The organism is Bacteroidota bacterium, assembly GCA_035506275.1.
Taxonomy (GTDB): Bacteria; Bacteroidota; Ignavibacteria; order UBA10030; family UBA8401; genus JAGVPT01.
In genome coordinates, this window is the sequence record DATJPT010000010.1 from 1 (window position 1) to 57,671 (window position 57,671).

35 protein-coding genes and 4 tRNA genes (1 of these 39 running past the window's edge) are annotated in these 57,671 nt (G+C 52.6%); 31 read left to right on the top strand and 8 right to left on the bottom strand.

Annotation, left to right across the window (positions count from 1 at the left end; genetic code table 11):
* From VMF88_09040 to VMF88_09060, 5 genes are all read left to right on the top strand, one after another.
* Positions 1 to 125: sugar kinase (locus VMF88_09040; GenBank protein ID HTY11206.1), on the top strand; the 125-nt coding region annotated here is incomplete at its 5' end.
* A gap of 31 nt (positions 126 to 156) precedes the next feature.
* Positions 157 to 1,611, top strand: coding sequence for a decarboxylating NADP(+)-dependent phosphogluconate dehydrogenase (gene gnd, locus VMF88_09045; GenBank protein ID HTY11207.1), 1,455 nt, complete (start codon positions 157 to 159; stop codon positions 1,609 to 1,611).
* A gap of 30 nt (positions 1,612 to 1,641) precedes the next feature.
* On the top strand, positions 1,642 to 2,847 hold the full coding sequence (locus tag VMF88_09050) for an acetylxylan esterase (protein HTY11208.1): 1,206 nt from the start codon (positions 1,642 to 1,644) through the stop codon (positions 2,845 to 2,847).
* A gap of 96 nt (positions 2,848 to 2,943) precedes the next feature.
* On the top strand, positions 2,944 to 4,716 hold the full coding sequence (locus tag VMF88_09055) for a class I mannose-6-phosphate isomerase (GenBank protein ID HTY11209.1): 1,773 nt from the start codon (positions 2,944 to 2,946) through the stop codon (positions 4,714 to 4,716).
* A 24-nt stretch (positions 4,717 to 4,740) separates the two neighbouring features.
* Positions 4,741 to 6,186: a cellulase family glycosylhydrolase gene (locus tag VMF88_09060; GenBank protein ID HTY11210.1), complete on the top strand. Its 1,446-nt coding sequence runs from the start codon at positions 4,741 to 4,743 to the stop codon at positions 6,184 to 6,186.
* A 13-nt stretch (positions 6,187 to 6,199) separates the two neighbouring features.
* On the opposite strand, the gene VMF88_09065 is transcribed toward VMF88_09060, so the two are convergent.
* Complete coding sequence (locus tag VMF88_09065; protein ID HTY11211.1) at positions 6,200 to 7,441, bottom strand: hypothetical protein; 1,242 nt, start codon at positions 7,439 to 7,441, stop codon at positions 6,200 to 6,202.
* 368 nt (positions 7,442 to 7,809) lie between these two features.
* Between VMF88_09065 and VMF88_09070 the strand changes: the two genes are divergently transcribed.
* On the top strand, positions 7,810 to 9,018 hold the full coding sequence (locus VMF88_09070) for a VCBS repeat-containing protein (GenBank protein HTY11212.1): 1,209 nt from the start codon (positions 7,810 to 7,812) through the stop codon (positions 9,016 to 9,018).
* A gap of 27 nt (positions 9,019 to 9,045) precedes the next feature.
* Here the strand turns inward: VMF88_09070 and VMF88_09075 are convergent, their stop codons facing one another.
* The 3 genes from VMF88_09075 to VMF88_09085 are packed head-to-tail and all read right to left on the bottom strand — an operon-like array spanning position 9,046 to position 14,328.
* The gene (locus VMF88_09075; GenBank protein HTY11213.1) at positions 9,046 to 11,271 is read right to left on the bottom strand and encodes a TonB-dependent receptor; all 2,226 of its coding nucleotides are present in this window, start codon (positions 11,269 to 11,271) and stop codon (positions 9,046 to 9,048) included.
* Entirely contained in the window at positions 11,268 to 12,170 is a 903-nt protein-coding gene (locus tag VMF88_09080) for a DUF4249 family protein (GenBank protein HTY11214.1), read from the bottom strand. The genes VMF88_09075 and VMF88_09080 overlap by 4 nt, the downstream gene beginning before the upstream one ends.
* Before the next feature lie 22 nt (positions 12,171 to 12,192).
* Positions 12,193 to 14,328, bottom strand: coding sequence for a T9SS type A sorting domain-containing protein (locus tag VMF88_09085; GenBank protein ID HTY11215.1), 2,136 nt, complete (start codon positions 14,326 to 14,328; stop codon positions 12,193 to 12,195).
* Positions 14,329 to 14,843: 515 nt separating this feature from the next.
* Between VMF88_09085 and VMF88_09090 the strand changes: the two genes are divergently transcribed.
* Positions 14,844 to 18,464 (top strand): GLUG motif-containing protein, encoded by a 3,621-nt coding sequence (locus VMF88_09090; GenBank protein HTY11216.1) that lies wholly within the window; start codon positions 14,844 to 14,846, stop codon positions 18,462 to 18,464.
* 113 nt (positions 18,465 to 18,577) lie between these two features.
* Here VMF88_09090 and VMF88_09095 read toward each other — a convergent pair.
* The 3 genes from VMF88_09095 to VMF88_09105 all read right to left on the bottom strand — a co-directional run bounded on the left by VMF88_09095 (position 18,578) and on the right by VMF88_09105 (position 22,638).
* Positions 18,578 to 18,650, bottom strand: a tRNA-Phe gene (locus VMF88_09095).
* A 238-nt stretch (positions 18,651 to 18,888) separates the two neighbouring features.
* On the bottom strand, positions 18,889 to 21,057 hold the full coding sequence (locus tag VMF88_09100) for a sodium-translocating pyrophosphatase (protein ID HTY11217.1): 2,169 nt from the start codon (positions 21,055 to 21,057) through the stop codon (positions 18,889 to 18,891).
* Positions 21,058 to 21,123: 66 nt separating this feature from the next.
* Positions 21,124 to 22,638 (bottom strand): amino acid permease, encoded by a 1,515-nt coding sequence (locus tag VMF88_09105; GenBank protein HTY11218.1) that lies wholly within the window; start codon positions 22,636 to 22,638, stop codon positions 21,124 to 21,126.
* Between the two features lie 289 nt (positions 22,639 to 22,927).
* Here VMF88_09105 and amrS point away from each other — a divergent pair, with 289 nt between their 5' ends.
* From amrS to VMF88_09215, 22 genes are all read left to right on the top strand, one after another.
* Positions 22,928 to 23,983, top strand: coding sequence for an AmmeMemoRadiSam system radical SAM enzyme (gene amrS / locus VMF88_09110; protein ID HTY11219.1), 1,056 nt, complete (start codon positions 22,928 to 22,930; stop codon positions 23,981 to 23,983).
* 98 nt (positions 23,984 to 24,081) lie between these two features.
* Positions 24,082 to 24,522 (top strand): SRPBCC domain-containing protein, encoded by a 441-nt coding sequence (locus VMF88_09115; protein ID HTY11220.1) that lies wholly within the window; start codon positions 24,082 to 24,084, stop codon positions 24,520 to 24,522.
* Between the two features lie 323 nt (positions 24,523 to 24,845).
* Positions 24,846 to 25,490 carry a pyridoxamine 5'-phosphate oxidase gene (pdxH, locus tag VMF88_09120; protein HTY11221.1) on the top strand — a complete coding sequence of 215 codons (645 nt, stop codon included), beginning with the start codon at positions 24,846 to 24,848 and terminating at the stop codon, positions 25,488 to 25,490.
* A gap of 62 nt (positions 25,491 to 25,552) precedes the next feature.
* Entirely contained in the window at positions 25,553 to 26,674 is a 1,122-nt protein-coding gene (locus tag VMF88_09125) for an NAD(P)/FAD-dependent oxidoreductase (GenBank protein ID HTY11222.1), read from the top strand.
* A 61-nt stretch (positions 26,675 to 26,735) separates the two neighbouring features.
* On the top strand, positions 26,736 to 27,866 hold the full coding sequence (gene tgt, locus VMF88_09130) for a tRNA guanosine(34) transglycosylase Tgt (GenBank protein HTY11223.1): 1,131 nt from the start codon (positions 26,736 to 26,738) through the stop codon (positions 27,864 to 27,866).
* Positions 27,867 to 27,908: 42 nt separating this feature from the next.
* A complete protein-coding gene (yajC, locus tag VMF88_09135; protein ID HTY11224.1) occupies positions 27,909 to 28,238 on the top strand; it encodes a preprotein translocase subunit YajC in 330 nt (109 codons plus the stop codon).
* 13 nt (positions 28,239 to 28,251) lie between these two features.
* Entirely contained in the window at positions 28,252 to 29,472 is a 1,221-nt protein-coding gene (locus tag VMF88_09140) for a bifunctional 3,4-dihydroxy-2-butanone-4-phosphate synthase/GTP cyclohydrolase II (GenBank protein ID HTY11225.1), read from the top strand.
* Positions 29,473 to 29,614: 142 nt separating this feature from the next.
* Positions 29,615 to 30,103 carry a transcription elongation factor GreA gene (gene greA, locus VMF88_09145; GenBank protein ID HTY11226.1) on the top strand — a complete coding sequence of 163 codons (489 nt, stop codon included), beginning with the start codon at positions 29,615 to 29,617 and terminating at the stop codon, positions 30,101 to 30,103.
* Between the two features lie 66 nt (positions 30,104 to 30,169).
* Positions 30,170 to 30,694, top strand: a complete 525-nt coding sequence (locus VMF88_09150) for a class IV adenylate cyclase (GenBank protein ID HTY11227.1) — start codon at positions 30,170 to 30,172, stop codon at positions 30,692 to 30,694.
* 90 nt (positions 30,695 to 30,784) lie between these two features.
* Positions 30,785 to 30,857: transfer RNA gene (locus VMF88_09155), tRNA-Gly, on the top strand.
* A 97-nt stretch (positions 30,858 to 30,954) separates the two neighbouring features.
* A tRNA-Cys gene (locus tag VMF88_09160) sits at positions 30,955 to 31,026 on the top strand.
* Between the two features lie 40 nt (positions 31,027 to 31,066).
* Positions 31,067 to 31,152 (top strand) — tRNA-Leu (locus tag VMF88_09165).
* A gap of 338 nt (positions 31,153 to 31,490) precedes the next feature.
* Entirely contained in the window at positions 31,491 to 32,414 is a 924-nt protein-coding gene (locus VMF88_09170; GenBank protein ID HTY11228.1) for a helix-turn-helix domain-containing protein, read from the top strand.
* A 225-nt stretch (positions 32,415 to 32,639) separates the two neighbouring features.
* On the top strand, positions 32,640 to 34,496 hold the full coding sequence (locus VMF88_09175) for a hypothetical protein (protein HTY11229.1): 1,857 nt from the start codon (positions 32,640 to 32,642) through the stop codon (positions 34,494 to 34,496).
* 50 nt (positions 34,497 to 34,546) lie between these two features.
* Complete coding sequence (locus tag VMF88_09180) at positions 34,547 to 37,699, top strand: hypothetical protein (GenBank protein HTY11230.1); 3,153 nt, start codon at positions 34,547 to 34,549, stop codon at positions 37,697 to 37,699.
* Positions 37,700 to 37,868: 169 nt separating this feature from the next.
* Complete coding sequence (locus tag VMF88_09185) at positions 37,869 to 46,058, top strand: fibronectin type III domain-containing protein (GenBank protein HTY11231.1); 8,190 nt, start codon at positions 37,869 to 37,871, stop codon at positions 46,056 to 46,058.
* Positions 46,059 to 46,089: 31 nt separating this feature from the next.
* The gene (locus tag VMF88_09190; GenBank protein ID HTY11232.1) at positions 46,090 to 47,202 is read left to right on the top strand and encodes a DUF11 domain-containing protein; all 1,113 of its coding nucleotides are present in this window, start codon (positions 46,090 to 46,092) and stop codon (positions 47,200 to 47,202) included.
* A gap of 37 nt (positions 47,203 to 47,239) precedes the next feature.
* Positions 47,240 to 48,901: a DUF11 domain-containing protein gene (locus VMF88_09195; protein ID HTY11233.1), complete on the top strand. Its 1,662-nt coding sequence runs from the start codon at positions 47,240 to 47,242 to the stop codon at positions 48,899 to 48,901.
* Positions 48,902 to 48,969: 68 nt separating this feature from the next.
* A complete protein-coding gene (locus VMF88_09200; GenBank protein ID HTY11234.1) occupies positions 48,970 to 53,685 on the top strand; it encodes a hypothetical protein in 4,716 nt (1,571 codons plus the stop codon).
* A gap of 205 nt (positions 53,686 to 53,890) precedes the next feature.
* Positions 53,891 to 54,457 (top strand): RNA polymerase sigma factor, encoded by a 567-nt coding sequence (locus VMF88_09205; GenBank protein ID HTY11235.1) that lies wholly within the window; start codon positions 53,891 to 53,893, stop codon positions 54,455 to 54,457.
* A complete protein-coding gene (locus VMF88_09210; GenBank protein ID HTY11236.1) occupies positions 54,457 to 54,858 on the top strand; it encodes a hypothetical protein in 402 nt (133 codons plus the stop codon). The genes VMF88_09205 and VMF88_09210 overlap by 1 nt, the downstream gene beginning before the upstream one ends.
* Entirely contained in the window at positions 54,855 to 55,535 is a 681-nt protein-coding gene (locus VMF88_09215) for a hypothetical protein (protein ID HTY11237.1), read from the top strand. The genes VMF88_09210 and VMF88_09215 overlap by 4 nt, the downstream gene beginning before the upstream one ends.
* 40 nt (positions 55,536 to 55,575) lie before the next feature.
* On the opposite strand, the gene VMF88_09220 is transcribed toward VMF88_09215, so the two are convergent.
* Entirely contained in the window at positions 55,576 to 56,526 is a 951-nt protein-coding gene (locus VMF88_09220; GenBank protein ID HTY11238.1) for an HDOD domain-containing protein, read from the bottom strand.
* 132 nt (positions 56,527 to 56,658) lie between these two features.
* On the opposite strand from VMF88_09220, the gene deoC reads away from it, so the two are divergent.
* Together deoC and VMF88_09230 are read left to right on the top strand one after the other, a co-directional pair.
* Positions 56,659 to 57,378: a deoxyribose-phosphate aldolase gene (deoC, locus tag VMF88_09225; protein ID HTY11239.1), complete on the top strand. Its 720-nt coding sequence runs from the start codon at positions 56,659 to 56,661 to the stop codon at positions 57,376 to 57,378.
* Positions 57,379 to 57,394: 16 nt separating this feature from the next.
* Positions 57,395 to 57,671: the 5' end (the start) of a glycoside hydrolase family 140 protein gene (locus VMF88_09230; GenBank protein ID HTY11240.1), read on the top strand. Its footprint extends 1,181 nt past the window's final position; the window shows 277 of its 1,458 coding nt (coding positions 1–277); its start codon is at positions 57,395 to 57,397; the stop codon falls past the right edge of the window.

A 57,671-nucleotide genomic window follows, 5' to 3' on the forward strand; every position in this document is an offset into this window, starting at 1 on the left:
AAGCGGTGAAGCTTGGGTGGGCTCACGGGGCATTGCTGACGAGCTTTCCGGGGGATACAACGATGGCAACAGTCGAACAGGTCCGCGCGTTTGCCAAAGGCGGATCGGCTCGCATTCAACGATAACAACAGCAAGCAGAAAGAGAACAGAATAACAATGAATGAAAAATCAGATTTCGGATTGGTCGGCCTCGCGGTGATGGGAGAAAATCTTGTTCTGAACGTCGAAAGCCGCGGGTTTACGGTTTCAGTTTACAACAGGACGTTGCAAAAGGTGGACAATTTTATTCATGGACGGGCAAAAGGGAAGAACATTGCCGGCACGCATTCCATCGAAGAGCTCGTCGGTTCGCTTAAAACTCCCCGCAAAGTGATGTTGATGGTGAAGGCAGGAAAGCCGGTCGATGAATTCATCGAACAGCTCATTCCACATCTTCAGCGCGGAGACATCATTATCGACGGCGGCAATTCCCATTTCCCCGACACAATCCGGCGAACAAAATATCTCGAATCGAAGGGGCTGCTTTTTATTGGAACCGGAGTCTCGGGGGGCGAAGAAGGAGCGCTCCGCGGACCGTCGATCATGCCGGGGGGCTCGCCGGCAGCATGGCCTGCCGTCAAGCCGATTTTCCAATCGATAGCAGCGAAGGTGGGCGATGGAACGCCGTGCTGCGATTGGGTTGGTGAGAACGGCGCCGGACATTTTGTGAAAATGGTCCATAACGGAATCGAGTACGGAGATATGCAGTTGATCTGCGAAGTCTATCAGATCATGAAGGACCTTCTGCATATGTCCGCCGAGCAGATGCATGATGTCTTTGCAGAATGGAATCAAGGAGAGCTTGACAGCTATCTTATCGAAATTACGCGCGATATTCTTGCCTTCAAAGACACGGATGGCACGCCACTGGTTAACAAAATCCTTGACACCGCCGGGCAAAAAGGGACGGGGAAGTGGACGAGCGTTGCGTCGCTTGACCTTGGTATTCCATTGACGATGATCAGCGAAGCCGTTTACGGCCGCTGTCTCTCGGCGGCGAAAGAAGAGCGCGTGGAAGCCTCGAAGATTCTTCAGGGACCAACGCCTGAATTTAAGGGAGATAAGAAAGCCTTTCTGAGCGATTTGGAGAAAGCGTTGTATGCATCCAAGATCGTATCGTACACTCAAGGATACGTTCTTCTCAGAGCCGCTGCAGAAGAATATATGTGGAACTTAAATTACGGGGGTATTGCGCTTCTCTGGCGCGGCGGCTGCATCATTCGCTCGAAGTTTCTGGGAAGGATCAAAGATGCGTTCGATAAGAACCCGAAGCTGACCAACCTCTTGTTAGATCCATTCTTTAGGGAGACAGTCGAGCACTCGCAGGGAGCGTGGCGCCGCGTCCTTTCGACGGCAGTGCTTAACGGCATCTGGTCCCCCGCCATGGCGACCGCGCTTAATTACTTTGACGGATTCAGGAATTCCCGGCTTCCGGCGAATTTGCTCCAGGCACAACGGGATTATTTTGGTGCACATATGTATGAGAGAATTGACAAGCCGCGCGGCGAATTTTTTCACACCAACTGGACCGGCCGGGGGGGAGAAACAGCTTCCTCGACATATGTGGTGTGATGGCGCAAGGAATTTCCCGAAGCTTTTCAAATGAAGAAATTTCTTCTCGTACTTACTTTTGTCATTGGAATGCTTCCTCTAACTCCTCTCTATGCTCAGGATAAACAAATCTCTTCCGGCCTCCCGCCGGGACAATACGATGAATCAAAAGTCCCGGCGTACACCTTGCCCGACCCACTCATTCTGATGAACGGTGAAAAAGTTATCGACACCGCTGTTTGGAATGCGAAACGCAGGCCTGAAATTTTACGGCTGTTCGAGGAGAATGTTTATGGAAAAGCCCCCGCAGGCAGGCCGGAAGGCATGCATTGGAAGGTGATCAGCGAGGATTCGCAGGCGCTCGGTGGTTTAGCTGTCAAAAGAAAGGTTACGATCTGTCTTTCTTCGACAGAGAACTGGCCAAAGCTTGATGTTGATATTACGTTACCAAAAAACGACAAGCCTGTTCCGGTCTTTTTAGTCTCCACATGGACTCCCGATGCACAGCTGGTGATTGGCAAGGGATTCGGGTTGGTGACATTCGATGCACGAGAGATCGAACCGGACGACAAAGACAGCGCCTATGCAGAGGGAATCCGAAAATATTTCGACCCGGGCGGAAGAGAAAAACCCGAGCCGGATGAATGGGGGACAATTGCTGCGTGGTCGTGGTCGATGAGAAGAGTGATGGATTATGTTGAGACGGACCCTTCTATCGACGCAAAAAAAGTGTGCCTGCTCGGCTTTTCCCGTTTCGGCAAAGCGGCGTTGTGGGCTGGAGCACAGGATCAGCGTTTCGCGATCGTCTTTTCCTGCGAATCGGGTTGCGGCGGCGCCGCAATCGCGCGCAGGGAGTTTGGCGAGACGGTGAAATTGATCAACAATCAATTTCCTCATTGGTTTGCGGGCAGTTTCAAAAAATTCAACGATCGGGTCGATGATCTTTCCCTTGATTGGCACATGCTTGTCGCGCTGATTGCTCCTCGACCAGTTTATGTCTCAACGGCTCAGGAGGATTTGTGGGGAGATCCGCGGGGATCATTCCTGGCCGCAAAAGCCGCGGAGCCGGTCTATCAATTGTTCGGCGAAGAGGGGTTGGAGACATCAGAGATGCCGGGTGTCGATACGCCAGTGGGGAATTTTATCGGTTATCATATGCGGCAGGGGAAACATGGATTGAACGATTACGATACCGAACGCTTTATACAATTTGCCAAGAGACACTTTACCCCACGCGAATCTAAGGCAGATCGATAAGCTGCCTGGGTCCCTTTCTTCTTATCCAGGAATTTCGCTTATCCGATTTGCCTTTCACTTTAATCCTAACGATGCAAAGCTAATTCACTCGGCCTGATGAGCAGTTTTACGAAATTTCCATTTATCAAAGTCGAAGGAGCCTATCAGGTCTGGGAAGGCTGGAAGGATATTTGTGATAAGATCGTTCAGTCAGCTTCTTCCATCCAGCAAGACAAACAAATTGTCGTCATAGAGTATTATCATGGAGTGCTTGAGGAAGAGACAACATCGAGCATTATATCATGGATCCATCCGGTTGAGGTCATCCGCGCTAAAAAGTGCATGCGGGATGAGCAAAAGATCGAAGAGATGGTTTTCCCTTATGTGACCGATGACAGACTATTCGGCCGCATGTCCGATCTTGTTATCGACGATTATTTTGATCCTGCCAAAATAGATCAGGCCCGGAAACGAATAGCTGACGCCGACGCGGGGATCGTTCTCGTCATCGGAACTGGCGCTTCACGTATCGCTGATCGACGCGACCTGCTTGTCTACGCCGATATGGCTCGATGGGAAATTCAGAAAAGGATGCGCAAGCACCTGGTCGATAATGTCGGCGTATCCAACCGGTCCTTTGCAGACTGGGATCGTCTCTACAGGCAGGGCTACTTTCTTGACTGGCGGGTCTGCGACAGGTTGAAAAGGGATCTGATGGGGAAATGGGATTATCTCCTCGATACGAACGACCGCCGTAATCCCAAAATGGTCGAGGCTCGGGCGATTTCCGCAGGCTTGGCGGAAGCTGTGACGCGTCCCTTCAGCGTTGTGCCGTTCTTTGATCCAGGGCCATGGGGAGGGCAATGGATGAAACATCGTTTCGATCTTGATCCATCGGCTCCGAACTATGCATGGTGTTTTAATTGCGTTCCGGAAGAAAACAGTTTATTGCTCAAGTTCGGAGAAGCCGTTCTTGAGCTCCCTTCTATCGACCTGGTATTTGCGCATCCGTACGAGCTTCTCGGAGACGATATCGTCAATCGATTCGGTGCAGAGTTTCCAGTTCGATTCGACTATTTGGATACGTTCGAGGGGGGCAACCTGAGCCTCCAGGTCCATCCGACCACCCGGTATATTCGCGACAATTTCGGCGTCAACTATACTCAGGATGAAAGTTATTATATCATGGAGGGAAAACAAGGGGCGGTTGTTTATCTTGGCCTTCGAGAGAATGTCGATCCATCCCGGATGATTGCCGAGCTTGAGGCGGCGGAGAAGAATGGAAGCCATTTCGACGCCGACCACTATCTTCAGACCTGGCCGGTCAGGAAACATGATCATTTTCTAATTCCGGCCGGGACGGTTCATTGCTCCGGCAAGGACAGTCTTGTCCTTGAGATCAGCGCGACCCCGTATATCTTCACCTTCAAGCTCTGGGATTGGGGGCGCCTCGGAATGGACGGCGAGCCTCGTCCGATCAACATTGAACACGGGAAAAAAGTGATCGACTGGAAAAGAACTACCACGTGGACGAAGACACAACTGGTCAACCGGACGGAGATCATTGCCGAAGGAGACGGATGGAAGGAAGAGCGGACCGGATTGCACGAAACCGAGTTCATCGAGACAAGGCGGCATTGGTTCTCGAAGAGTGTTAGGCATGACACCGAAGGAACGGTCAACGTGTTGAATCTTGTCGAAGGGGATGAAGCGATCGTCGAAAGTCCCGGCGGCACGTTCGCCCCGTTCGTCGTTCACTATGCCGAAACATTCATCGTGCCCGCCGCGATCGGAGAGTACACGATCCGGCCTTGCGGAACGAGTCTCGGTAAGGAGTGCGCGACGATCAAAGCATTCGTTCGAAAGATGAGTTCCTCATCGTACGTGTGACGTTCCACTGTCGAGGTCTATATCATGCAAGAATCGCAATCAACAAAGCTTATCATCGCCCGAGTAAACACAGATATCGTACGCCACACAATGCGCGGCGGCATTGGCGCATCATGGCATGCGATGTCGAAGGACATACCGCTCGAGAACGAAAAGTACGATTACCCGGTGAGGCATGTCAATCCTCGAGGAAGCGGCTATGGAGGGAATCCTCCGGTATCAGCAAAGGAGACATGGGATCAGATTTACCGGCACGCGTCATGGCTCGGCTTGAATTTCATACGCGTCGAACTCAGCCAGCGGATGTACGAACCGGCGCGCGGTGCCTTCGATTGGGAGAACGAGGAGATGCTGGCGCTGTATAACATTCTCGACTGGTGCGAATCCAACCAAGCCGACGTCTTTCTTCAGCAAATGTGGGGACATGTCGAGTGGAATGCGTTTCCCGGCGTCCATCCTCTTCTGAGCGCTCCCCGGTCAGTCGATGATTTTGCAGAAGGAATTAAAAAGCTTCTGGATCAACTTATCAAGAAGAGGAAATATTCCTGCATCAAGTATTTTTGTATAACGAATGAACCGCCTGGGGGGACATGGGGATATTGGTGGTCGCATGGTTCGGGCTCAGGAACGATAACTCCAGCGCTTAGAAAAACGCGGCAGCGGCTGGATGATGCCGGAATAGATATTCCGCTGTCCGGGCCCGACTGGACGAGCCTCCCTCCATTGGACCCTTCGAAAATAGACTTTGACGATTTTGTCGGCGCATACGACATCCACTCCTACGACGGTATCGACAAGAGCCGCGCAACGATCATCGGAGATTGGGTCGGATGGGCCCACGGAAAGAACAAGCCGTTCTTTCTGACCGAATTGGGGAATATGAAATTAGGATGGGGAGGGGACAACCCGGGGCCGAAAAGTTTCGGCGCTGCATTGTCGAATGCCTCCGACATCGTGACTTGCCTGAACCTGGGAGTGGATGGAATCAACCGCTGGAGTTTTGTCAATCGGGGAGACATGGACGGCCAATGGCAGTTGATTCAAACGTGGGACCGGGGACGGAAAATGTTTTTGAAGCAGGTTCAACCGGAGAGTTTTGCCTACTATGGCTTTGGCGTGTTGAGCAGGTTTATCGGCAAGTACGCCGCTGCTCTTGAATCGACCGTCAATTCAGAAGACATTAAGCTGGCAGCAGTTAAAAACAAGACGGGCGAGATCTCCATTTTTCTGCTGAATTCCAGCGACGCTGATCAATCGGTTGCTTTGACAATAACGGGAAACGCCTCCCGGATAGGGATGTTTCTCTATCAAGTCTCGGAGAAGCTGATCGCCTCAGGAAATTTCAGACTGGAAGGAAAGATAGAGAAGGAAACTGCATCAGGGGAAAGAACGATCGTCCTTCCTGCGAAAAGCATTTCGGCATTAACAAGCTTGCACTTGAAGCCCGATTCTCCCGGCATCATCATCTAAACTCTGCGGGAAGTCAAAAAAGGTGAGAAGCGGCGAAGCTTTGCGGAGCCGTCATATCCTTTTTGAATTTGTGCTTCAGCGACCTCAGGTATGCCGGACGAAGGGGCATCCAGACTTCCATCCAGCTTAGAAAATAGGGGGAATAATATTCCGGATGACTTGCTGCGGTCTCAAAGATCAGAAATGAACAGCTTTGCTCAACCATTTCTTTGATTCGTCTGCCATGCAAACGATTCAGGGCTGATAGTTTTTCTGCAGAATGTTTCGTCATAGCAACGAGGCGCTCCGCAACGCAATCGAGATTCCCGGCTGAGGCGGCGCGGGTAAAGGGCGTAGAATGGAGGTTGATGGTATCCTCCTCGACATCCCGGATGTCGTCGAGAAGCTGGAGAACGACTCCGTATTCGAAAAATGCGTCCATCTGCTCCGGTGTCAAGGCGCCGGCCGCCAGGTATCCATCCACTAGAACTGAAGTTCCCCCTTTTTCAACAGTAATCTCCGACAATAGTTCTTCGCTGTACTCCGAGTGAACATTGTGGAGCAGGAGACTCCTGGTTTGCGCTGAGTGGATCGCGTAGAGACTCATGTACACTTCCGAAAAAATTGCCGACGGATATTCTTTTTCGATCATCAGCAGAAGCTCCGCAATTTTTGCGGTCCAATCGTCCATCGGCCCGTATTTATTCCCATGAAACCATTGGTCGAGCCATTGAATGTATGTCCGTTTTTCTTCGGAAGTTCTCTCCTTGCTGTCCAGGCCGTTATCTGTGTAAGGATAAAGGAGGGAATACGCGAACGATGAGGGGGTTAAAGATATTTGTTGCCCTGCGATCATCTGAATGTTGTTGAAGACCCAGAGGTTCCTCAGCGCTTGATGGATGTCGCTTTGCGAAAGCGAGGGATCGAATGTTTTGGCCTCCTCGACAAACTGCCGCGTTGTGGCTTCGCTCTTTTTGAAATAGTCCGCGTCGGCATCCTCGCTCTGCAGCGACGAAGAGCCGGTCAGCAGCTTCAGAGTATCGAATGCGATCGGAACGGATCGGGCATTTGGCTGGCCGTGAACTTCACCTAATGTCTTCGAGTGCAGTTTGAGCTGCCTGTCAAGTTGCTTCTCGTTCTCCCGCTGCTGCCGGGGAGAAAATCGTCGTGAAAGCTCGATCTCGCCCGCGGGGAGATTAAGCCAGAAGTATGTATAGTTTTCTGTAAGATTCCTGATGGAGTCTTTGAACGATTCTGTGTAGGAGACCGTGTTCACAACCCAGCCGCGAATTAATTGGACGAAACTCGTATATTCTTACGGGAAAAAGCAAATAAAGATTCGGCGTCGGACAAAATTCCCGCCATACCTCGATCTTGCGGTGAGATGTTCTTTCATGCCTCGCCCGTCGCAAAGGGTATTCAGATGTCATGCAAAGATCACTTTGCGCTTTTGCGCGGATGGTCGTATTTTCTTTCTCATGGCGGCTCATCCCTATCGTGTGATATGCCGCTGATCGAGCATACTTCAACTTTCACCAATGGGAACGGCGTCATCCTTTTTTTGATCGAAGTACGGGCTTCACCTCTTTGTTGCTGCGACCACGATGCGAAATGGTTTCATTGAAATGACGGATATCGATTAATATGCTCCATTACTTTCGCTGCATTTTCCTTCTCCTGACCGTCACGACGGCGTCAGTCTTCCCACAGCTTCAATTCGCGGCTAAAAAAGATCTTCCGACAGGGGAAGGGCCGATCTCGATTGCTCTCGGCGATTTCAACGGCGATGGAAAGCTTGATATTGTTTGTGCGAACTATAAATCCAATACCATCTCGTTGCTGCTTAATGCCACTCCCCCGGATGGATCGGCGCCTTCCTTCCTGCCCAAAATAGACCTGCACACAGAAGAAAAGCCGATGGCAGTTGCCGTCGGTGATTTTAACGGTGACGGCAAACCAGACTTTGTGGTCGCGAACTATCTTTCCAATAACATTTCGATCTTTCTCAATACATCACGGCAAGACTCAGCCAGCCCCTCATTTGCAGTAAAAGAAGATGTTCCGACTGAAGAAAGGCCTATTTCCCTCTTTGTTGCGGATTTCAACGGCGATGGAAGGCCTGATCTAGCGGTTGCGAACTACAAGTCAAACTCGATCTCCGTATTTCTCAACACGACTTCGCGCGGCAGTTCATCCGTTTCTTTCGCACAGCGAATTGACCTTCCGGCTGGAACGCGTCCGGTTTTCGTAACCGCCGGAGATCTGAACGGTGACGGCCGTCCCGACATTGTGGCTGCAAATTATCGCTCCAATTCCATTTCAATATTTTTCAATGAAACCCCGGCGAACGGAACGGCTCCTGTTTTTTCAAGGGGGACGGAAGTGCAGGCGGGGGAACGTCCGATGACTGTTGCTATTGGAGATGTAAATGGAGACGAGAAAAACGATATTCTTGTCGCCGATCAGGGATCGAATTCAATCTCCGTGTTGATGAACGCCGCTGAAAGGGGAGCTGCAACGCCGTTGTTTTTGGTGAAAACAGAATTGATCACGGGGGCCAATCCGCAGGCAGTCTGTTTTATCGATGCAGTTGGAAAAGGGAAGAGTGATGTTGCGGCAGGAAACTATAATTCGGGGACGATCTCAATTTTCATCAATACAACGGTTCATGGATCGACCGTCCCCGCGTTTTCATTGAAAAAGGACATTCCCTCCGGGGTCGGTCCTTCATTTCTGGCCGTGGGAAATTTATCTGGTTCAGGCTTGAACGATCTTGCAGTTGCTAATTACGGTTCAAATTCGATCTCGGTCTTCTTCATCTCAAATGCTTCGGGCCGTCAGCCGCCTAAATAGCGCTCGAAATTCCCGCCGCAACTCCCCCTAAAAATTCCACCCAAGCGAAAGATTGAAGATCGTTGGAAGCTGATAGACCACGTTCCCGGTGATGTTGTTGATGTAAAAAACATTCTTCGTATCCAGGAGATTGATCAGTGTTCCCTGGAGATTAAAACTGGTCCAGCCGAGGTTCAAGTCGTACGATGCGCTCAGGTCCAGGCTTTTATACCCGGGGAGCCGTGCGGAGTTTATTTTGCCGAAAAGCGCCTGCGCGTAAAGCGCCTGATTCGTGTACGACGGCAGATCCGAGGGATCAAATTGGATCGTTCCGAAATACCCGCTGACCGGCGTGTACGGCAGACCACTTGTTAATTTCAGCCTCGCGCGAAACCAAAGATCTTTGAGGGGTTCAACGCCGCCGGAAAGGTTGAGCTGGTCACGAACATCATACCGGGGAAAATATGTCTCTCCTGAAAAGGACCTCGTTGTATAGCTGTACGAATACCCTCCCTGAATGTAAAAACTCTCTCCCGCATCATATTTTACGCTGACATCGGCTCCGTAGGCGCTCCCCGTCCCAAAAATGAAATCGCTCTCATAGTCATAGACTTTGTCCAGATTCACCTCCGCAAGGTTTGAGAGAGTTTTGTAATAGAGTTCGATTTTCACCGACGTCAAGATGGTCGGCTCCATCTTGCAGCCCAGAACGTATTGATTTGACGCTTCGTCTCCGTTGTTCTCGGGAAGGGGAGCAAGGACGTCGAACGGCGTGAAGACAAGGTTCTCATCGTTCAGGTCCATGATGCGCTGATGATAAATCCCGAAATTTGCGTAGAGAGCGATCTGGTCCTCTGGTTTAACGGTGACCGTAATGCGGGGTTCCGGCAGGTATCCTCCCGGCGCGCCGGCAAGCCGCTGAAATGTCCGCTGCATGTCGGAGCGGAGTCCAACCTCAAAGGAGAACCTCCCCTGGGGGTTGAAAATATATTTCGTCCATATCTGGGGCTCGATCTCCGGGACATTCTCCTGTATCGAACCTCCGTATTTGTTCGTGAAGGTATAATTGTACGTCGGGAATGTAAAGAGGAGTCCGAGGTCGAACTGATCGCGCGAGTCGCTGAAGGACGTGACGTCGCCGTAGAACGACGGCGTCGTAATTTCGTCGAGCTGGTACCCGACGTCCTGCGATTGCTTGGGGAGCTGTTCAGCGCGGTAGCTTGTGTATGAGATCGAAAATTTCAGATCGAACTGGTCGCCGACGATGAAACTTCCGGAGACGGCTCCGGAATTGTTTCCCCATGTGAAGTCGGGTTCATCGACGCTCTGCTGCCTGACCCTGTCGCCGCTTGTCATGTATTCGGCGTTGACGTGTCCCTGTCCAGGAAAATCCACGGTCGCCTTTGCAAAGCCGTCGTCGTAATCGAACGGAAGGCCGAGCGAATAGAATTTCTGAAGCGTGTTTTGAAAAAGGGGGCGGCGATAAAAGGCGACGAAACTGCTGTTGCCGTCCCCGAAAAGAGGACCGGTCAGGAGTGCATCGGTGGAGAGCAAATCGAACGTTCCCTTCGCTTTGAATTCGTTCTTATCTCCGTCGATGGTTTGAATGTCGAATACCGACGAAAGCCGTCCGCCGTATTCCGACTGAAAACCGCCTACGCTGAAATTGGCGACCTTCACGATCATGGGGTCGACAAAACTCAATAAGCCGAAGGCGTGCGAGAGGTTATAGACCTGCATGCCGTCCAGCAGAACAAGGTTTTCATCCGGACCTCCGCCGCGCACATAGTATTGGCTCGAGATGCCGCTCACCGTCACCACGCCGGGCAGCTGGGTGACGTATTGCACCACGTCATTCTTGAATATTCCCGTGGTATTCTGCAGCTGCGTCGGCGTGATGATCGTGGTCCCGGCTGTCCCCGTAACGCTTTTTCCGACCACTTCGACTGTCGGCATCGTCATGGGAGACTCGGGAATCTTAAGGTTCATGATGACGGGCTCGTCGCCGTGACGTTCAACACGGAAATCCTTGGACTGATATCCGACAGCCGATGCACGGACGCTGGCGTTCTCAGGGTGAACATTTCGCAGAATGAAATACCCGTTCACATCGGCCATGGTTCCGGCCAACGTGCCGACGATCGAAACGGAGGCGTACGGTATACGCTCACCGCTCGCGCTGTCGACGACCGCGCCGGTGATGGTGATAGCCGGCTCCTGCGCAACGAGCGGAGAGGCCCATAACAGAATGGATATGAAGCAGAAAACTTTCAATACAGGAAGATCCTTGTCGTGTCGACGCAGGCGCCGGCGACAATGCCGGTCCCTGCGCTATTGAAGATGTTGGAGAATACGATCTTATCTGTCCTCATGAGCAGCGGAGTGTCCGTGTGGGTTGAGGTAATGAAATACCGGTAAAGGTTATCATCGACCTGCGTTGCAATGATATCGACGTAGAGATGATACGGCCTCAAATTCTGAGAAAACCGGTCTGCAAGATCGAACGCAGTTTTATAGTCGGAGGTATCGACGGTTATTGGATATTTCGTCGAGGACAATTCAATGAACGGGTTCAATGAGTCGACTGGGATGACGTTGAAATATGCGGTGGTGAATCTCCCGGTTTGGTCTATGCCCCTGCATTCGACGAGCATTTGAACGAACGCCGCGCTTGCCAGTTCCGATAAATTGACCGTGAGCTGGATCTGTTGATGCAGATGCTTCGGGTTCTGAAGTCCATCATAGGTCGCCTGGTCAGGAATCGCGGCGTAGCTGTACGGCACATCGACGTTCGCCACTGCGGTAGGGTATCCGGCTTGGCTGACAGAAACGGAATACGATCCGCCCGGGAGGACTTTCACAGGAGCATAGTAGAAAGAGGTTGTATCGCCGCCGATCACCGCCGTTGTATCCCTTAGGATCTCAACTCCTGTCAGCCCGGAGCCTTCAAGGGTCACCGACGCACCGTGAACTTGGGCAGATACACCCGAGGGGGATTCCGATACAGGCATAACCCTTACGTAAACGACTGGGGCGTTTGCAAGGAGAACAGAATAAACGTTAAGCTTCGGAGAGTATTGAACTTCAGGCTGGAACGGATTGTTGCAGCTGCACAAAGCCAGAACTCCGGGGAGCACTACGAACAACGATACTTTTTTGAAAATGATGTTCACACTCATCGTTGGGAATATTGGTCTACTTGATAAGCATCATTTTCTCAACCTTCGTGTATTCTCCTGCGGTCAGCCGATAAAGGTACACGCCGCTCGTAAGATTGCGGGCGTTGAAAATCACAGAATGGCTTCCAGCGCCTTCGTGTTCATGCACTAATTCCGCCACTTCCCTCCCGAGAATATCGAAGATTTTGAGCGAGACAGCGCTGTTTTCCGGTAATTGATAACTGATCACCGTACTCGGGTTGAAGGGATTAGGATAGTTTTGGAATAGTTTGTACGAATGCGGGGCGGTCGATTTTTCATGGACTGCAAGCGATATGCTCCCCCCCTTGAATAAGCCGTTGGTCGTTCCTGCGTACAGATTCCCATTTATGTCTGCTTCCAGTGCGGTGATATTTGAATCGCTTAACCCCATGTCCTCCGGCTGCCAGGTCAATCCGCGGTCTGTCGAAATAAACAGTCCGCTGTCAGCCGTGCCCGCAAGATAAAGGGAAATATTGTCTGTCAGGAAACAGGTCGCGTTTCTTCCTCTGATCGATGGAATACCGAGCCAATTGACTCCTGCATCATCGGAGTAATATGCGCCGCCGGTATCAGTCCCGGCAAATATTCTCCCTTCAGGATCCATCATGACCGTGTTGACAGTGCAAAAGATGAGAGATGTGTTGATCCCTACCTGGCTCCAAAAAAAGCCGCCGTCAGTACTCCGGAAAATTCCATCGTACAAAGTGCCGACCACCAAATCGTTCGAGGAATCGATCACGATAGAATGAACATCGGTACTCGGGAGGCCGACTGTTTGCATGAAGTTCCAGATATCCTCTTGTCCGATGGCGTTGAGGATTCCGCCGGCTGTGCCCGAATATTTGCCGACGGATGACTCGGCAAAGCTGAACGCGGGGAGTTTAGTGAGGGGAATCCAATAGTTGCTGTTGTCCGGCAAATATGACAGCCCATTGCCTGTAGCGCCGTACAATCTCTTTTCAGGAGCCGAATATTGAAGCTGGTAGACATTGGACGTGGCAAGCCCGTTGCTGATTCTTCTCCATTGTTTGTCGGAAGAATCCTGTTCAAAAACGCCGTCGGTCGTCCCGGCGTAAAGATTGTTAAAGGAATCGAAACTCAACGACGAAATTGATGCCGGCTGAATGCCGCATTGGATCCATTCCTGGGAAGATTTTTTCCAGAAAAAAACGCCGTCACCCTGAGTTCCAGCATAGATCGTCCCGTTCGAGGTGTAGGCGGCGGAGGTGATCGATGCCGAGGAGACTGCTTCTGTTGCGCTTTTCCAACTCTTTGACGAACTGCTGTATACAAATATTCCCATGTCTGCCGCCAAGGCAGTTTCCCCCTCGCTGCCCGATACAAGGGCGTTCACCATTGTCACCCAATACGGGATCCCCGAAGAGTCTCCCTTCCATTCGTTTTCACCAGGTGTTAGGGAAAAAATCAATCCGTGGAGGTAGGTGCTCGGCTGGGCAATTGCATAAACTTTTCCCAGGTCGTCAACAAGAACGGAGGTTATCGGATAAAACGGCCCTCCTTCAAATATCCAGGAATTGCCGCTGTCGGATGAAACATAGACGCCGCCTCCGTAAGGGGAAGCCGGTGGACGCGGCTCGTAGCGTTTCAGTCCTGCATAAAGTTTCCCCGACCGGTCTTCAGCGATCGAAAGTACGGGGGCGTTATCGTTTGTCACATGAAGGGGAGACCACGATTGTCCCCCGTCGCTTGAGAGAGAGACTTGTTGGACCTGACCGACGCAGATTCTGTTTCCGGAGAGGGCGGTTGCACAATAAACACTGCCGTTCAAATTCACCTTCCCCCACGTCGATCCATGATCGGTCGATTCGAATAAGCCTTGGAAGCTGTTCCCTGCGTAAATATTTCCCGATGAATCCACGGTCAGATAGGAAGGCCCGAATTCTAGATAGAGCCCCAAGGCCGACCAGTTCGATCCCTCATCGGTCGAGCGGCAAATTCCCGTGGCAGTTGCGGCGAAAATGTTTCCCGATCGGTCAATCGCAAGCAGCGGCACTGCGCCCGAGAAAGGCCCGACGTTCGGCGACCATGATATTGCCTGCGCGTTGATCTGAAATAGGGGGATTCCAACTGTCAGGATAAGTGAAGAGCGTAAAAGCCTTGAACTTCTCAATAGTACATCCTTGTCATGACTTCACGGCGCGTTTAAGAAGCGACTTCATCATCAATATTGGAAAACATGAATTGACTTGCAAGAATCTTTATTAGGAGCTAACTCAGCGATATGACACTCATAATTCGCAACCAGCTCCCTTTGAGAAGAACATCCCCCAATTAAGGGCATGTCCGGTGCAGTCATCCCTTCGGGAGAAGGAACAATCCGCCTCCCCTAATTTAGCCCTTGCTTATTATTCTCCCGAATAATAAGTTACTTCTATTGCTGAGGGGAGACTCTCTCCCCGAATGAACCCTCGTGACCATTAGTTTGATCAAGAATTTCAATTCTAGCGGATTGAGTAACGCCGCTGATCCTCTGTATTGTTTTGTACACTCGTATCGGGATGGAGTAAGCCAATCAAGGAAAAAATACAGCTCGGAGGGATGATGAAAATCTATGGCTACAAGTGTGTTGCAATATTGGTTTTGGCTCTGTTCGTGGCGGCAGACTCTTTTTCGCAGACAGCGACCATGCCAACAGGCAGCGGAACTTCTGACGATCCGTACATCATCGCGACGCTGAATAATCTTTACTGGATAACCCAGAATTCCGGCGCTTGGGGAGCATATTTCACGCAAACAGCGAACATTGATGCATCCTCCGATTCGGCCTGGAGTTCCGGCAGCGGCTTCTCTCCCATAGGAAACGGTTCCTATTTTACCGGGACTTATGACGGACTAGGGCATACGATTACAGGATTGTTTATTTCCAGGGGAAGTTCTGACTACATCGGAATGTTTGGTCAAATGCAAGGCGCAACGATAAAGAACCTTGGATTGCTGAATGCTCGAATAACAGGAAGGCAGTACACCGGAGGAATCGTGGGTTACAATTTCAAGGCTAGCGTTGTGAATTGTTCAATAACGGGGAGCGTGACCGGCAACAGCGACTACGTTGGAGGTCTGGTCGGATATAGCGATGGGGGCGCCGTCAGCAACAGTTACAGCAGCGCAGCCGTCACCGGCGCGGCCGGATGGGTCGGCGGACTTGTCGGCAGCAATACGAACAACACTAGTGTCATCTCCACCATCAGCAGCAGCTATGCGACAGGGAACGTCACCGGCGTCAGCACCTATGCCGGCGGACTTGTAGGGGAAAGCCTGTATGGTTCGAAAATAGAAAAAAGTTACAGCACAGGACGAGTGAGCGGGGGGAATTATGTCGGCGGGTTCATCGGCCAGAATTACTATACCACCACCTCTATCGACAGCAGCTATGCGACGGGAAGTGTCAGCGGCAGCGTCGGCGTTGGGGGCTTCGCGGGGGGAAACGACCACAGCGCGACTATAAGCAACAGTTCCAGCACGGGAAATGTTGTCTGTTCGGGGGACAACTCCGGTGGTTTCGTGGGATATAATTCCAATTTCGGCTCGGTTTCCGGTTGCTATGCCACGGGCAGCGACAGCGGCGGGGATTATTCGGGCGGTTTTGTCGGATCAAACCAATTATATTCTACCGTCAGCGGATGTTACAGCACTGGGAATGTGGTAGGGGGGACAAATGTCGGCGGATTTGCCGGGAATAGCGGGAGTACGTACGGCGGGGAGCAAATATCGAACTGTTACGCGACTGGTAATGTCGTTGCCAGTGGGAACTTTGTCGGGGGACTTGTCGGCAATAATTATTTAGGCGCTATCAGCACATGCTACAGCAAAGGGGCGGTGAGCGGCACATCTCCCGTAGGAGGGCTCGTCGGCTATAATAACATAACTTCATCAAATTCATTCTGGGATACGCAAACTTCGGGGCAATCGAGCAGCGGCTCCGGAGACAATGGCGAGAACACTTCGCAGATGAAGACGCAATCCACATTCACCAATGCCGGATGGGACTTTGCGAATACATGGGCGATCGATCCGACCGTGAATAATGGTTACCCCGGATTGAGCTGGCAAACTCAGTACGTGGCCAGCGGACCGTCGGCAGTAACGAATGCAGGCACCAATATTGCTTCGTCTACAGCCACGCTGAATGGAAACGTGAGCCCGCATAAGAGTTCCACCATCGTCAAATTCGTTTACGGGACAACGTCGGGAATTTACCCGGACACCGTTACTGCCGCTCAGAGCCCGATCTACGGCTGGGGCGCAACTTCTGTGTCCGCGAATGTGACCGGCCTCGCCTTCAGCACGACCTACTACTATAGGGTCATTTCGACTAATGCGTACGGTTCTTCACAAGGGAGCGAGCAGAATTTCGCCACGTTTCCGGCCCCATCAATACCGACGACAACGACCAGCGCCGCGACGAGCGTTACCAGCACGGGGGCAACGTTCAACGGATCTGTCGATCCGAACGGAGATACAACCGCCGTTCGGTTCCTTTTTGGCACTGCCTCAGGTACTTACACGGATAGCATCGTTGCATCGCAAAGCCCTTTGACGGGAGAAACTTCCCAAGCGGTCTCGGCTTCCGTCTCGGGTTTAAATTCTGGCGCGACATATTACGTTCGCGCCGCTGCCGTCAACGCGCAAGGATATGCACGCGGATCAGAGGTCAGTTTTCTCACCCCGATCGCGAAGGCACGCCCGTCGGCGGGGGACGGGTCGGTAGGAAACCCTTTCCAGATCTCCTCGCTGGCAAATCTCATCTGGATCGCAGACACCGTAGACAATTCCTCGGCGTCGTTGCAGGGAGTTTATCTTATTCAAACTCAAAACATCAGCGCGGCTGCAACAAAGCAGGCAGATTACAACAGCGGAGAGGGATTTATCCCCATAGGATCAAACGCCGTAACGCGCTTTCTGGGCTCGTATGACGGTCAAGGGTACAATATCGACAGCCTGTTCGTTTCCCGAACAGGTAACGGCAATAACTGCATAGGCCTGTTCGGAGTCATCGGGTTCTCTGCCGTTGTTAAGAACCTGGGCATAACGAATGCCAGTGTTTCCGGGTATGATTTTGTCGGAGCGTTGGTCGGAATGGATTCCGCAGGTGCTTCCATCGAGAACTGTTTCAGTACCGGGAACGTGTATGCGGCGTACGGAGATTGCGGAGGGCTTATCGGGCAGCACATCGGGTCGGTTGCGACAAGCTACAGCAGCTGTGGGGTGACGGGAGGCTCGAATTACAGCATGGGCGGATTCATCGGATATTCCTCCGCCGGCACAATCGCGAACTGCTATAGCACCGGCGGGGTGCATGTCTCTTGCCCCGGCGCCGGAGGCCTGGTGGGGAACCACTCGGGCGCCGACATCAGCGATTGCTACAGCGTCAGCAAGGTGAGCGCATCGTCGACCTATGGCGGGTTGATCGGAGGCAACTATGGCGGCACGGTCACCAATTCATTTTATGATACTGACAGCACCGGCAGCAGCGCAGCCGGTACCGCGGAGAATTCTGCCGCCATGCGGACCCTCTCCACATTCATTACTGCCGGCTGGGATTTTGAGCTCGAAACCGCTAACGGCACGAATGATTATTGGGACATGGATACCACGCATCACACAATCAATAGTGGTTATCCATTTCTCTCCTGGCAGAATGGGTCTGCGATCGCACTCCCCGTGGAGCTGACGAATTTTTCAGCGGCAGCCAATGACGGGAATATTGAATTGAACTGGAAAACGGCGACGGAACAGAATTGTGAAGGGTTTGAGGTGGACAGAAAGAACTCTTCAAGTGCACTGTCGGGGGGAAGCGCGGTGCAATGGCTGAAGCTCGGCTTTATTTCGGGGAGCGGCACCAGTAACAGTCCGCATAAGTATTCATACACTGATAATTCGGGAGTATCCGGTACGCTGGCCTATCGGCTCAAAGAAATTGACCGCAACGGCGTATTCAGGTATTCGCAGGAAATAGAGGTTACTGCGGATGCGGTGCCGAGAGTATTAACGCTCTTCCAAAATTATCCAAACCCATTCAATCCGGCGACAACAATAGAATTCACCGTTCCAAAAGACGGCCGGGCAATCCTGAAAATTTACAATACGCTTGGACAGGAGGTGGCAACGCTCTTCGACGGAGTGGCTTCATCAGGAGAGTACCACCGGGCAACATTTGATGCGACGAGGCTGGCGAGCGGCCTTTATTTCTCACGGCTGGAGTTTGGAGACAAGATGCAATTGAAGAAAATGTTGCTGTTGAAATAGCTTCAGCTTTAACGTGAGATGAGGCTTGCCATTGTAGACCTCCGTACACCAAAAAGTGTTAGCAGGACTGTTAGCACCTACTAACACTTGAGGTCAAAAGTGGCGAAGTTGAGTGGACAGGGCCAGAATCGAACTGGCGACACACGGCTTTTCAGGCCGTTGCTCTACCGACTGAGCTACCTGTCCATGAATATCAGCGCAGTTAATATATTAAAAATTTTTTTCGTTTCAAAAGATTTCTTGCGGATTTAAAAAAGAATTCAGAAGACAGAAATCAGAATACATTGAAATTCTGTCTCCTGTCTCCTGAATTCTGTATTCATGTCTTCTAGAGAGACACCGAGCCAGCTCCAGCCTTCAGAAGACAGAAGTCGGAATATGTTGAAATTCTCTCTGCTGTCTTCCGAATTCCGTATTCCTATCATCAAATAAACAATGGAGCCAGAACCAACGTCAAGGTCGACAACAGTTTGATCAAGACGTGAAGCGAGGGGCCCGCAGTGTCCTTGAACGGATCGCCGACCGTATCGCCGACGACCGAGGCCTTATGCGGTTCTGATTTCTTCCCGCCCAGTGCGCCGGTCTCGATATATTTCTTAGCGTTGTCCCATGCGCCGCCGCCGTTGTTCAGGAAGAGCGCCATGAGAATGCCGGTGATGGTCCCGACCATCAGGAATCCTCCGATGACCTCGGCGCCGCTCGCGGCCGTAATCAACTGTCCGCCGGCATAGTAGAGCCATTTGAAGACCAAACCGACACCGACCGTCATGCCGACGATCAACAAGCCGGGAAGCACCATTTTCTGCAAGGCGGCTTTCGTTGCGATGTCGACGCACTGTCCGTAATCAGGCTTCGACGTTCCGAGCATGATGCCCGGGTCTTTTTTGAACTGCTCACGAACGTTGTTGATGATCGCGTACGCCGCTTTTCCCACGGCCTTGATCGCGAGCGAGGAGAAAAGGAATACGAGCACTGCTCCGAGCATCGCGCCGACAAACACTTCCGGTTTGTCAAGATTGATCACCCCCTGGAACGAGGGCATGTAGTTCCGAACCTCGTCGATGTACGCTCCGAAAAGAAGGAACGCTGCAAGGGCCGCTGAACCCACCGCATACCCTTTTGTCAAGGCCTTTGTAGTATTGCCCACTGAGTCGAGGCGGTCTGTCTTATCGCGAACTTCCTTCGGCTGCTGACTCATCTCGACGATCCCTCCAGCATTATCCGTGATGGGGCCGAAGGTGTCCATTGCGAGAATATAAGCGGCCGTTCCGAGCATGCCCATTGTTGCCACCGCAGTCCCGAAAAGTCCTGCATGCGCCAGTCCCGAATACTCGCCGAGAAGATACGCGCTGATGATAGCGATCGCGATGACGAAGATCGGATAGCCGGTCGATTCCATGCCGACTGCAATTCCGGCGATGATGTTCGTCGCGGGACCCGTCTGTGACGCTTCGGCGATCGAAAGTACCGGTCGATACCGGGAGTCGGTATAGTATTGGGTGATAAAAACGAAGGCGACTGATGTCAAGACGCCAACGACGCCGCATAGAAAGAAATTAAAATAATAGTCCGCTCCAAGAAGCCATCGCGATGCGATGTAAAACCCCACCATCACAAGGCCAGCCGCAAGGTAATAGCCGCGGTTGAGCGCGTTCATCGGGTCTTCTTTTTCATTTGTCCTGACCGTCAAGATGCCGATTGCCGATGCGATAATTCCAAACGCGCGCGCGACAAGGGGGAAGAGAAGTACGCCGAGCAGGGATAATCCCTGGCTTTGGAAGACGGCTGTGTTTGCATTGTACAAGCCGGCTGCAAGGATCATGGCGCCGATGTTTTCCGCGGCTGTGGATTCGAAGAGATCGGCCCCGCGGCCGGCGCAATCGCCGACGTTGTCGCCGACGAGGTCGGCGATCACTGCCGGGTTGCGCGGATCGTCTTCCGGAATACCGGCTTCAACTTTTCCAACAAGGTCTGCGCCGACGTCCGCAGCCTTGGTGTAAATTCCGCCGCCAAGCTGTGCGAACAGCGCGACGAAGCTGGCGCCGAACCCATAGCCGACGATCAAGAGTGGAATGTGTGAAACATCATTCGTGATATCGAGGGCTTTGACAAGGCTGAAGAGCCCCGCGACACCCAGCAAGCTCATGCAGACAACGAAGAAGCCCGAGACTGCGCCGCCGCGAAGCGCGGTTTGTAACGCGCTGTTCATGTCTTTCAACGCTCCCGCCGCGGTACGGATGTTCGAACGGATCGCTACCCACATCCCCATATACCCGGCCGCCACGGAGCACGCTGCGCCGAGGATGAATGAAAGGGTCGTCCAGAGGGCAAGATTTGCGGCGCTTGCCGGATCATGGTCGTTATGCGCTCTGACAAACGCATAGAGGATATAGATAAGGGCGGCCAGCGCAACCGCGAGGTATGCGATGGTTCTGTTTTGCCGCCGTAAGAAAGCTTCAGCGCCGGTCTTGATGGCGTTGGAAATTTCTTTCATTTTGTCGTTGCCGGTATCCCGGTTCAACACGTTGCGAACGAGATACAACGCAAACAAAAGTCCCAGAATACTTATTCCAAATATTAGGGTGAGTTCCATACTTCTGAAAAGATCCTTTCTCTAATTGCGAAGTTAAAGATTTGAGTTCTCGTTGATAGTGTGTTTTTATGGTGATGAAGCTACACTCTGTTTAGACGAATGCCACAAAAAATATACCGGGATACCAAGCATCACAATGATCAACCCCGGCCAGGTAAAATTCGGCCTGACGAAGAGCAAATCGACGCAAATCAGGCTTGCTACGACCACATAGACCAGAGGTACCCCCGGATAACCGACCGCCTTATACGGCCGTTCGGCATCGGGCATCCTTTTCCTAAGAATGAATATTCCCGAAATTGTGAGGACATAAAATATCAGAACTGCGAAAACGACATAATCGAGCATGTCGCTGTAGGTCCCCGACAGGCAGAGAATGCTTGCCCAAACTCCCTGAGTCACGAGTCCCTTGGACGGAACGCCGTGCACATTCAACTCTCCGGCGTCCTTAAATAAGAGCCTGTCCTTTGCCATAGCGTAATAAACGCGCGCACCGGCAAGAATCAAACCATTGTTGCATCCGAACGTCGACACCATAATGAACGCCGCCATGACGAATGCGCCGCTCGTCCCGAAGACGACCTGAGCTGCGGCTGTCCCGACTCTGTCCGACGCCGCGAACTGAATTCCCCGCTCGAGAACCGTTGCGCCGTCCGGCGAACCGGTCAACGGGAGCACCGACAGGTAAACGACGTTCGCCAGAATGTAAAGGAGGCAGACAATTCCCGTTCCAATTGCAAGACTGAGAGGAACATTCCTTTTCGGGTTGATCACTTCTCCGGCGGTGAAGGTGATGTTGTTCCATGCATCGGCGGAAAAGAGGGAACCGACCATCGCCGCCCCCAGCGTGCTGCAGAGCGCGATACCGAAAAGCGGCCGGACGGAAACCTGCCCGTTCTGAACGGCCGTGATCGATGCAGTCCAAAAATTCGAGAGGTTTGCGCTGATCGCTGCCGAGTTTCTTCCGACAACAAACCCCACGACGATCAATCCGAGGAGAGCGGCCGACTTGGTAAAGGTGAAAATATTCTGGACAATTTTCCCCCCCTGAATTCCTCTCGTGTTCACCCAGGTCAGCAAACAGATGGAAACGATCGCAAGCAGATTTTGCGTGTGCAAGCCGACGTTATACGGTCCCATCATACCGAACGGCATTTCGTACGGGCCGAACGTACCGACCTTCACGATCCAGCTTGAAGCGGAAATCTGCGGGAAGAAGACGCCGGTGAATTTTGCGAACGCGATCGAAACTGCCGCGATGGTGCCGCTTTGTATGACAAGGAACAATGTCCAACCGTACAGGAATCCGGTAAGGGGACCGTATGATTCCCGGAGGTAGACATACTGGCCGCCGGCGCTCGGCATCATCGCCGCAAGTTCGCCGTAACTCAACGCGGCGATCAGGGTGATGAGACCGGTAAGAACCCATGCAGCAAGAAGCAGCCCCGGGGAACCGATCGTCCGTGCGATGTCGGCGGAGACGATGAAAATTCCGGAACCGATCATCGACCCGACGACGATCGCCGTTGAATCGAGAAGGTTCAACGCCCGTGTGAACTCATGCTGTCCGGTTGCCTTCATCTCCACGCTGTTCTACACTGACGATGCGTTCAAGAAAAAGCTTTCCATCATTGGGAGTTGACTGTCAAATGCCGCTTCGGAATTATGCAACGAAAAACGCTCAATTGCGGAAAGTATGATCAGCGAGAAGCCCGTCCGACCTTCCCTTTCAGATCAAGAAACCAGCTTCCGGACGCAAAATAAAGTGAACAAACATAAGCTATTTTTCCCTTTTTTGCAATCAGATTTTTGGCAGCAAAGGCGCTTGAATACCGCGCAGGACCCTCGTATATTTGCACCAAGGCAGCGTATGGAAGAGGTAAAAGTCCTCAAAGATATTCTTGGCGAGCACACGAAGGAGGGGGAGCTCTACACCCCCATGCCCGGCGATTGGGTGCGCTGTTTTGCCTGCGGCCATCGATGCAAGATCCCGCCGAACAAAGACGGCATCTGCCGTGTCCGGTTTAATCGCGGCGGCAAGCTTTTCGTACCGACGGGATACGTCGGGGGACTTCAACTTGACCCCATCGAAAAGAAACCATTTTTCCACGCATTCCCCGGTGCAAAGGCGCTCAGCTTCGGCATGCTCGGATGTGACTATCATTGTGCATATTGTCAGAACTGGATCACGTCGCAGGCGCTGCGTGACCCTCTCGCCGAATCATATCCCGAAGAGATCACTCCTCAGGAATTCGTGAACATTGCGTTGACGCGAGGAGCCAAGGTCGTCACCAGCACGTACAACGAACCGCTCATAACAAGCGAGTGGGCGAAAGAGATTTTTTCGCTTGCGAAGAATTCCGGTTTGATCACGTCGTATGTATCAAACGGGAACGGTACACGCGAAGTGATCGACTACATCCACCCGCACACCGACCTTTATAAAATTGACTTGAAGGGCTTCCGCCAAAAATCCTATGGTCAGCTGGGCGGAATCCTTCAGAACGTGCTCGACACCATTAAAATGATCCATGAACGAAAGATCTGGCTTGAAGTTGTGACGCTGATCGTCCCCGGCTTTAACAGCTCGGATGAAGAATTGAAGGATATCGCAGACTTTCTCTTTTCTGTATCGCCCGACATTCCATGGCATGTCACCGCTTTTCACCAGGACTATAGAATGACCGACCATGCCAACACGGATGCGGAACTGCTTCTTCGGGCCAGACAGATCGGTTACAATGCCGGGCTTCATTACGTCTATGCGGGAAATAGACCGGGGGAAGTGGGGGATTCGGAAAACACATTTTGCCCTTCTTGCCATGCGACGTTGGTGGAACGCCGGGGCTTTCACGTCAGATCGAATAAGATCATAGGCGGGAAATGCTTTCGATGCGGGACAAGGATCGCCGGGCGCTGGGAGTAACTATCAACGAGTGACAATTCCGAACTCGAGCGCTGTTACACTTTCACCTCGCTGTGCTGCGGAAGAGCCATGGAATTACTGCCGAAGGAGAATTCTCGATGAAAAGCACCAAAGCAAAAAAAACTCCGTCAAAGACCAAGGTGATACGCCAGAAGGCAGCCATTCCTGCTTCACCCGAGGAGGTGTTTGACGCATACATGGATTCGCGGGTGCATGCCGAGTTCACCGGAGGAGGAAAAGCAACCGTCAGCCGGAAAGTCGGAGGAACAATGACCGCATGGGATGGATACATCAGCGGAAAAAATCTCGAGCTCGTCCGCGGAAAGCGGATACTGCAGGAATGGATCACGACCGATTGGCTTAAGGATGATCCGGTATCGATCCTTGACCTGCGGCTTTCCAAAAAAGGGAATGGCACCGAATTGACAATGATCCATTCCGAAGTCCCTGCACGATTGGCATCTTCCCTTGCCAAGGGATGGAAGGATTACTACTGGAAGCTTCTGAAGAGATATTTTCAGGAGAGGAATAAGAAATAACATTGTGGCATCAATGCTTTTTGAAGGCAATCTAATGTATGGATTGCCTTTTTTATTTCCGGGGAATCAAGCTTGCATACTTCACACTTAGAAGTGATCTCAAATATTTGTCACTTCATCTTCTCCAGCAGGTCTGCGACCCGCAGGGTCGTTGACGATGAGCTCACTCTTTTCGCTTACTCCCCGAAGAGGTCTTTTGGGAGCAAGCGAGAGGAGCGGACGCGTCAAACGGACAACCTCAACGCACTTGTGCGATCGCTTTTACGTGATTGACTTTCTATGAATGAGTTGCTAGTTTATGAACGATGAAAAAGAATATTCATATCATTTCCCCGATCTCCCATCTTCGAAAAGAGTATACTCTTGCCGGGTTGAACGAAGGGGATGTTGATCCTGATCCCTTTAAGCAATTCAAAAAATGGTTTGATGAAGCGCTCAACGCACAGCTCCCGGAGCCGACTGCGATGACCCTGGCGACTGCTACAAAAGAGGGAAGACCATCGGCAAGAATTGTACTCTTGAAGAAATTTGATAAGAATGGATTTGTTTTTTTTTCCAACTATGAAAGCAGAAAAGGGAAAGAGTTGTCAATGAATCCCTTTGCAGCGCTGGTCTTTCACTGGGTTGGACTTGAACGTCAAGTGCGCATCACCGGCGCGGTGGCGAAAGTAACAAAGAGGGAATCGGAAGCGTATTTTAATACGCGTCCAGAAGGGAGCCAAATCGCGGCGCTGGCTTCTGCGCAGAGCAGGGTGATTCAAGACCGGAAGATCCTGGAGAAGCGAGTCGAGGAACTGACTCGACAATATCGGGCAAAGCTAACCCCGCTTCCGCCTTATTGGGGAGGCTACCGGGTCGCTCCGACTGAAATCGAATTTTGGCAAGGCAGGCCAAGCCGATTGCACGATCGGCTGAGATACCTAAAGAAGAAGAATGGGGAGTGGAAGATTGAAAGGCTCCAACCGTAAAGGACGGAATCCAGGAGTCAGAAGACAAATGAAATCAGCCTCATGCAATCCAAAGGCGAAGCTTGGCATCCACAGATTTTGAAATAGCTGTTATCGGAGCTGGTGTTGTTGGATTAGCGATCGCGTCCCGGCTTTCGAAGCTGCATCCGAATATCGTCCTGCTTGAAAGGAACGAGAAGTACGGAATGGAAACTTCTTCCCGGAACAGCGAGGTGATCCATGCCGGCATCTATTATGTGCCAGGGAGCCTGAAAGCGACCCTTTGCGTCGAAGGCCGGGAGGAGCTGTATGCTATTTGCAAGAAGAATGGGATTCCATACGCTCGAATCACTAAGATCATAAGCGCCGGAGCCCCCGAAGAGTTGTCTAAGCTGGAGGGAATCAGGAGCAACGCGGCGAAGAACGGGGTGGAGCTTCAGGAACTTGATGCCCGGCAAACGAAACATTTAGAGCCGAACATAACAACGTTCGGCTCTCTCTTTTCGCCTCATACAGGGATCATCAGCGCTCACGGCTTAATGGATTACTACTATCGTGACGCCCGGCAGAATGGCGCAACTGTCCAGCATCGCTGTGAAGTCATCGGGATCGAGCGGACATCGTCCGGCTATTCCATTACGATAAACGAATCGGGCGCGGCAAATAAATTCACCGCAGAAAAAGTTGTCAACGCTGCGGGATTGTTCTCCGACCGTGTGGCGGCGTCAGCCGGGATCGACATCGATGCAGAGGGATACCGTCTTCGCTTCTGCAAAGGTTCGTACTTCAGCATAGCTCCGTCAAAATCAAAATTAATTTCGAGGCTCGTTTATCCAGTCCCAACGAAGGACAGCCTTGGCGTTCACGCGCTGCTCGACCTTGGCGGCAGACTTCGCTTCGGTCCGGACGTCGAATACCTTGATCGCAACGAGCTTGAATATTCGGTCTCCGATACGAAGAAAAATATATTCCTGCAAGCTATCCGGAAGATTCTCCCCGCAGTGACGATCGACGATATCGCCCCCGACATGTGCGGCATTCGGCCAAAACTACGGTCCGCCGAAGGGCTTGCCCAAGATTATATTATCGCCCATGAAAAAGAGAGAGGGCTCGAGGGCTTTGTCAATCTAATCGGGATAGAATCTCCGGGATTGACAGCTTCCCCTGCGATCGCCCGCTTTGTTGAAAAACTCCTTTATTCATGATAGAAAGCTTGAGGTTTCTCCGCGTTGACTTGCCTTCGTAAATTCCGTATCTTTAAGGCACGTGAGATTCAAGGTAGAGAAAACAGAGTCGTCGGCCCGGGCGGGGACGATCGAAACCGATCATGGCGTTATTGAGACGCCAATTTTTATGCCCGTCGGCACGCAGGGAAGCGTCAAGGCGGTCGAACAGCGCGAACTCGAAGAGCTTGGGGCTCAGATCATCCTCGGAAACACGTATCACCTGTATCTCAGGCCGGGGGAGGACGTTCTCATAGAGATGGGCGGACTTCACCGTTTCATGAACTGGAAGAAACCGATTCTCACCGACAGCGGCGGTTACCAGGTTTTCAGCCTTTCGGATTTGCGGAAAATTTCCGAGGAGGGCGTGCTCTTCAAGTCGCACCTTGATGGTTCGATCCATTTTTTCACCCCCGAAAAAGTGGTCGGGATCCAACGGGCGATCGGTTCGAACATCATGATGGTATTGGATGAGTGCACTCCGTATCCCTGTGAGCGGGAGTATGCGCGCCGTTCCAATCAACTGACCATCCGATGGGCACGTGAATGCCTGGAGGCATTTAAGAATCGCCCCCCGCTTTACGGGCATCAACAGGCGATGTTTGGAATCGTGCAGGGGAGCACTTACAAGGACCTGCGTGCCGAGAGTGCGAAAGCGCTTACCGACATGGATTTTGACGGCTATGCGGTTGGAGGATTGGCGGTGGGAGAACCGGTCGAGACGTTGTACGAATTGACGGAGTTTTCCGCTTCGCAGCTCCCTGCCTCAAAGCCTCGGTACTTGATGGGAGTCGGCACGCCGGAAAATATACTTGAATGCGTTGAGCGCGGCATTGATATGTTCGATTGCGTCATTCCCACCCGCAACGGGAGAAACGCAACGCTCTTCACTCGTCGCGGGAAACTCAATATGACGAACGCGCAGTTCAAAAGAGACGATGGACCTGCCGACCCGGAATGTTCATGTTACGCCTGCCGGAATTTTTCGCGGGCATACATCCGGCATTTATTCCATGCCAAAGAAATTCTTGCGTTACAGCTGGCGTCGATCCACAACCTTACGTTCTACCTGTGGCTTGTCAAAGAATCTCGCCGGCAGATCATGGCAGATACTTTTTCGAGTTGGAAGAGGGAGTTGGTCCTGGCAATGCAGAGAGAGCTCGTTCAAACATAATTCCACTACATATCTTTTATTTATCGCACGGAGAATTTTCGTATGAAGTCATTATTGATCGCAATGGCGCCGCAAGGAGGACAGGGAGGAGACTTTACGACCACCATCCTGATGTTTGCCGTTATCATCGCCATATTCTATTTCATGATCATGCGTCCCCAGCAAAAGAGGCAGAAAGAACGCCAGAAGCTCCTCGATTCTATGAAGAAAGGGGATAAGGTAGTGACCGCGGGAGGCATTCATGGAACGATCGTCGGCATCGAAGATAAAACACTGTTGCTGCAAATTGCAGACAATGTGAAAGTCAAGGTCGAGCGCGGTTCGATCTCTGTTGTCAACAAGGTCGGAGAGGTCGAGGCCCCGACCACGTAATTGGAAAATAGCCATGAGCAGATTCCATACAGTTGAAGAAGCTATCGCCGAGCTGAAATCGGGAAGGGTCATCATTGTCGTCGACGACGAAGACCGGGAGAACGAAGGTGACTTTGTCGTTGCGGCGGAATTCATTACCCCCGAGATCGTTAATTTCTTCACAAAGGCAGGCCGGGGAATTCTCTGCACGCCTCTGACCGGAGAGCGGGCCAAAACGCTCGGTCTGGACCTGATGGTCGATTCAAACACCTCGCTCCATGAAACGCCCTTCACTGTTTCCGTCGACTTCATTCACGGCACGACAACCGGTGTATCTGCCGCCGACCGTGCGGCGACGGTCAGAGCGCTGGCCGATCGGGCAACGAAGCCGAGCGACCTTGCACGTCCCGGACATATTTTTCCGTTGAAATCCTCTCCGGGGGGAGTACTTCGGCGGGCAGGACACACCGAGGCGGTTACGGATCTTTGCACCCTTGCCGGATTGAAGCCCGTCGGAGCGTTGGTGGAAATCATGAACGATGACGGCTCGATGGCGCGGGTCCCTCAATTGGAACAGATCGCGAAGTCTCACGGGTTGAAAATGATCACGGTAAAATCGGTCATCGAATACAGGATGCACCGGGAGAAGCTTGTCTCGCGCGTTGTGAGCACCACGCTGCCGACCCGGTACGGCACATTTCTTGTCCACATGTATAAATCCGTGACCGACCAGAAAGAGCATATTGCGTTGGTGAAGGGGACCATCGACGAGACGAAACCGACGCTCGTTCGAGTGCACTCCGAATGCTTAACGGGGGATGTCTTCGGATCCTTGCGGTGCGATTGCAACGACCAGCTTATTTCAGCCATGAGGATGGTCGAGAAGGAAGGGAACGGCGTCGTCTTGTATATGCGCCAGGAGGGGCGCGGCATCGGTTTAATGAATAAGCTGAAAGCATACAAACTTCAGGACGAAGGGAAAGACACCGTCGAGGCGAATGAAGCGCTCGGTTTTCGGGCGGACTTGAGGGACTACGGGATCGGAGCGCAAATTCTCCGCGATCTGGGGGTAACACGCATGCGGCTGATGACCAATAATCCGAAAAAGGTTGTCGGACTTGACGCCTATGGGCTGACGATCGTGGAGCGGGTCCCGCTAGAGATTGCGGCCAATTCTAATAACGAAAGGTACCTAAAAACAAAAAGGGATAAACTGGGGCATCTTATCCTTATTGACCAGGCCTCAAAGAAATAGCGCCGCGGCGGAAATTTTTTTCTTGCATCTACAAGGAATTTCGTCTACATTTGTGAAGAGAGTTTCTACAGCCATTGTTCCCCCGAACGATGGCTTTTATTTTTGCCCTTAACAAACGCGTGTAATATTTTGGGATGTGTGCATGAATGAAGCGAACAACAACGGTGCCGTGTATTTGACGCGCGAACGCCTGGTGGAAATGGAGCAGGAACTGCGGCAGCTGAAGGTCCATGAGCGGGCGGAAATCGCGGCGAAGATCGCGGAGGCAAGAGGCCATGGCGACCTGAGCGAAAATGCGGAATACGACGCCGCGAAAGAGGCACAGCAGCACCTCGAGCTAAAGATCGCGAAGCTGGAACAGACCCTGGCCCGGGCTCGCATTATCGAGAGCAAGGATCTTCCGAACGATAAGATCTATATCCTTTCAAACGTCACGCTGAAAGATATCAAAACAAAGAAAGTGCTGAAATACAAACTTGTCTCTCCCGAAGAGGCAAATTTCGACGAAAACAAAATTTCTGTGACGTCGCCGATCGGCAAAGGACTCATCGGAAAGAAAGTCGATGATATCGTGAAGATCGCCGTTCCGGCGGGCCAATTGACGTATCAGATCATCGAGATTTCCAGATAGATTTTCTAGGCACTTTGTCATACATCTTTACTCTTCCTCTCCCCGTTTCTCCTCATAACACTGCCAATGCCGATAAACCTCGAATTAAAGGCGAAAATTACATCCCCAAACAGGGTGCTCCGGATGCTTCGCTCCATTGGAAATCCTGCTGAAGAACTTGCTCAAACGGATACCTATTTTCGTGTAAAACAGGGGCGATTAAAGCTTCGCGATGTTGGCGAAAGAGACGGTCAACTGATATTTTACGAAAGGAATGAGGAAAAAGGGGAAAGGTGGTCAAAGTACACGATTCTCAGAGTCTCGCGCATGAAAGAAATGAAAGATGTTCTAACAAAAGCGTTTGGCGTAGACGTTGTTGTAAAAAAGAGCCGGCAGGTATATATCTATAAGAGGATAGCGAGAATTCATATTGATAGAGTTGCCGGCCTTGGGAGATTTATAGAGTTTGAAGTGATCCATAAGGGGGATAGGAAGGGGTCTCTGCAACTTTATAGAGAGCTCCGCAAAATGTTCCACATAGAACGCCGCGACATAGTCCGTTGTTCGTACGCGGATTTAATAAGGAAGAGGACCCCAAGGGAGTCATTTTGAACTGATGGTCGTGGCGAGCGTCAATTCAGTGTAACGGTGGGTTTTTCCTTGACTTGCAAATATTGAAAGGTTATATTTCTATAGTTGTTTGCGGGAATAGCTCAGTTGGTAGAGCGCAACCTTGCCAAGGTTGATGTCGCGGGTTCGAGTCCCGTTTCCCGCTCTTTGGTTGTGGGGCAGCTTGATCCCCTTTGGTCACGAATCGAAGAGAAACGCCGGTTTTTTGGGCGGTTTTTTTTTGATTCAGAAATATTGATATTGGCGCCGTACCCAAGTGGTAAGGGAGAGGTCTGCAAAACCTTTATGCGACGGTTCGAATCCGCCCGGCGCCTCAAATGTCGGAAAATTTAAGCTAGCCGGAAGGCTCGTGATGCCGGGGTGGCGGAATTGGTAGACGCACAGGACTTAAAATCCTGAGGGGCGCAAGCTCCGTGCCGGTTCAAGTCCGGCCCTCGGTACTTAATGATGAGAGGTTGAACTTTGAATGCTGGCCTTTGGCCGGCATTTTTTTTGTACTGATTTGCTCTAGTTGTAACCCATGTATACGTATATATTCGTATTATTTTTCACTCTAGTTCAGCATTTTGGAAGATGCGGAATCGCTTCCAATGTTCTACAGTGAATACCGTATATTCAAAATACGGTGTAAAATCAGATATTTTTGATCAATTGGACTTGCTTCTTAATTCTATAAAAACTAATTTAGTGGTGGAAAAAGGGTAAAACGCTCATTCAGTTTAATGTGAGAATTTCGTGCAAAAAGATCTTTTAGTTCACTCATGGAGGAGGCAAGCACATGACTGAGATACTCTTTAATACGATGGATGTTTCGAAAATGCTTCAGGTCGACAAGTCGACGGTGAAGCGTTGGACAGACGAAGGCAAATTGAAATGCTTTCGTACGCCTGGAGGCCATCGAAAATTCCGCGCTGAGGACCTTTATCAGTTTATGTCCGAGTACAACTACGGAATTTCTCCGATCAACTTGTATCCGCAGTTCGCAAGCGACGATGCGATCGTCCGGCGGATCATTGCCAAAAAGGAATTCAACGTGCTGGCAAACGTCTGCTTCTCCGCTTCGATCAACGGGCGCAAGGATGAGCTCGTGCGATTATTTTCCGAAGTATACAAAAATGGTTTGACCCTTCCATCGCTGTTCGATGAACTCCTTCGTCCGACCTTGAAACGCATCTACGACCTTAACATCTCGGGAAAACTTTCCACCGGCGAAATGCAGCTTGCCTACAATGCACTCTCGAACGCCATTGTGCTCCTCACCGACATCATCGCGAAGCCGGCATCGACCGGGAAGCGCGCGATCTGTGCAGCAATCGAAGGGGAGAACCGCGACATCGAGCTGAAAGCGCTCGCGGTCCTTCTCGAAAGCGAAGGGTACGAGGTCCTGAATCTCGGAGCCGGATCGTCCACCGAAACGATCAGCCAATTGGTCTCAAGCCGGCATCCGCAATACGTCTTCCTCTTCGCATTTCATTTTGCCGACGGCGCATCGTTCGTGAAACATCATGCTGCCATCGCGGAAGCGGCCAAAGCGTGCGGCGCAAAACTTATCGTCGGAGGCAATGCATACACGATAAAGGACAGTGCGATAGAAGGGGCGGTCACGTTCGATAAGTACTGCGGTTCGTTCAAAGACTTTGCCGATGTTCAACACGAAACTATCTCAGCGCCGTCAACAACGAACGCTGAAAAGAGAAATTAAATTATCAAAGAGAAGAACAACAACATGACAACGACCAACAATAACAAAGGAGACCTGACCATGGAAACCTTGTCCCCTTAGGTGCGGCATTCACGGCGGTGGTAACAACGGTCTTAACTCAACAGTGAAAGTATAAAGATGAAAACAATGACAATACAAAACGACGAACAAAAAGTAAAACAAACTACACTCATCAATCACACCTCTAATAAAGGAGATACAAACATGGGAACGCACAATCTGTTCTCTCGGCTCGGAGCCATGCTGATAGCATGTGCTCTTCTCCTGGTTGCTTCAGGAGAGTATTCCTACGCCTCAGGTACACGCGCGGGAACGCAAATTACCAGCAATGCAAGTGCAACGTATCATGACCAGGTAGGAGGCGGCTCGTACAGTGCTTCGGCGACTGCGCTGAGCATTTACGTCGCCTACAAACCGGTCTCCACCATCACTGTTGTCACTTCGCCGCAAACCGGCGTTGACAGCAGCTACGTGGTCTATCAACTGAACGTGACCAACAGCGGGAACTACGGCGATGCATATGCGGTGGAGTTTAATTCTGCATCGACGAGGTACGACAGCATCGGCTACTATTCAAATGCCGGGTTGACCGCAGCCTTGGGCGGCACGGCGAAGAATATTCTCCGAGACACCATCCCGACCGACGGCAACGTGAACGTGTATGCGAAGCTGTATATCAAGTATGACGCGACCTTCAATTCGTACGACGCGCAGACGATCGTCGGCACGTTCAGAAGCCGTTCGACCCGCGACGTTTCCGCGGACTCCGGTATTCTGATCTCCGGCTCGAACTACGTGCCGGTCGGCGGCGCCGGACAAAATGCGACGTTCAACGCCTCGGGCAGCACAACGACGACGATTGCCCAGTCGATCTACAGCATCACGGCGAGCCCGCTCCGCGGCACCGTCCGCCCGGGCGACACCCTCAGCTTTAACATTGCGTACAACAATACCGGCAGCGCGGCCGATACGGGCGTGAAAATATTTGTCACGTACCCGGCCAACATGACCTACAGCGCCCAGTCGTCGGCCAATTGGTCGAATCAGGGAACCTACGCCGTGTATTCGGTCGGCAACGTTGCAGCCACGAGCGGTTCGATCAGCATTGCAAATCCTCTCATCCTCAGCGTTACAAACTCTGCCGCGCTCGTGGAGGGGACTCCGACCTCGCTCGGCTCGTTTGGCATCATCTATAAACAAAATGCGACGAACGGCCTGACGCAGACACGCGTGAAGACTCCGACCTTCAACACTGCGAATTATGCATTCAAGGCATTTGCCAACACGAGGACCGCAGCGGCTGCCGACACGGCGATTCAAGCCCAGGCAGGCGACTCGATCACCGTAAAGTGGATCGTCAAGAACAACAGCAACGGCTCGGATGCTTATACGATTAAATTCGTCTCCGCATCGGAAGGCACCTGGGGCGCAGGCTATTATTATGAATCCAATCCCCAGTCGGGCGGCACGTACACGAGCGGAACCGACCCGCGCTTCAACAACGCTGCTTATCCGTCCGCCCAGTATGTGACCACGCCGACGATCGCCCGCGGAACCGATACGACCATCTATATCCGAACGATGGTTCCGTCAGGCTTGAGCGGCGCGGTGGTTCACCTTGTCATTCAGATCTCGTCCGTTCGCGACTCGGCAACGGTCAGCGGCGAAGCGGTCGGCGGGACAGTGACGCCCCTCCTCCCGAATATCGTTGTCTCGCGGGCCCGCGTCATAAATCCGGCGGACAGCGTCGGGTCGGGTGCAACTGTTTCGGTTGTCCCGGGCGGCACGGTGACCTACTACATTTATGTAAGCAACACGGGAACCGGAACTGCCTCGACCGTGGTCATCACGGACAACGTCTCGGCGACCGGCGGTTACACCAATGCGCCGACATCGGCGACAATCAACGACGGGTCCGACCATGTCATCAACCCGATTCCGGGAGGTAATGCCGCGACCTACGGCTCTATCGCCACCAACGGAACCGGCGTCGTGATCACTATTAATACGCTGGCCCCCGGCGGAAGCAGAATCATCCATTACGCAACCACCGTTCAATAATCGCTCTTCGGAGCTGCCCGGAGTGATACCGGGCAGCTTCACTACGACAAATGAACCTTCGTCAACTCACATATAGCCTCATCATCCTGCTCGCCGCGGCATCGACTGCGTTCGGACAGAAGCTCGTCATTGTCGAGCCGAAGCCGAATACCGTCAGCTTGTTGACCCGCCAGGCAGTGATCGTCAATGGCGCAGCAGGGCGGAAGGTTCTTCTGGAAGTCAACGGCGCCCCCGTTGATACGGGCGTTGTACGGATCGACGGCGTGTGCGATTTCCTCGGCGTGCCGGTGCCGGTTGGATCGATCGAGTTCAAAGTTTCTTACATCGGCGCTTTCACGGAAGCCGATTCGGTCGGCATTCACGTTGCAGGCCAGCCTCATTCGATCGAGATCGTCACGGATGAAACAACGTTCCTCGCTGATGGAAAATCAGTGACGCATTTTGACCTCGTTGTGAAAGATACGTTCGGCGTCGCGATCCCGTCGTCGTACATCATCACGGTGAAATCGGACACCGGAACGATCATTTCTCCGGATATGGACCCGAACGAGGACGGCATTCAACGAAAGATCGAGAACGGAAAAGTCGCCATCGACCTCCAATCTCCCGCACAAGCCGCGGTGGCGACGATTTCAGCGTCGTGGGGAAATGCAAAAGCAGAAAAGCAGGTCGAGTTCACGACGCCGATAGAACCGCTGATGCTCGTCGGTTCCGCGAACGGGACGGTCAACTCCCTCCATACGGGCGGCCTCATCTCCGACAGCTCCTTCGCGCTCCTGAAGGATCAACATTCGATCTCCGACGGGATTCACACGGACGGACGGCTGGCGTTCTACGGCCGCGGTTCCATCTGGAGCAACTATCTGCTGACCGCCTCTTACGATAACCAACGGATGCAGCAGGATCGGCTCTTCAAGGACCTTGATCCCGACGTGCTCTATTCAATTTACGGCGACAACAGCAATGTCGATTACACTGCGCAGACCAGCAGCCCGCTCTTTGTGAAACTCGAACACAACCGCTCGTACCTTATGTTCGGCGACTTCAATACCGCGTTTGCGCAGAACGAGCTCGCGCGTTACGACAGAAGCTTCACCGGCGTGAAGGCTCACTACGAAACGAAGACGGATAAGGTCGATGCATTTGGAACAGTGACCGACCGCCAGGTCGTGCAAAAAGAAATCCGCGGCGAAGGAATCTCGGGGTACTACTTCCTCGACAACAGCAATGTGTTCGAAGGCTCCGAAAAGGTTCGGATCGAAGTGCGCGATAAGCTTCATTCCGAAGTCGTTCTGAACCGTGCCGACAAGACAAGGATCAATGATTACCAGATCGATTATGTGCAGGGAACACTCTTCTTTACGCAGCCCGTTCCGAGCATCGACCTCAACGGAAACCCGGTGTATATCGTTGTCTCGTACGAAGCTCAATCCGGTTTTCCGGACAATTACGTTGCCGGCGCTCAAGGCGAGAAAGAAATTGCAAAGGGGCTTACCATCGGGGCTTCTGCGGTGACCGAAGAACGCCAGCCGAAAAATTATACGCTGCTCGGCGCCAACACCGGGTACACGGCCGGAAGTTCGTTGAAAGTGATCGGAGAAATCGCGCAGGGGCAGGATAATGAACAGCATGGCGCGGCGTGGAACGTCGAGGCAAGCGGTTCACCGATCGAGCAGCTTAACCTGAAATCGTATTTCCGAAAGGTCGAAGCCGGATTCCTGAACCCGACAGTCGGAAGCGGCGGGCTCACAGACGGTCTGGGCGGAACGAGCACCGAGCGGTACGGCGCCGGCGGGACCTTTGAACCGCTTGCCGGAACGAAATTGACGGGGGACTATTATCACACGATATCGCAAGCCGCAACAGGAACGGTGACATCAAATTCCGTGTCTGGCGGAATCGAGCATTCGTTCGGCAGCGCCGTTACTTCTTCCTTGAGCGTACAGAATGCACAGTATGAGAGCGTCTCAAGCGACACCCTTCCGGAAGATAAGCGGCAGGCAACGTTGGTGGACGCGAAAACGACAGTTCACGCCACAAACCGTCTTAACCTCACCGGAGAGTACGTCGACAACCTTGGTTCATCAGCGGAAGATGCGATACAGCCTTCTGTCGGTACGATTGGCGCCGACTACCGCATAATCGACCCGGTGACCTTATCTCTAGAAGAGAAAATTTATCAGGGCTCGGGCAATTCTTCGGTCGTAGGGCTCAGTTCTTCCGTCGGATTCGGCACGACCGTCACCGGAAAATATGAACTCGGCAACGGCATTAGCGGGCGACGCAACGAAGCGAGCATCGGATTAAAGAACACGACAAAGCTCACCGACGACCTTACCTCAGAGTTGATGTACGAAAAAACAAGAGACCTCGACAGGAATGTCCTGGAGACCGCAACTCCCGACCATAATTCCTTCTCTCTCGGACTGGAATATTTGCCGAAGGCCTCCTACAAAGCGACGATCAAAGGCGAGATCGCCAGCGACGGACAGAGCACAAAACGGGATCTGACCTTTGGCGGAGACCTCCGGCTCGCGCGCGACTTCACCCTCATCGAAAAATTGACGTATTACGAGGAAGTCAGGTCTCAATCGCAGGACACGACCAACAGCTTTGCAGGGGGCACGTTGTCGGCGAATCCGCTGGACCAGATCGGTACGCCACTATCGAGCGGCATTCTGAAGAACTTCCACAATACCATAGGTATTGCATATCGACCTGTGGCGTGGGACTGGCTGAACGCGATCGGCAAGTTCGAACAGAAGCTGACGTACAACGGAATGGTCTCTCCCGAGACATACGACAACGCGCAGATCGTTTCTCTCCATACGTTTATCGAGCCGTTCCGGAGACTCGAAATGGGATTGAAATATGCTTTGAAGCTCGACGATGAAACCTCGTACGGATTGACTGCAAAAACGATGACCGACTTCTATCTTCTGCATGCGGAATACGACCTCAACTGGCACAATTTTGACGTCGCCGGCGAATACAGAGTTTTGAATCAGCATGATGCAAACGATGCAAAAGTCGGGTACAGCGCTGAACTCGGTTATGTTCTTTTACAAAACGTTCACGTTGCGGTCGGTTACAACTTTATCGGAAACAAGGACCGCGACCTGGTAGAATATACGTACTGGTCAAAGGGGCCGTACGTGACAATGGGAGTGAAATTCACTGAGAAAATCTTCAATGCTTTCTAAAACAATGCCGATCGCGGGAATAAAAAATTTGGATGTACGCGTGATTGCGGGATCAACTAAGGACCACCGTCCGAATGGGCGATTTCGACCGTTAGCTCTTTTGTTGAGCGGAATGCTTCTCCTTGCCAGCATATCACTCCGTGCACAAAGTATTGCGAACTACGCTCCGGTGACCCGTACGACCGGGATTATCTACTCGTCGGACTCGGCAACGGGGAATGCCTTCCCGGCTTGGAGGAACAATACTGCAGGCAATTCAAATCAGGACGATAACCGGAGCTATCCTGTCAACATCGGCTTTGATTTTTGGTATGACGGCGTCCGCTATACCCAATTCAGCGCATCAACAAACGGTTTTATGGACCTGTCTTCGGCGACATTTGACGGAGGTCCAGCTTCCCGTCCGTACGGCCCATATGACGCGGACTTGAGCACTAATTCACAATCCGGAGGAACGGTCCTCGGTATCGCCCCTCTCTATTATGATCTCACAACTCAGGGGGAAGTCGACCCGCTCGGAAACAGCATTAAATACCTTACGACCGGGACCGCTCCCAACAGAGTGTTGACGGTCGAATGGCTCAACATGTCCGAGTGGCCTAATCACAGCTCGAATACGAATTTTCAGGTGAAGCTGTTCGAATCGACCGGAGTCATAGAATTCCTGTACGGGTCGATGAGCCCCGGTAGCGGCTTCACCTGGTCATACACCCTCGGTATCAACGGCCCAAGTTTGAGCAACACGCCGGCGGCATCGGAATTACTGATTCAACAAACCCAGAACACGACGACGTTCAATAACACTGTTCAAAACAGCCTGGCGACTCTCCCAGCTTCGTATTCTATGCTCACGTTCACCCCGCCGACGCCGGCCGATCCGACCAACCTCACATTCACGAGCGTGCAGCTTACGTCGATGAATTTGAATTGGACGGACAATGCCAACAACGAAGTCGGATACGTGATCTATCGCTCCGATGACGGCGGTGCGACGTATAACTTTATCCACCAACTTGCTGCAAACTCCACATCATCGACGGAGACAGGCCTGCTTGCGGGGACGACGTATTACTGGAAAGTGTACGCCGTAACGGAGGGGAGACTCAGTAACGCGCTGGCAGGAAGTCAGACGACCAGCCCGGCGCCGAATGTGATCTCGGCGCAGACCGGTCCGTGGAATACCGGATCGACATGGATTGGCGGCATCGTGCCGGCGTCAACCGCAAATGTGATCATCGCCGATAATACGACAGTCACACTTGACGGCAGCAACACGGCGAACAGCGTAACTGTCGGACAAGGAGGCAGCGGCGCCACATTGATTATCGGCAACAGTGCGACAGCGCGGGCGCTGACGGTCAACGGTTCGATCACGGTCAATTCGGGGGCTTCCCTCGCCGTGAACAGCGCTTTTTCGCAAACTGCACATCAAATCAATGTCTCGGGAGACATCCTGAACTCCGGAACATTCAATATGGAAACAGGCCCGGCGAGCCGGTGCGTCGTTGTGTTCAACAGGAACGGCGCTCAAAATATTGAGGGGGGAGGGACGACCCGCTTCGGAAAGATCACGCTGAATATGGGTTCATCAAGCTCGAATATTCTCGACGTTTCGGCCACGAATTTCGTGGACACTGTTGCAAACTTTTTGACGTTGTCGAACGGAACATTCAGGCTTTCAACGGGAGCTACCATCACTCCATTCCAGGGAAATGTCGCGATTCCGATGTCGGCGGGGTTATGGCTCTACAGCAATTCGCCGGCGGTGACGATCCAGGACAGCCTCATCGTCGCCGGTTCGCTGCGCGTCAGCAGCGGTACATTGACGATCGGCAACGCAGCGGATGCACGGCTGATGTCCGACGGCGGTACGTTTACGATCGAGGGAGGTACGTTAAACATTGCCGGAAGGTTTGCTCCCTATAATGGCTTCACGACGACAAGCTTTACGATGTCCGGCGGGGTGTTGAATGTCCCGACCATCGGATCGACCAGCACAACGGATGCGCCGTTCTCGATGACCGTCGCAGGCTCGTATTTCGAGATGACCGGCGGAACGATCATCATCAAACACTCCGGCGGCTCGCACCTTGGGTTCCTCAACACGGGGGGGTCGACGTATTCAGTGACCGGCGGTACCCTCCAGATCGGGGATGCTTCAACGTCGAGCAGCGATACCATTGCTGTGAAAACTATTTCCCCCGTCTACAATTTGCTTGCTGCAGGAACAACGCCAACGGTGACCGCGAGGCTTGACACTTCGCTGACCGTGAAAAATAATATCACCATCAATTTGGGAAACTCCCTAAACGCCAACACCTTCAACATCAGCGTTGCCGGTCTATGGAGCGATGCCGGAACGTTCGCCCCTTCGACCGCCGCGGCGATTTTTAACGGAACATCTGCCCAGACCATCAGCAAGACATCGAGCGCGGAAACCTTCAATAAGCTGACGATAAACAATTCTGCTTCCGTGTCCCTCGCAGCAAGCACGAACGCGACGGTCGCAGATTCTTTCCAGATCTTGCAGGGGACATTTGCGGTCGCCTCAAACACGCTGACGCTGAACGGCGGCGTCGCCAGCAGCGGCACGCTGACGTCCAACGCCGCCGGAACTGTTTCCTATAACAAAAGCTCGGCCGGACAATCGGTGATCGCAGCGAATTACGGGAACCTGATATTCAGCAATTTTACAAAAACGCTTCCATCCAGCGGAACTGTTGGGATCGCCAGCGCTTTTACACCCGGTACTGCCGCAGGGCATACAATTACCGGAAGCACGGTGGATTTCAACGGCTCGGGTGCGCAAACCATACCATGGTTCCTGTTCAATAATCTGAACGTCAGCACCAGCGGGACCAAAACACTGTCTGTGTCGACCGCAGATACCGTCTTAGGAAACTTCACGATCAATTCCGGAGCGATATTTGCCGACGGCGGTTTCAGTCTTCGGGTAGCTAAGAATGTTACAAACAATAATGCGCATACGGGATCCGGCAATATCACTCTCATTGCGGGGTCCGCTGCACATTCGTTGTCAGGGACGGGAACTTATACCAACCTAATCCTCAATGATGCAAACGGCGCGACGCTCTCGAATAACCTGACGGTGAACGGAGTATTGACGTTTACAAACGGCATCATCACCACTTCCGCCGTGGATACGGTAATCATTTCGGCCGGAGCGAGCGTCAGCAGGACAAGCGGCCATGTCAACGGCAATCTCGAAAAGAATTTTTCGACGGGAAGTAATGTCCTTCGTTTGTTCGAGATCGGCGACGCTGCGACTTTCGCTCCGGACACAATTACTTTTGCCTCGGTGACCGCTGCCGGTAATCTTACCTGTTCGGTCACGGCGGGGGATAATCCCACAATAGCGAGTTCCGGCGTCGACCCGAATCACAGCGTGAACCGGTATTGGACGATCTCGAACAACGGCATCGCGTTCACGACCTACAAGGCGACATTCGATTTCACGGCGGGCGATATCGATGCGGGCTCTACAACGGGAACGTTTATTGTCGGAAAACTCGACGCAGCGTGGAGCCTCACCGGGGTCGGGACGAGAACGGGGACGTCCACTCAAGCAACAGGGATGAACAGCATCTATGCGTCAGGATCATCTTTTGTAATAGGAAACGTCGCCACGACGGCAACGAACTCCTACAGGTCGGTTGCAACGGGAAACTGGAATGCCACAGCAACATGGCAGAGATATAATGGTACTTCTTGGGTTGCCGCTGCCGCTGTACCGGACAGTACCGTTCAATCGATAGAACTGCAAAGCCCGTACACGGTCACGATGACGGCGAGCACGAATGCGGATCAGTTGCAGATCGATGCCGGCGCGACGCTGGTGATCAACAGCGGCCAAACGTTCACACTGCATGACGGGGCTGGCACAGACCTTACGACCCTCGGAACGCTGACAAACTCCGGAACCATTACACAGGGAACGGCGACGATCACCGTGGCCAGCGGCGGCGTGTACACGCACAACACCAACAGCACAGCGAATATCAAAGCCACCTGGGATCCAAATTCCACCTGCCAATTCACAGGAGTTACGAACGGTACTCCGGCAAATTTTGCACAGACCTTCGGACACTTCACCTGGAATTGTGCGAGTCAAACTGCAACGATCAGCATAGCGGGGGTTCTGACGACGATCGCAGGCAATTTTACTATGACGTCAACTGGAACGGGCGAGCTGGATCTTGCTGCCACACAGAGTCAGACCACAACGATCGGAGGAAATTATTCCCAAACCGGGGGCACTTTCGGGCTCTCTACCGGGAACGGGGCCCCGACGGTTAGCATCGCAGGAAATTTCTCGATGAGCGGCGGTACTCTCCGGATGAAGGGAACGGCGGCTGGCGGTAATTTTAGCGGCGTGTCGACGATGAACGTGGGCGGGAATTTTTCCTTCACTTCCGGAACGATCAGCAGAAAGTCAACGAACACGGGCGGCAAAGGATTGATCGTTTTTAATGGGACCGGTATACAGAGCTATACCTCAGGCGGAACGATCGCAACCACCGACAGCATTGGGTTTACCGTCAACAGCGGCGCTACGCTTTATGTCGGCACAAGCAGCATTATCGGAGGAGGGACCTTTACACTATCGAGCGGCGCGGTTCTCGGAATTGGTTCGACCAATGGGATAACTGCGAGCGGAGCGACCGGCAACGTCCAGACGACCGGCAGAGCATACAACACGGGAGCCAGCTACGTCTACAACGGTTCATCCCTACAAAGCACCGGCAATGGTCTCCCCGCCACCGTGAATAAGCTGACGATCAATAATGGGGCGGGCGTCAACCTGACCAACGCGACTCAGACCGACTCGCTGTATTTGACGTCCGGTACGTTCAACGTTAATGCCGCTGTGACCCTTACGATCAACAATCTTGTCGTCGTCGGGGCCGGATCGCTCACAAGCGCGGCAACGGGGACGGTGAATTATAGCAAGCCATCAAACGGCCAAAGCTTGATCATCGGCAGTTACGGAAATCTGACGTTCAGTAATTTTTCAAAGATATTTCCATCCTCTGGGACTCTCTCCATTGCCGGAACATTTACTCAAGGGACGGGAACGGGACACGTGGTTGCCGGCAGCACCGTGGCGTTTAACGGAACATCAAGCCAGGTGATCCCGGCGTTCGCATTCAATAACCTGACAACGAGCGGGAGTTGGAAGGGGCTGGGCGGAGCTGTGTCGGTCGCGGGCAATTTGACCATCACGTCGGGGGTCCTCTCGGACAGCAGCTTCATTCTTACTGTGAACGGAAACATCGCGAATAGTGCCGTTCACAAGAGTGGATCGGGGGAGATCTATTTGAGCGGCGGCGCGTCCGCGCACGTAGTATCGGGCGGCGGGACATTCGCGAATGTGGAACTGAATGACGGATATGGGATCACGACATCAGGAAATCTGAATGTCGGCGGCACGCTGACGCTGACACGCGGCATTATTACTACGGCTGCCGACTCCGTGGTGATCGTTTCCGGCGGAGCCGTCAGCCGGGCAGTCACCGGTCTGCCGAGGCATGTGTACGGGAATCTGAAAATGTATGTTGCGACAGGGTCTCCCGTCACGCTGACCATGCATGTCGGCGATGCTTCCACGTACGCGCCGATCGGACTGACGTTTGCCTCCGTTTCAGCTGCAGGGTACATCGTCGCATCCACGGTCGGCAGCGAACATCCAGCATTAAAGATTTCGGGCATTGATCAAACAAGCGATGCAAACCGGTACTGGACGATCGCCGATCTGGGAACGACCTTCACAACGTATGCTCTTACACTCAACTTCGCATCGTCAGACCTCGACCCGACGGCAAACACAAGCTACTTCTTTATTCGAAGATACAGTTCGCCTCTCTGGTACGGTACAAATACTTCTGCCAGAACGTCTTCAAGCACTCAATCAGTCGGGCTGGGACCGACAGACTTCGGCGATTTCGCTGTGGGCCAGGTCCAAGGATATTTCCGCTGGACGGGGATCGGCGGGGACACGAAATGGAGCACCGCGGCAAACTGGAGCCTGAACAGCGTGCCCACATCGATGAACGATGTGGTGCTCGATACTACTGCGATCATTAACAGCGTCACTGCAACCGACTCGTGCCGAAGTTTAACGATATCGAACAGCGGAATTCAACTCTCGGTGACCACAGGAACGCTGACCGTGGCCGGCAATTTGTCAATGTCCGCGGGAAGTCTTTTTACGCAAACCGCCTTTCCGTCGATTACGGGTACGATATCGTTGACGGGGGGAAAGGTGGGTTTCAACGGAACGGGCGCGCAAACGATCCCTGCGTACAGTTATTATGACCTCTCGACAAGCGGCGCCCATACGACCAACAATCTAACCCTGGCCCCCGGGACAATTTCGGTTGCCGACAGCTTTACAAATTCAGCGACGTTCACGACAGGCTCATGGGTCAATACCGGAAATACGTTCATATACAACGGCTCGGCAGCTCAGCTCGTTGGAGCGATCATGTACAACAATCTTTCGATCATCAACGCACGCGGTTCAAACAATATCACGTTCTCGGCTTCGGACACGGTTCATATCGCGGGAACGTTAACGGCCTCTGCAACCTTCAGCAGCAATTATGGGTACGTCCTTACAGGTACAATTTTCGACTACAACGGCGCCGGATCGCAGACCGTCCCATGCATGGCCTACAACTCGCTTCGCATCAGCGGCGCGCGGAGCACAAACACATTGACCCTTTCTTCAACGGACACAATTCATGTTGCAGGCACATTCAGCCCGGCTGCGACCTTCTCCGGCACCGGGGGCTATCAATCCGCCGGAACGGTCTTCGAATATAACGGTGCGGCGGCGCAGAATATCGCCGCATTTACCTATAACAATCTCGTATTGACGAACGGCGGCGCTTCGGCAAAAACATTCACGGGAACAGACAGCGTCAAGGGAAATCTGGTCATTAACAACGGCGCGACCGGGGCGGGGGGAACCGGAACGGTTGTTCTCTTCGGGAATTGGACAAATAACGGATCGTTCACCCCATCGAACTCTGTTGTGGAATTTGGGGGCGTTCCTTCGGCGGCGATCAGCGGTGCAACGGCCTTCTCCACATTGAACGTCAATAAACATGATTCTGCAACCGCTGTCACGTTGAATAACAACATAAATGTCGGTACCTTGAACATGTTGTATGGCACGATGCAGACCGGAGCAAATTCCGTGACAATAACAACGGCCAGAACGGGGAACGGACTTGTTCTGGGTACCGTTACGCGGACACAGGCCTTTGCATTGTCGACCGCGTATGCATTTGAAGGACCAAATACGTTGATTACATTTACAGCCGGCTCGGTTCCTAGTTCTGTGACCGTGACAGTTTCCCAGACAGCTCCGTCAAATACGATCATGATGCCGGTGAACCGGTCGGTGACTATTTCAAACACCGGCGGAAGTTTTACCGCAACCGTTCGTCTGCATTATGAAAATATTGAAACGAACAGCCTCGACGAGACATTGTTGAAATTGTGGGAATACACGGGCGGTGCATGGGTGAATATGGGAGGCACGAGCCATGACTCCGTTAACAATTATGTCGAAACAACGGGGATCACGTCTTTCAGCCCTTCCTGGGCCATCGGGGCGAGCGCTTCTTCGAAAACGTTCGTTGACCTGAGCGGGGGAGGTCCGAAAGTCGGCGATACGCTTGCCTATACTGTCACTGTTTTCAACCCATACAAAATTACCAAGTCGAGCGTTACCGTCAGCGATCCGCTGCCGGCGAATTTCATTCTCGTCCCCGGGAGCATCAGCAACAGCGGCTCCGTGTCCGGACAGGTGCTGACGGGAAAGAACCTTGAAGGGGGTACGATCACATGGCCGGCGTTTTCGCTTGCAGGCGACGGATCTCTTACGAGGACATTCCGGGTCTGTTCTGATTCTACTATCGGTTCCTCGCAGACGATCACCAATACGGCACAGATCAACTATGGAGGAAGCGCGAGTGAATACGTTTCAGTCCCGGTGACGATCGCGAACCTCCCAAATCTCGCGATTGCTAATTCCGTGAACAACCCGAACCCGATCCCGGGAAACGTTCTGACCTACACGATATCGATAAAGAACAATGGAACGGCGAACGCGACAAACATAACGCTGAACACCGCCGTCCCGGCCAACACGACATTTAATGCCAATGCATATGGTGCCGGCATGGGGGTGCAGGTGAACGGAGTGGCGATGACAAACGCGGCAGACGCCGACGCCGTCACGGTAAGCGGCACGTCGATCACGGTAACGATCGCATCTATTGCTGCCGGTGCAACGACTCAGATAGTTTATCAAACGACCGTCAATTAGGAACTTTTCTCAATTTTTCAGGAGTGACGCCATGAAGTATATTCTTTCTTTTATCGCAGCATTGTTCCTTGTGATTTCTGAATCGCAGCTCCAGGCTCAGACATCGCAATTGAAAATGGGAGACTACACGATCACCGCCGCTGTTTCTCCAAAAAAGGAGGCGGGAGCCGTCGCTTTTGTGAGCGCGGCCTTCCCGAAAGCGGCCAAAGGGATGAAAGGGTTTGGCTTCTTTTATGCCCGGAATGAAAACGCCCTGTCCGACGTCGTCCTTGAAATTGCCGATGCGGGAACAAAGACGATCATAAAAAATATCACGGCTTCGGACCTTGCCGGAGCTTCGAAGACCGAGACGCAAAACAAAGGGGGGAGAAACGTCGCGACGTACCAATTCGGCGCCGGCGCCGACGGGTTAGAATTGCAGGTCTCTACCGAGCTGGTCAACGACGACACTGCACCTCTCGGAAAGAAAGTTGTTATCACCTACAAAGTGAGGCTTGCGAAAGATTCCCAGGTGAATGCCGTACTTCGTTTGAAGACCGACGGCAGCGCCCAGAAGGTCGGCACCGCCGGATTTTCTGCGAGCAGAATGGAAAACGGTTCCGCAACCTATCCTGCGATCATCATGACCTCCTTGAATCCTGTCAACGTCGATGTCGCTCCCCGTTCGGGGGACATTCAACAGGTCTCTGTCCAGACAATGAACGTTGCTTCGAAAGCCAAAACATGGGCGACGCTGTTTTCATTCGAGGCGGTCGGCACAACTGTGAACGATGCCGGCAAAGCTTCGGAACAAGCGGCCAGGATCGCATCGAGAATCGAGTCGAAAGAAGCGAAGCCTGACCTCGTTATCTTTAATACGGCATCTCCTATCAATACCGTTCCGGGAGATACTGTCACGTACACTATTTCCTATTGTAACATCGGCAATGCGCTGGCGCAGGACGCTGAAATTACGAATCCGGTGGCCGACGGCGTCACCCTGATCGAGAAGTCCGTAGAATCAAAGGATGCTGTGGTCACCATCGACCGTAAACCGGCAACCTCTGCCGATGCTGGCGCCCCGTCGCTGGTCCGTTGGAAGATCACAAAGAAAATCATGCCTGGAGAGGAAGGGACGCTGACAATGAAGGTCGTCGTCCGATAAGTCGATGAAAAAAGGTTCATTATATCGAGTGTTGATTGTGGAAAATCCTGTCATGAAGTCGGCACGGCTATGGCTTGCCGCGGCCGTTCTCCTTGCGTTCAGTGCCACGACTACTTTTGCATCGGGGACGCCGGCGGGGACCGTTATCACAAGCAGAGTGAAAGTGACCTACACCGACATATCCGGTGTCACCGCCGACAGCGCCTTTTCCAACTTCGTATCCGTAACGGTTGCGCAGGTCGCCGCCGTGAACGTCACGCCGCCGAACGGAGCAGTCACTACCTCCTCCGACAGCGTGAACGCCGATTATGCGCTGACAGTGACCAACTCAGGAAACGGAACGGATAAATTTGCTCTTTCGAAGATCTCGTCGAAAGGATGGACGGTTCTATTCTACAAAGACCTCAACGGCAACGGGCTTCTTGATGCCGCCGAGCTAGCAGCCGGCGCGATTGCGGCGACCGATTCTGTCAAGGAGGATTCGACATTTAAGATCATTGCAAGGGTCGTTGTTCCCAGGAATTCCGCGTTGAATAATCAGATCGACACAACGACGGCCACTGCCACGTCGCAATTCAGCAATTCGAAGAGCGCCGGCAGCATTCTGATGACAAGCGTTCACACGGTGAATTTCAGCAATATCGGAAACGGCTTGACTGTCGACAACGCAACCCCGGCTCCCGGACAGAATGTGACATACACTTTTACGTTTACAAACAACGGTTCGGTCCCGGCGACAGGTGTCAGCCTGTCCGACCTGCTTACCGGTTTTACCTTTGTCTCAGCAACAAGCTCGCAAGGGAGTTTTAATTCGACCGCTAATCCCGTTCTTTGGAGCATCGGTACCGTAAACGTCGGCGCTTCCGTGTCAGTAACGATCACGTTAAACGTCCCCCTCAGCACGACCAGCGGGACAGTACTGAATAATATCGTCAGCGCCACCTATACCGCCGGTACAAATACCTTCATCGTCTCGAGCAACGGCCGTTCAATTACGGTCGGCACGGCTTACGGCGTGTCTATCTCTCCGGACAGCGCAGCCAACTCGAAGGAACCGCAAGACTCAGTGAAATATTATTTCACCGTCAGGAACACGGGCGCACTAAAAGATGTCATCGAATTGTCGGCAGCATCGTCAGAGCCCCTCGCATGGACCTTCATCAAGGATGTCAACAACAATCACCTCCTCGACGGAGCTGACGTGCCCTTGACCAATACCAACGGGAAAGCCGGAGTTGACGTAGATTCTGTTGCCTCGGGAGACAGCGTTCACGTTTTTGCCCTTGCGATCCTTCCGATGGTTCAGTTCGATCAAACAAAAGACGTTACGACGATCACGGCGACGTCGTCCGCGAATTCATCAAAATTCCAGTCCATGGTAGCGACAACCACGACGAACATTCCGGTGTTGACGGTCGCCATTTCCGTCTCGCCGCTCCCCAGCCAGCCGCAGCCGCCGGGAGGCGTGCTGACGTACACGATCTCGTATGCAAACAACGGACACGCCGATATTGACACTTCATACACTGTTGCGGCACGAATTCCGGACAGTACATCGTACGTTCCGGGAAGCGTGAAGTTGGGGGCGCTTTCGCTCCCCGATTCAGCGGCGATCCAGAATGGTACGGTGTCGATAAAAACGGCAGGCTTAAAACAATCGACAAACGGCACGGTACAATTCAAGGTGAAAATTAAATAAGCATGATTGAGATGTTCATACCGCGACTAAAAAAATATCTAGAGGACTTTCACCGAAGCGCCCCTCTCATGATGCTCGTGCTGATCGGGCTATCGTTTGTAGCAGGGAATGTTGCGCAGGCGCAGACTGCGGGAGGAACCCAGATTTCCGTTCAGGCGGTCGGAAAATATACGTACAAAACTGTACCGTTCAATGTTGCCAGCCCCACTGTCACCGTTACGGTGGGAAGTCTGCCTAACTTCGAGATTCATTACTCGCTGAAAGACTCCAACGTCGTGTACAAAGACATCGCCAATGTATGGATCGTATTCACGAATATCGGCAATGCTTCGGCAGACACGGTAACGATCCAAAGCACGCTCCCCCCGTCGGGAACGAATGTTGTGGGCATTTCGAACAACGGCACGCTCAGCGGCAATGTGATTTCCTGGAGGGAGTTCAATGTCGCCTCGGCGAAGCGTGATTCGTTCCTGGTTCAGCTGAAAATCGACACGACAACTGCCGGGCAAGCGGTCCTTCCGATGAGTTCGATCTTGACGTGGCAGGGAAAATCGGTCGGCGCATCGCAAGACCTCATTGTCGGCAATTTCGCCAGATTGATCTTGACAAATTCGACTTCGCTGATGTATGTCGGCTCAGGGCGCCAGCTTGATTACCAGCTGCAAGTGTCGAACACGGGCAATGTTAAATCCGATTCCACGATCCTGATCGACACGATTTCATCGAACGGCACATATGCCGGCGCGAGCATCACGCCGACCAGCATCAGCGCGAACAAGAGGGTAGTACAATGGAACCTTGGAACGCTTCCGGCGGTGACAGGAGCGCAAAATATTCGTTTGACAGTTCAAGTCGCCCCCAATCTTGCTATGAGTTTACTGAAGAACGATGCGAACGTTCACTCAACGGCCGTTGCTTCGGTAACGGCTCCTGAAGTCGTTACGACGATCGTTCCAGTCCGTCCAGCCGCGATGAATTTGACGTTGTCGGAAAAGAATGTTTGGGGGAGTGCAAACCGTGACAGTTCCGATATCGTCGCCGCGGTTTCCGATTCGCTTGGCAACCCGATCCCGGACGGCATCCCGGTCACGTTCACCACGACGCTCGGTTTTTTTGACAATGGCACTAGATCGATAACAGCAGTTACCAGCGGAGGAAGCGCCAGCACGTATCTTGTTTCCGAAGATGTCAACAATGTTGTGAAGCACGGCGTCATTACCGCCATTGCCGGGGTGGTTCAGTCGGGCACGCTGAGCGGGACGATCCCGGTCACGATGTATCCCGGGGCAGTGACAGGCATCGTTCGCGCCTATACTCGCGTAGGATCGGGCATGCAGCAGCTTCCTTATAAAGGAGCGATCGCCGAAGTCTTCGACAATGTCCCCCAATTGGTGGGAAGCGACACCACAGGGAGCGACGGAGTGTTCTTTATTCCTTTGAATAAGGAAGTGATGATGTACACGCTCAAGATCTTTGTCATCGATGAGTTCGGAGACACCTTGTCCGCGTCATCCGGCATGTCGTCCGATACGCTGTTTGACCGCAAGGCAGTGAAGATCCTGAACACTATTGCTGGAAGGCTCCAGTATTCGAACGTCAATTCGCCGATCTCCGTTCAAGGGGTCGATGTCTTTCTTGATTCACTGTCGGCTTCCTCCTCCGGCAGGCCGGGAACGAAGAAAGTTCAGGGTATCTCATCGCCGTTCGTTTACAGCCGCATCCGGTCGACAACAACCGATGCTCTTGGAAGATTTAAATTCGAAAATCTTGAGCCGGCTGTTTATCAGGTGAGCGTAGATACTGTGAGATTTCCGAATTATTCGGGCACGACGGTCATTTACGACACTTCAGGGGGGACGTTCACCATCAATCTCAATATTCTTGTCCGACCGACGGTGACCGTGGCGCTTTCAGTGTCAACGCAGCCGACCGCTCCCGCCGGTGATACAATCAGGTATGTCATCAGGTATCAAAACCTCGGCAACATCTTCCACTCCAACGTGGTACTCACCGATACGCTGCCGAAGTATACGTCATTGATCTCTGGCGTGAAGGGACCTTTCAAGACGCTCTCATACGATACGACACAGCGGATCGTCAAATGGACGATGGACAGCCTTGCCGTTGGAACATCGGACTCGGTCTCGCTGAATGTGTCGATCGCAAAGAACGTCCCCGACAGCACGGTCATCATGAACCGTCCCTGGTTCAGCTCAAACCAGATAACGGGGCAAAGCAGCCAGGCCCTGACTGTGGTTCATTCGGCTCCGCTTATGTCGATGCAGAACTTCGTCCTTCAGAACAAGGACAGCGTTGTTGCGGGGGACAGCGTTCAATTTGAGATTTGGTACCGCAATGCGGGGACGGATTCTCTTCGTTCGGTCAAGATCGTCGATTCCGTTTTTAATGCAGGCCGAAGCGTTCTGCGCTATAATCACTGGACTGCAAATAGACCGGGAAATGATACGACGGTGGTTGACAGCGTTATTGTCTGGAACGTCGGCAGCATTCCCCCAGGAAAGGTCGATTCACTCATTCTTTCCCTGCGTACCGATTACACCCTTCCAACAGGGAAGAAGATCCAAACATCGGCGTCCATTTTAAAGAACGGAGTCACGGTAACCAGCGCGTCTGCTTCGGTCGTTCTCAAGGTCAACACGCAATTTTCCACCTATCTTCAGGTCCTGAAGTCCGCCGACAAAACCGTCGCGGAGATCGGTGATGTGGTCACGTATCAGGTCGCGATCACGAACAACAGTCCAACCCTTATGAAGGGGCTGACCATCATCGATCAGCTGCCTCACGCGTTCAAGTATTACGCCAGGTCGGCGAGATACAACGGCGTTCCTGTTGAACCCCAGGCCTTGTCGAACAATACCATTCTGCAGTGGACGCTTGCATCTGCCTCTCGCGATACGTTGAAAGCCGGCGCAACCTCGATCCTTGTCTATCAGTTGGTGCTCGGAGCGGATGCGATGGAAAGCCAGGGGCTGAACACGGTGTATGCGACTGCCAAAGACACTGTCGGGACGATCTTTGTCGCGGCCCCTTCGCAAAAACAGATCACCGTCCAGCCGGGAGTCTTTACGGAAAAAGGCCTGATCATTGGGAAGGTCTTTTATGATGATGACCGAGATTCATACCAAAGCGAAGGGGAAGCCGGTATCAAGGGAGTCGAGCTGTGGATGGAGGATGGAACGCGGGTTGTGACGGGCGATGACGGCAAATTCTCTCTTCCGGAGGTTAAACCCGGGCAGCACGTGCTGCGCGTCAATGAACGTTCGCTCCCCCCAAGAACGGAACTGCTGAAAGGCGGACGGGACTTTGCCGGCGATGCCAGCTCGCGGTTTGTGCGTGTGACCGAAAGCGGGATCGCTCGTGCAAACTTTTTTGTAAAACGGGTCCTGAAGGATAGCATCAGACAGAAGGTCGGGAAAGTAGGGAAGACTGCGGCCTTGCGGAGCGGCTCACCGCGGAATCTCTATATGCGCAGCGGTGAAGCGGGAGGCAAATCAAACCTCGTTCAATTCAGCGTCCATATCAATTATTCGGGCGGCACGTGGCTGCAGCGGATACAGGTGTTCGACGATCTTCCCGCCGGATTCAGCTATGTTGAGGGATCAGCCGCGTTCAACGGGAGAAAAGTCTCTCCGGCCGTATCCGGTAATCATCTGACGTGGACGTTGGGAAGAGGCTCCTCGCTGTTTGATGGTACGCTTCAATACAGTGTCGAGGTCGCGCGGTCGGGCGCTCAACAATCCAGCCTCGAATCCCGTTCGCTCGTGGAATTGATGACCTCGGACAGCGTGATGATCCAAACCGACACGCTCAAAACGCTGACCAAAGTTGAAAGGATCCCGTTTGTCGAATCGTCATACCCCATCGAGTCGTTAATGTTCGCCCCCGGAGAATCGGCGCTGCGGAAAGACGCATTGAAGATTTTCCAGCCGATCATCAACATCATCAAGAAATATCACTTTGCCGATATCATCGTCGTGGGATATCCCGACATGCCGGTCAAACAGGGGACGGTAGTCTCGGGCTTGCAGAAACTTGCCGAAGAGCGGGCGAGCGTGGCGGTCGATTTTCTGTCCAGACGGATCAAGCTTGACTCGATTCGCATTACTCCGTGCAGCGTCTTCCGCTGTGATACGAGCAAGGATCCGATGACAGCGATGAAAGAACATTCGAGAGGGACAACGAAACCGCACGACCTGGAGATCCGCGTGCAGAATTATTTTACCAACGGACTCGTGCTGCGCGACACCGGATCAAGCCAGTCTCAGATCTCGCTCGTGACGACCCTTCCGCATTCGGAAAGAGATTTCAGCGATTCGGTCTACGTGGTCCCCGGGGACGATCTTGTCTTTAAGTACGATCTTTTTTCGAACCCATCGGCCGCGCTGATGGACGCAAGGATCGTCGATTCAACTGCGAAAGATTTCTCCTTTACGAGCGGGGCGTTTACCCTGAACCAGATTCCGATCATTTCGGGTGCGCAGTTCAACGGCGTCTATTCTTCGTCTGTAACACAGCTGATCAAAAAAGGGAAGAATGTAATGGAATTTGCGGTCAGCGTCCCGTTCGACGAGCAAAACGTCCGCCTCAGTCATAGCCTTTATTACCGGAGAATGAATGCGTTCGGCGAAACATCCGTCGAACGCTCAAATGTGGTCACCCTCTACGTAAAAGGCATCAATCTTTCGTTGCTTGAAAATGCTGTGAAACGAGAAAGAGAATTGGCTGGAAAAGAGGGAACGCCCAAGGCAACGACCGCTAACTAGCGTTGGGCTTTTCATTGACCATTCTTTCTGATGAGAGAGCTGTGGTCAGAGATCCTTCTGCTCGCAAAAGTTGCCCCACGCCCTATGGGTGAAACTGTAGTGCGATCCTCGAACCCGTGGTTCCCGGCCCGGGACCTCCTGCTCTCCCCGTTTTCATTGGCTCGAAAAGAACGGAATAAAATCTTTGCCGAGACTGTCTAATTAGTTGGAAAATGACCTGAAAAAGAAGCCTGACGAAGAGCTGCTGCAACGCTCGCGCAAAGGCGATGCCGGCGCGTTCAAGGAACTGGTGAGGCGTTACGAGGCGAAAGTCGCGGCAACAGTGATAGGCATGGTCGGGCGGAATGACGAGGCGGATGATATCGGGCAGGAGACGTTTATCCGGTTCTACAATGCCCTCAACAGCTTTCGAGGCGATTCTTCGATAGGCACCTACATCACCCGCATTGCAATGAACTTGTCGTTGAACGCGCTGCGGCGGCGCGAACGGCGAAGGTTTCTGTTTAAGAGCATTGATACTGAAAACGAATTACAGGAGCCGGCCGCTGAGAACGGGGCCGGCCGTTTTGAACAAAGTGAAATTCTCCGCTCGGCGATGCAGCGGCTTTCTCCGAAGTATCGCGCTGTCGTCACGCTGCGGCTGGCGCAGGGATATTCGACTGAGGAAACGGCCCGCATGCTGCGGATTCCCGTCGGCACGGTGCTCTCACGTTTACAGCGGGCGCAGAAGAAGTTACAAACCCTTTTACGGGCATATAAGGAGGATTTTTGATGGACCCAAATCTCTACAATTTGCTCCTTCGTTCGTTCGATTCAAAGCTTCGCGAATCGGACCAACGCCGTCTCGATGACGGTCTTGCTTCGTCGGAAGACCTCCGTCGGGCGAGAAATGACATTGCCACGCTTCGCCGCCGGCTGGGGGAAATGAAAGAACCCTCGTTCAAACCGTTCTTTGCAGAACGGGTTGTGCAACGTCTCGGCCGAGTTGAATCGTCGTTGATGGAACAGTATCTCTCGGTGTTCCGCAGCGTGGCGATCGGAGCCGCCGTCCTTGTGATCATTTGCGGCGCCTATAACATCAGCAGGGACAATTCCGTCTCATTCGACTCTGCCCTCGGGTTTCCGCATCAAACGCTTGAACAAATCCTCGCCTTGGAGCCGCCGCTCGAATGACCGCCAAACTCAAAGTGACGGGGATTATTGTCGCGACGTTGATCATCGGGATCGTTCTCGGCTTTGTCGGCCGCGGCGCGTTGATGAAACATCATCGGAGAAAGAACGATGCGGTTGAACGGACTGAATTTTTCCTTTCCCGAGTCGGCGAAATTGTCCAGCCGGACTCCGCGCAAAAGCCAAAGGTGCAGGAAATTGCAAAGCGCACGGCTCAAAGGATCGAAATTCTCTTCGACCATCATCAGGCCGAAATGGCCGTGATCGTCGATTCGATGAAACGCGAGCTTGCCGGCGTTCTCCGCCCAGAACAGGAACAACGGCTGGAGCGGGAGCTCACGATGACGCAGCCGGGCGACAGCACGCATGAAAAGCTAGGAGTCTCGATGGCCTTTTCGTACGAGTATGCCGAATGGCTGCAGCGCGAACTGAACCTCGACAGCACGCAGACGGAAAACCTGCTGCTGTTGATCCGCTCGTCGCACGACAAAATTATGAAGGAGGCAAGACCGGGGATGGAAAACTCGCCGGCGGCGCGGAAACGGCGTGAAGAATTCCTCGAAGAGACGAACAAAAAAATTGAATCACTGCTGAACGAAAAGCAGAAAGAGCAATTCCGTCAGCTGCAGCACGAACGGGACCGGTTCGTCGAGCACGAGTTGCGGGAAGAAGAAGATTAACTGCGGCAGGAAGCTGCAAGGGGAAAGATGGAGCGTTTCTTTAGGCGAGAAGCTGGATCAGCCCCTTGCTTTTTTCAAAATCCCCAATTAATTCTTGACCGACCTCGCCCGGAGCCCTCTGACCAAAGGAGGGCTCTGCGGCCTTCAGGATATTCCAACATGCATCATCCTCGATTGAAAATCCCTCCGGTTGTTCATTGATTCCGTGTCCCCACTGCTCGCACAAAAGGTCAGCAAATCGGACAACCGCGGTCAGTACAGGGTCGACTGTTGCTTCCGCGGCTTCGTGGTGGGATTGCATCACCTCGACAAATTCTGGGGGAATCGCCCATTTTGTCCCTAAATGCCCCCCGATCTCCGTGTGCGAGATGGCGAGCGTTTGCCTCTCAGCTTCAACGTCGCGCATTCCCAGCTCCTTGATCATCGAGCGGGTCACGCTGAGCGAATCCGGAAAATATTGGATCAGCACGAGCTTCCCCATGTCGTGAAGAAGGCCTGCCGTGAATTCCTTTTCCCCGGTTTTGAACTTGAAGCGTGAAGCGATGACCCTGGCCAATGCCGCTGTTGAGATCGAGTGCTTCCAGAGAGATTCGAGATTTCCCCACTGCTGCATGTTCAGAAAGATCAACCGCTGTTTCATATGATACGCTAAAAGCAGGCGGCTTGTCTCGTCCAGCCCGACCAGGGCGATAGCGCTCGTAACGTTCTTCACATATCCGCGAATTCCATAGTACGGCGCATTGGCTGCACGTAAGATGTTGGCGGTGAGCGCGGGGTCGGCTTCGATGAGGCGTGTGATCTTTCCCGTGGACACATCATCCTTGCTGAGCGCCGTCAGAATTTCCGTGATGACCGCCGGAAAGGGAACGATCTCGTTGATTTCATCTATTTCTGTACGGATGTCCCGCATAAACGGATTTCCGATGTAGGATTGAACATTGACCGAGTAAATGTATGAGGAATAGGGAGAATAATCAAGAAACAAATGCACCGATCAAGGGATCCGTTTTACGATCAGATGTTCGCTTACGCGGTTGTTCTCCGAACCGTTGACTATTCTGTGAAATAATTACATATTTCGCCGCTTTATAATTATCCGGTGAAAGTGAATCATGGGAAACATATGGAACAGAAATTAACTCTTACCTCTCTCGCAAAGCTGATCGATCATTCGCTCCTTCACCCGACGATGACGGATGCGGAGATCGCATCGGGCTGCAAGACGGCGGCGAAATACCATGTTGCAACAGTGTGCATCAAGCCATACGCGATCGAACAATGCAGAAAGCTGCTCGAGGGAAGCGGCGTGGGCATCTGCTCTGTCGTGACATTTCCCCACGGAAACAGCACAACTGCGATGAAGGTCGCTGAAACGAAGGAAGCGCTAGCTCTCGGGGCGACGGAAATCGATATGGTTGTCAACATCGGGAAAGTGCTGGGAGGCGATTGGAGTTATGTTTCTGAGGAGATCAAAGAAGTTAACGATACGGTGGTACAAGGGAAGGCTCTTCTCAAAGTGATTTTCGAGAATGATTATCTGAAGGATGAGCATATCATTAGACTCTGCGAGATATGCTCGGTGCATGATGTTGCATTCATAAAAACATCGACGGGATACGGGTTTGTGAAACAGCCGAATGGAATGTATGCATACAAAGGAGCCGTCGACCGTCATCTGAAGCTCATGAGAGAAACAAGTGCCGCCGGCGTTCAGGTAAAAGCAGCCGGGGGAGTTCGGACTCTTGACGATGTCCTTCGGGTCCGCTCGCTCGGCGTTACCCGTATCGGAGCCACTGCCACAGCGGAAATAATGGAAGAAGCCAGGAAGCGGGGAATACCATAAACTTGAAATCACGACGATGAAACATCCGCTGCTACTATTGATTTTCCTTTCATCTTTGTCTTTGATCGCGCAGGTCGAGTATGATCACGGAAAGCTTAAGGTCTCTTCCGGCGGTCATTATCTGCAGTGCGAAGACGGCACCCCCTTTTTTTGGCTGGGCGATACCGGATGGGAATTGTTTCACAGGCTCACACGAGAAGAGGCCGTCTTTTACCTGCAAACGAGAAAAGAACAAGGGTTCAATGTCATTCAAGCAGTGCTGCTGTCTGAGTTCGACGGTTTGAACACTCCCA

Coding starts and splice junctions, on each gene's coding strand:
- VMF88_09115 (HTY11220.1), top strand. CDS start 24,082: ATGAAAAGCACCAAAGCAAAAAAAACTCCGTCAAAGACCAAGGTGATA.
- VMF88_09215 (HTY11237.1), top strand. CDS start 54,855: ATGACCGCCAAACTCAAAGTGACGGGGATTATTGTCGCGACGTTGATC.
- VMF88_09060 (HTY11210.1), top strand. CDS start 4,741: ATGCAAGAATCGCAATCAACAAAGCTTATCATCGCCCGAGTAAACACA.
- VMF88_09170 (HTY11228.1), top strand. CDS start 31,491: ATGACTGAGATACTCTTTAATACGATGGATGTTTCGAAAATGCTTCAG.
- amrS (HTY11219.1), top strand. CDS start 22,928: ATGGAAGAGGTAAAAGTCCTCAAAGATATTCTTGGCGAGCACACGAAG.
- VMF88_09200 (HTY11234.1), top strand. CDS start 48,970: ATGATGCTCGTGCTGATCGGGCTATCGTTTGTAGCAGGGAATGTTGCG.
- VMF88_09070 (HTY11212.1), top strand. CDS start 7,810: ATGCTCCATTACTTTCGCTGCATTTTCCTTCTCCTGACCGTCACGACG.
- VMF88_09100 (HTY11217.1), bottom strand. CDS start 21,057: ATGGAACTCACCCTAATATTTGGAATAAGTATTCTGGGACTTTTGTTT.
- VMF88_09090 (HTY11216.1), top strand. CDS start 14,844: ATGCCAACAGGCAGCGGAACTTCTGACGATCCGTACATCATCGCGACG.
- deoC (HTY11239.1), top strand. CDS start 56,659: ATGGAACAGAAATTAACTCTTACCTCTCTCGCAAAGCTGATCGATCAT.
- greA (HTY11226.1), top strand. CDS start 29,615: ATGAATGAAGCGAACAACAACGGTGCCGTGTATTTGACGCGCGAACGC.
- VMF88_09140 (HTY11225.1), top strand. CDS start 28,252: ATGAGCAGATTCCATACAGTTGAAGAAGCTATCGCCGAGCTGAAATCG.
- VMF88_09190 (HTY11232.1), top strand. CDS start 46,090: ATGAAGTATATTCTTTCTTTTATCGCAGCATTGTTCCTTGTGATTTCT.
- VMF88_09180 (HTY11230.1), top strand. CDS start 34,547: ATGAACCTTCGTCAACTCACATATAGCCTCATCATCCTGCTCGCCGCG.
- VMF88_09175 (HTY11229.1), top strand. CDS start 32,640: ATGGGAACGCACAATCTGTTCTCTCGGCTCGGAGCCATGCTGATAGCA.
- VMF88_09150 (HTY11227.1), top strand. CDS start 30,170: ATGCCGATAAACCTCGAATTAAAGGCGAAAATTACATCCCCAAACAGG.
- VMF88_09050 (HTY11208.1), top strand. CDS start 1,642: ATGAAGAAATTTCTTCTCGTACTTACTTTTGTCATTGGAATGCTTCCT.
- VMF88_09105 (HTY11218.1), bottom strand. CDS start 22,638: ATGAAGGCAACCGGACAGCATGAGTTCACACGGGCGTTGAACCTTCTC.
- VMF88_09055 (HTY11209.1), top strand. CDS start 2,944: ATGAGCAGTTTTACGAAATTTCCATTTATCAAAGTCGAAGGAGCCTAT.
- yajC (HTY11224.1), top strand. CDS start 27,909: ATGAAGTCATTATTGATCGCAATGGCGCCGCAAGGAGGACAGGGAGGA.
- VMF88_09210 (HTY11236.1), top strand. CDS start 54,457: ATGGACCCAAATCTCTACAATTTGCTCCTTCGTTCGTTCGATTCAAAG.
- gnd (HTY11207.1), top strand. CDS start 157: ATGAATGAAAAATCAGATTTCGGATTGGTCGGCCTCGCGGTGATGGGA.